This is a genomic window from Kitasatospora sp. NPDC048722 (genome assembly GCF_040650235.1).
GTDB lineage: Bacteria > Actinomycetota > Actinomycetes > Streptomycetales > Streptomycetaceae > Kitasatospora.
The window spans coordinates 112,996-165,388 of record NZ_JBEZGX010000009.1; the positions used below are offsets into that span (position 1 = coordinate 112,996).

General features: G+C 74.2%; 38 protein-coding genes (1 of these 38 cut by a window edge). 27 read left to right on the top strand and 11 right to left on the bottom strand.

Annotated features, from left to right (window positions below):
• The 6 genes from AB0C76_RS09965 to AB0C76_RS09990 form a co-directional block, all read left to right on the top strand.
• Positions 1–1,070, top strand: partial view of a protein kinase gene (locus AB0C76_RS09965; protein WP_359962355.1) — the 3' portion only. Its footprint begins 718 nt before the window's first position; the window shows 1,070 of its 1,788 coding nt (coding positions 719–1,788); the start codon falls outside the window, past its left edge; it ends in the stop codon at positions 1,068–1,070.
• Positions 1,071–1,172: 102 nt separating this feature from the next.
• Positions 1,173–2,816 (top strand): succinic semialdehyde dehydrogenase, encoded by a 1,644-nt coding sequence (locus AB0C76_RS09970; RefSeq protein WP_359962357.1) that lies wholly within the window; start codon positions 1,173–1,175, stop codon positions 2,814–2,816.
• A 70-nt stretch (positions 2,817–2,886) separates the two neighbouring features.
• The gene (locus AB0C76_RS09975; RefSeq protein ID WP_359962359.1) at positions 2,887–4,677 is read left to right on the top strand and encodes a GMC family oxidoreductase; all 1,791 of its coding nucleotides are present in this window, start codon (positions 2,887–2,889) and stop codon (positions 4,675–4,677) included.
• A gap of 241 nt (positions 4,678–4,918) precedes the next feature.
• The gene (locus AB0C76_RS09980) at positions 4,919–6,544 is read left to right on the top strand and encodes a hypothetical protein (protein ID WP_359962362.1); all 1,626 of its coding nucleotides are present in this window, start codon (positions 4,919–4,921) and stop codon (positions 6,542–6,544) included.
• A 1,044-nt stretch (positions 6,545–7,588) separates the two neighbouring features.
• Positions 7,589–9,184, top strand: a complete 1,596-nt coding sequence (gene guaA / locus AB0C76_RS09985) for a glutamine-hydrolyzing GMP synthase (protein WP_359962365.1) — start codon at positions 7,589–7,591, stop codon at positions 9,182–9,184.
• A 205-nt stretch (positions 9,185–9,389) separates the two neighbouring features.
• Entirely contained in the window at positions 9,390–10,415 is a 1,026-nt protein-coding gene (locus AB0C76_RS09990; RefSeq protein ID WP_359962367.1) for a Rieske 2Fe-2S domain-containing protein, read from the top strand.
• A gap of 28 nt (positions 10,416–10,443) precedes the next feature.
• Here the strand turns inward: AB0C76_RS09990 and AB0C76_RS09995 are convergent, their stop codons facing one another.
• On the bottom strand, positions 10,444–10,653 hold the full coding sequence (locus AB0C76_RS09995) for a hypothetical protein (protein ID WP_359962370.1): 210 nt from the start codon (positions 10,651–10,653) through the stop codon (positions 10,444–10,446).
• Complete coding sequence (locus AB0C76_RS10000; protein ID WP_359962372.1) at positions 10,650–12,128, bottom strand: PspC domain-containing protein; 1,479 nt, start codon at positions 12,126–12,128, stop codon at positions 10,650–10,652. The genes AB0C76_RS09995 and AB0C76_RS10000 overlap by 4 nt, the downstream gene beginning before the upstream one ends.
• A 133-nt stretch (positions 12,129–12,261) precedes the next feature.
• On the opposite strand from AB0C76_RS10000, the gene AB0C76_RS10005 reads away from it, so the two are divergent.
• From AB0C76_RS10005 to pcrA, 3 genes are all read left to right on the top strand, one after another.
• Positions 12,262–13,731, top strand: coding sequence for a PspC domain-containing protein (locus AB0C76_RS10005; RefSeq protein WP_359962375.1), 1,470 nt, complete (start codon positions 12,262–12,264; stop codon positions 13,729–13,731).
• The gene (locus tag AB0C76_RS10010; RefSeq protein WP_329927624.1) at positions 13,724–14,401 is read left to right on the top strand and encodes a response regulator transcription factor; all 678 of its coding nucleotides are present in this window, start codon (positions 13,724–13,726) and stop codon (positions 14,399–14,401) included. Before AB0C76_RS10005 ends, AB0C76_RS10010 begins: the two co-directional genes overlap by 8 nt.
• A gap of 85 nt (positions 14,402–14,486) precedes the next feature.
• Complete coding sequence (gene pcrA, locus AB0C76_RS10015; RefSeq protein WP_359962377.1) at positions 14,487–17,105, top strand: DNA helicase PcrA; 2,619 nt, start codon at positions 14,487–14,489, stop codon at positions 17,103–17,105.
• A gap of 42 nt (positions 17,106–17,147) precedes the next feature.
• Here pcrA and AB0C76_RS10020 read toward each other — a convergent pair whose 3' ends face one another.
• On the bottom strand, positions 17,148–17,927 hold the full coding sequence (locus AB0C76_RS10020; protein WP_359962380.1) for a M23 family metallopeptidase: 780 nt from the start codon (positions 17,925–17,927) through the stop codon (positions 17,148–17,150).
• Positions 17,928–18,245: 318 nt separating this feature from the next.
• On the opposite strand from AB0C76_RS10020, the gene AB0C76_RS10025 reads away from it, so the two are divergent.
• Positions 18,246–18,653 (top strand): cobalamin B12-binding domain-containing protein, encoded by a 408-nt coding sequence (locus AB0C76_RS10025; RefSeq protein WP_153460947.1) that lies wholly within the window; start codon positions 18,246–18,248, stop codon positions 18,651–18,653.
• Between the two features lie 112 nt (positions 18,654–18,765).
• Here AB0C76_RS10025 and AB0C76_RS10030 read toward each other — a convergent pair whose 3' ends face one another.
• Both AB0C76_RS10030 and AB0C76_RS10035 read right to left on the bottom strand, forming a co-directional pair.
• The gene (locus tag AB0C76_RS10030; RefSeq protein ID WP_359962383.1) at positions 18,766–20,355 is read right to left on the bottom strand and encodes a DUF5691 domain-containing protein; all 1,590 of its coding nucleotides are present in this window, start codon (positions 20,353–20,355) and stop codon (positions 18,766–18,768) included.
• A 9-nt stretch (positions 20,356–20,364) separates the two neighbouring features.
• On the bottom strand, positions 20,365–21,687 hold the full coding sequence (locus AB0C76_RS10035) for an SWIM zinc finger family protein (protein ID WP_359962386.1): 1,323 nt from the start codon (positions 21,685–21,687) through the stop codon (positions 20,365–20,367).
• A gap of 156 nt (positions 21,688–21,843) precedes the next feature.
• Here AB0C76_RS10035 and AB0C76_RS10040 point away from each other — a divergent pair, with 156 nt between their 5' ends.
• From AB0C76_RS10040 to sucD, 5 genes are all read left to right on the top strand, one after another.
• On the top strand, positions 21,844–22,926 hold the full coding sequence (locus AB0C76_RS10040) for an AAA family ATPase (protein WP_359962388.1): 1,083 nt from the start codon (positions 21,844–21,846) through the stop codon (positions 22,924–22,926).
• Positions 22,923–25,229: a DUF5682 family protein gene (locus AB0C76_RS10045; RefSeq protein ID WP_359962391.1), complete on the top strand. Its 2,307-nt coding sequence runs from the start codon at positions 22,923–22,925 to the stop codon at positions 25,227–25,229. The genes AB0C76_RS10040 and AB0C76_RS10045 overlap by 4 nt, the downstream gene beginning before the upstream one ends.
• Before the next feature lie 51 nt (positions 25,230–25,280).
• Positions 25,281–26,459 carry a VWA domain-containing protein gene (locus AB0C76_RS10050; protein ID WP_359962394.1) on the top strand — a complete coding sequence of 393 codons (1,179 nt, stop codon included), beginning with the start codon at positions 25,281–25,283 and terminating at the stop codon, positions 26,457–26,459.
• 315 nt (positions 26,460–26,774) lie between these two features.
• Positions 26,775–27,947 carry an ADP-forming succinate--CoA ligase subunit beta gene (gene sucC / locus AB0C76_RS10055; RefSeq protein WP_359962397.1) on the top strand — a complete coding sequence of 391 codons (1,173 nt, stop codon included), beginning with the start codon at positions 26,775–26,777 and terminating at the stop codon, positions 27,945–27,947.
• A gap of 19 nt (positions 27,948–27,966) precedes the next feature.
• Positions 27,967–28,851: a succinate--CoA ligase subunit alpha gene (sucD, locus tag AB0C76_RS10060; RefSeq protein ID WP_350573897.1), complete on the top strand. Its 885-nt coding sequence runs from the start codon at positions 27,967–27,969 to the stop codon at positions 28,849–28,851.
• Between the two features lie 70 nt (positions 28,852–28,921).
• Here sucD and AB0C76_RS10065 read toward each other — a convergent pair whose 3' ends face one another.
• The gene (locus tag AB0C76_RS10065; protein ID WP_359962401.1) at positions 28,922–30,484 is read right to left on the bottom strand and encodes a hypothetical protein; all 1,563 of its coding nucleotides are present in this window, start codon (positions 30,482–30,484) and stop codon (positions 28,922–28,924) included.
• 132 nt (positions 30,485–30,616) lie between these two features.
• Here AB0C76_RS10065 and AB0C76_RS10070 point away from each other — a divergent pair, with 132 nt between their 5' ends.
• Positions 30,617–32,050: a DUF6350 family protein gene (locus AB0C76_RS10070; RefSeq protein ID WP_359962404.1), complete on the top strand. Its 1,434-nt coding sequence runs from the start codon at positions 30,617–30,619 to the stop codon at positions 32,048–32,050.
• Between the two features lie 149 nt (positions 32,051–32,199).
• On the opposite strand, the gene AB0C76_RS10075 is transcribed toward AB0C76_RS10070, so the two are convergent.
• Positions 32,200–32,784, bottom strand: coding sequence for a hypothetical protein (locus AB0C76_RS10075; RefSeq protein WP_359962407.1), 585 nt, complete (start codon positions 32,782–32,784; stop codon positions 32,200–32,202).
• A 324-nt stretch (positions 32,785–33,108) separates the two neighbouring features.
• Between AB0C76_RS10075 and purN the strand changes: the two genes are divergently transcribed.
• On the top strand, positions 33,109–33,768 hold the full coding sequence (purN, locus tag AB0C76_RS10080; RefSeq protein ID WP_359962410.1) for a phosphoribosylglycinamide formyltransferase: 660 nt from the start codon (positions 33,109–33,111) through the stop codon (positions 33,766–33,768).
• Positions 33,765–35,342: a bifunctional phosphoribosylaminoimidazolecarboxamide formyltransferase/IMP cyclohydrolase gene (gene purH / locus AB0C76_RS10085; protein WP_359962413.1), complete on the top strand. Its 1,578-nt coding sequence runs from the start codon at positions 33,765–33,767 to the stop codon at positions 35,340–35,342. The genes purN and purH overlap by 4 nt, the downstream gene beginning before the upstream one ends.
• Positions 35,343–35,419: 77 nt before the next feature.
• On the opposite strand, the gene AB0C76_RS10090 is transcribed toward purH, so the two are convergent.
• Positions 35,420–36,055 carry a hypothetical protein gene (locus AB0C76_RS10090; RefSeq protein WP_359962416.1) on the bottom strand — a complete coding sequence of 212 codons (636 nt, stop codon included), beginning with the start codon at positions 36,053–36,055 and terminating at the stop codon, positions 35,420–35,422.
• A 480-nt stretch (positions 36,056–36,535) separates the two neighbouring features.
• Between AB0C76_RS10090 and AB0C76_RS10095 the strand changes: the two genes are divergently transcribed.
• The 6 genes from AB0C76_RS10095 to AB0C76_RS10120 all read left to right on the top strand — a co-directional run bounded on the left by AB0C76_RS10095 (position 36,536) and on the right by AB0C76_RS10120 (position 42,081).
• On the top strand, positions 36,536–37,390 hold the full coding sequence (locus tag AB0C76_RS10095; protein ID WP_359962419.1) for a bifunctional methylenetetrahydrofolate dehydrogenase/methenyltetrahydrofolate cyclohydrolase: 855 nt from the start codon (positions 36,536–36,538) through the stop codon (positions 37,388–37,390).
• A gap of 21 nt (positions 37,391–37,411) precedes the next feature.
• The gene (locus tag AB0C76_RS10100; protein WP_359962422.1) at positions 37,412–37,840 is read left to right on the top strand and encodes a DUF3017 domain-containing protein; all 429 of its coding nucleotides are present in this window, start codon (positions 37,412–37,414) and stop codon (positions 37,838–37,840) included.
• A gap of 225 nt (positions 37,841–38,065) precedes the next feature.
• Positions 38,066–39,058 (top strand): malate dehydrogenase, encoded by a 993-nt coding sequence (locus AB0C76_RS10105; protein WP_359962425.1) that lies wholly within the window; start codon positions 38,066–38,068, stop codon positions 39,056–39,058.
• Positions 39,059–39,133: 75 nt separating this feature from the next.
• Complete coding sequence (locus AB0C76_RS10110) at positions 39,134–40,459, top strand: hemolysin family protein (protein ID WP_359962428.1); 1,326 nt, start codon at positions 39,134–39,136, stop codon at positions 40,457–40,459.
• Positions 40,460–40,489: 30 nt separating this feature from the next.
• On the top strand, positions 40,490–41,530 hold the full coding sequence (gene trpS, locus AB0C76_RS10115) for a tryptophan--tRNA ligase (RefSeq protein ID WP_359962431.1): 1,041 nt from the start codon (positions 40,490–40,492) through the stop codon (positions 41,528–41,530).
• Positions 41,527–42,081 (top strand): 2'-5' RNA ligase family protein, encoded by a 555-nt coding sequence (locus tag AB0C76_RS10120; RefSeq protein ID WP_359962433.1) that lies wholly within the window; start codon positions 41,527–41,529, stop codon positions 42,079–42,081. The genes trpS and AB0C76_RS10120 overlap by 4 nt, the downstream gene beginning before the upstream one ends.
• 55 nt (positions 42,082–42,136) lie before the next feature.
• Here AB0C76_RS10120 and AB0C76_RS10125 read toward each other — a convergent pair whose 3' ends face one another.
• Both AB0C76_RS10125 and AB0C76_RS10130 read right to left on the bottom strand, forming a co-directional pair.
• Positions 42,137–44,647 carry a CDP-glycerol glycerophosphotransferase family protein gene (locus AB0C76_RS10125; RefSeq protein ID WP_359962436.1) on the bottom strand — a complete coding sequence of 837 codons (2,511 nt, stop codon included), beginning with the start codon at positions 44,645–44,647 and terminating at the stop codon, positions 42,137–42,139.
• Positions 44,648–44,929: 282 nt separating this feature from the next.
• A complete protein-coding gene (locus AB0C76_RS10130) occupies positions 44,930–48,502 on the bottom strand; it encodes a CDP-glycerol glycerophosphotransferase family protein (protein ID WP_359962439.1) in 3,573 nt (1,190 codons plus the stop codon).
• A 137-nt stretch (positions 48,503–48,639) separates the two neighbouring features.
• Between AB0C76_RS10130 and AB0C76_RS10135 the strand changes: the two genes are divergently transcribed.
• The gene (locus AB0C76_RS10135) at positions 48,640–49,638 is read left to right on the top strand and encodes a glycosyltransferase family 2 protein (RefSeq protein ID WP_359962442.1); all 999 of its coding nucleotides are present in this window, start codon (positions 48,640–48,642) and stop codon (positions 49,636–49,638) included.
• A gap of 62 nt (positions 49,639–49,700) precedes the next feature.
• Positions 49,701–50,633, top strand: a complete 933-nt coding sequence (locus AB0C76_RS10140) for a YihY/virulence factor BrkB family protein (protein WP_359962445.1) — start codon at positions 49,701–49,703, stop codon at positions 50,631–50,633.
• Positions 50,634–50,661: 28 nt separating this feature from the next.
• On the opposite strand, the gene AB0C76_RS10145 is transcribed toward AB0C76_RS10140, so the two are convergent.
• Positions 50,662–51,870 carry a D-alanyl-D-alanine carboxypeptidase gene (locus tag AB0C76_RS10145; protein WP_359962447.1) on the bottom strand — a complete coding sequence of 403 codons (1,209 nt, stop codon included), beginning with the start codon at positions 51,868–51,870 and terminating at the stop codon, positions 50,662–50,664.
• A 141-nt stretch (positions 51,871–52,011) separates the two neighbouring features.
• Between AB0C76_RS10145 and AB0C76_RS10150 the strand changes: the two genes are divergently transcribed.
• Positions 52,012–52,269, top strand: a complete 258-nt coding sequence (locus AB0C76_RS10150; RefSeq protein ID WP_359962450.1) for a hypothetical protein — start codon at positions 52,012–52,014, stop codon at positions 52,267–52,269.
• Positions 52,270–52,393: the final 124 nt, after the last annotated feature.

A 52,393-nucleotide genomic window follows, 5' to 3' on the forward strand; every position in this document is an offset into this window, starting at 1 on the left:
TGCCGGAGCCGCGCCGGGCCGGGCCGCTCGGGCCGGTGCTGGCCGCGCTGATGGCCAAGGACCCGGCCGAGCGGCCGACCGCGGACGAGGCGGCCCGGATGCTCGCCGAGGTGCAGGCCGGGCACACGGTCGGCCTCAAAGCGGTCGCGCCGGTCCGGACGCCGACGATGTCGGTGCCCGTCGTGGACCGGAGCCATGCGACCGGCGGGGCCGCGGCCGATGCGGGTGACGCCGGTACGGACACCGGCAGCGAGCCGGACGGCGCCGGGGAGGCGGCCGGGGCCCGCTCGTCGGAGACCGCCGTCACCGCGGCGCACGCCCCCGCCGTGGGCGTTCAGGCGGGCGCGCCGATGGGTGCGGGGGCGCCCACCGGGCCCGTCGCGCCGGTGCCGCACACCACCGCGCCCGCGCGCGGACCGGCCAGGCGCCGCAGCCTCGCGAAGGTCGTCGGCATCGCGGTGGCCGTCGGCCTGGTCGCCGCCGCGGGCACCTTCTTCGCCACCCGGCACGTCGTCGGCTCCGACGCCGGCCCCGCCGACGACCCGTCGACGCCCGCCGTGACCACCTCGGCCGTGCCGGTGCCGACCGGATCGGCGAGCGGCGGGCCGGTGCCCGCCGGCTACCAGTGGGTGGAGGACCCGGCCGGGTTCCGCTTCCTCCTGCCGTCCACGTCCCCGGCCTGGCAGCGCATCCTCGGGAGCGACAACAACCAGATCTTCTACAGCCCCGACGGCAAGGTGCACTACCTGCAGTTCGCCGTCACCGTCGGGCAGCCGGTCAAGCCGCTGGAGCACATGCGGGAGATGGAGGCCAGCGTCTCCAAGGCGCAGAAGGACTACAAGCAGCACCGGATGGCGAGCACCGCGGTGAACGGCCACGAGGCTGCCGTCTGGGAGTTCAGCTACGCGGCCAAGGAGGGGGGCCGCCGCCGCGCGGTCGAGACCGAGTTCCTCGACGAGGACGGCACCGCCTACGCGATCTACTCGTCCAGCCCGGAGAAGGGCAACGACTGGAACGAGGCCCTCCAGCGCTTCACGACGGTGCTCAACAGCTTCACGCCCACGCGCTGACCGCGGCGCCGTCCGGGCGGGGCGCCCGCTTTCACCCGAGTGGGGCAGATTGTTGTTACCGACGGGTACCGCGCCGGGCGCCGAGCGCCTAGGCTGCGCCGTATGTCGGACCTCACAGCAGATGCAGTGGCCACCGGACGCCCCGACGCCGCTCCCGCGGGCGGCAACCCGGCCGCCCCGGGCGGCGGCCGGACCGTCGCCGGGGCCGTCCCGCCGTCCCTGGTCGCCCGGCTGGCCGGCGGTGTCACCGCGACCGGCGAGCCCAGCGTGGTGGAGACCGTCGCCCCGCTGACCGGTGAGCGGCTGGCGAGTCTGCCGCAGTCCACCCCGGCCGACGTCGAGGTCGCCTTCCAGCTGGCCCACCGCGCCCAGCCGGCCTGGGCCGCGCTGCCCGTGCGCCGCCGCGCCGCCGTCCTGCTGCGCTTCCACGACCTGCTGCTCAAGCGCCAGGACGAGGTCCTGGACCTGATCCAGGCCGAGACCGGCAAGGCCCGGCTGCACGCCTTCGAGGAGGTGCTCGCCGTCGCCATGGCCGCCCGGCACTACGGGCGCGCCGCGCACGGGTACCTGCGCGACAAGCGGCACGGCGGCGCGCTGCCGGTGCTCACCCAGGCGATCGAGGCCCGTCGGCCCAAGGGCGTGATCGGCCACGTCTCGCCGTGGAACTACCCGCTGGAGCTGTCCGTCGGCGACGCCCTGCCCGCCTTCGTGGCCGGCAACGCCGTCGTCAACAAGCCCGACACGCAGACCGCGCTCACCGCGCTGTGGGCCCGCGAGCTGCTCGTCGAGGCCGGGCTGCCGGCCGACCTGTGGCAGGTCGTGATCGGCGACGGACCGGTGATCGGCCCGGCCGTGGTCGAGCACGCGGACTACGTCTCCTTCACCGGCTCCACCCGCACCGGCCGCGACGTCGCCCAGCGCGCCGCCGCCCGGCTGGTCGGCGCCTCGCTCGAACTCGGCGGCAAGAACGCCATGCTGGTGCTCGCCGACGCGGACCTCGACCGGGCCGCGGCCGGCGCCGTGCGGGCCTGCTTCTCCTCCGCCGGTCAGCTCTGCATCTCCATCGAGCGCCTCATGGTCCACCGCTCGGTCGCCGACGCCTTCCTGGAGAAGTTCGCCGAGCGCACCCGCGCCCTGCGCCTGGGGGGCGGCCTCGCGTACGGCGCCGACATGGGCTCGCTGGTCTCGGCCCGCCAGCTGGACACCACCACCCGGCACGTCGAGGAGGCCGTCAAGGCCGGCGCCACCGTGCTGACCGGCGGCCGCGCCCGGCCCGACCTCGGCCCGTTCTTCTACGAGCCGACCATCCTCGACGGCGTCACGCCGGACATGGCGGTCTGCGGCGAGGAGACCTTCGGCCCGGTCGTCTCCGTCTACCGCTTCGACACCGAGGACGAGGCCGTGGCCGCCGCCAACGCCACCCCGTACGGCCTCAACTCCAGCGTCTGGACCCGGGACCCGCGCCGCGGCCGGGCGGTCGCGGCCCGGCTGCGCACCGGCACGGTCAACGTCAACGAGGCGTACGCCGCCGCCTACGGGTCGGTCGGCTCGCCGATGGGCGGGATGGGCGACTCCGGGCTCGGCCGGCGGCACGGCGCGGAGGGCATCCTGCGGTTCACCGAGGCCCAGACCATCGCGACCCAGCGGCTGCTCCCGCTCGCGCCCTCGCTCGGGCTCGACGACCGGCAGTTCGCGGCGGTGTTCACCGGCGGGCTGCGGGTGCTGAAGGCCCTGCGCCTCAAGTAGGCACGGCAGCGGTGAGGCCCGGCCGGTGGGCGGTGCGGGCAGGTTCGGACGGCTAAGGGAGCAGTGGCAGATGGCGGGGTCCCCGGAACAGGGCGAGTTCGACTACGACGTGGTCGTGGTCGGCTCCGGCTTCGGCGGTTCGGTCGCCGCGCTGCGGCTGACCGAGAAGGGCTACCGGGTGGCCGTCCTGGAGGCCGGGCGGCGCTTCGACCGCGACGAACTGCCCAGGAACTCCTGGGACCTGCCGAACTACCTGTGGGCGCCGCAGCTCGGCCTGTACGGCATCCAGCGGATCCACCTGCTGGCTAACGTGCTGATCCTGGCCGGCGCCGGGGTCGGCGGCGGCTCGCTGAACTACGCCAACACCCTGTACGTGCCGCCGAAGGCGTTCTTCGAGGACCGCCAGTGGCGCCACATCACCGACTGGCAGGAGGAGTTGGCGCCGTTCTACGACCAGGCGCAGCGGATGCTCGGGGTCCGGCTCAACCCGACCCTCACGCCGTCCGACGTCCACCTCAAGGCGGCGGCCGAGAAGATGGGCGTCGGGGACACCTTCCACATGGCGCCGGTCGGGGTCTTCTTCGGGGACGGCAAGGACACCGACGGGACGGCCAAGGCCGCACCCGGGGAGGAGGTCGCCGACCCGTACTTCGGCGGCGCCGGCCCGGCCCGCAAGGCCTGCGTGGAGTGCGGCGAGTGCATGACCGGCTGCCGGCACGGCGCCAAGAACATGCTCACCGAGAACTACCTGTACCTGGCCGAGAGGGGCGGCGCGGAGATCCACCCGCTGACCACGGTGGCCCGGATCCGGGAACAGGGCGGGGGCTACGCGGTGGACGTGCGCCGCACCGACTCGCGCTCGAAGACGGACCGGGTGAAGGCGGGCGCGCGGACCATCACCGCCGCCCGGGTCGTGGTCGCGGCCGGCACCTACGGCACCCAGTCGCTGCTGCACCGGATGCGCGCGGACGGCCACCTGCCCCGGCTCTCGGCCCGGCTCGGCGAGCTGACCCGGACCAACTCCGAGGCGCTGGTGGGCGCGCAGACCACCGACCGGCGCTACGGCAGCCGCGCGGACTTCACCAAGGGCGTCGCGATCACCTCCTCGATCCACCCGGACGCGAACACCCACATCGAGCCGGTGCGCTACGGCAAGGGCTCGAACGCGATGGGCGCGCTGTCGATCGCCCAGGTCGCGGGTGGTGGGCGGGCCCCGCGCTGGCTGCGCTACCTGGGCAACTCGGTGAGCCACCCGGTGACCTTCGCGCGCTCGATGAACCAGCGCCGCTGGTCGGAGAAGACGATCATCGGCCTGGTGATGCAGTCGCTGGACAACTCGATCACCGTCTCGCTGAAGAAGGACCTGCTCGGCAAGGCCCGGCTGACCTCCACCCAGGGCCACGGCGCGCCCAACCCGACCTGGATCCCGGCCGCCGAGAAGGGCGCCCAGGCGCTCGCCGAGGAGATCAACGGCTTCGCCGGCAGCACCGTGGGCGAGATCTTCGACATTCCGATGACCGCCCACTTCCTCGGCGGCTGTCCGATCGGCGACAGCGCCGAGACCGGCGTGGTCGACCCGTACCACCGGCTCTACGGGCACCCGGGGATCAGCGTCGTGGACGGCGCGGCCGTCTCCGCCAACCTCGGCGTCAACCCGTCGCTGACGATCACCGCGCAGGCCGAGCGCGCCATGTCGATGTGGCCCAACAAGGGCGAGGCCGACCCGCGGCCGGAGCAGGGTGCGGAGTACCGCCGCACCGCGGCCGTGGCGCCGGTGCGCCCGGCCGTGCCGCCGGACGCGTTCGGGGCGCTGCGGCTGCCGCTGCTGCCCGTCCCGGAGGTGCCGAAGAAGCGCGGCTGACGCCCGGCGGTTCGGCCAACACGCCGAGTTCGGAAGCCGGTTGACATCCGTTCGGATCCGATGGGATAAACGGGCGTCCTGGGGTCCAGGGACTCGTCGAGCGGGGGGAACGCGGTTCATGGCCATCTGCGCATCGTGCGGCGCGGCTTCGGTGGAGGGGGCGCGGGCCTGCGCCGCGTGCGGACGGCCGTCGGCGCCGCCGCCACCGCCACCGCCCCCTCCGCCGGCCGGCCCGCCCGCGGTGCCGCCGCCCCCACCGCCCGGGTACGCGCCCGCGCCGCCCTCCCGCCCCGCGCCGTACCCGCCCGGTGCCGGCGCGCCCGCGCTGGGCGCCTGGGGCGCCGGGCGGCCGTACGACCCGGCCACCGGGCAGTCGCCCGCGCTGCGCTGGCTCACCGGCACGGACTGGCGCCCGGCGCTGCTCGCGCTGCTCGCGCCGACCGCCGTCCTCCTGGTGGCCGCGCTGATCGCGGCGATCCCGAGCGACTACGGCGAATCCGCCACCCTGGTCCAGATCCCCGGGTTCGGCGACCGCTTCGGCGCCGCCCTCGCCATGGCGCTCGGCGCGCTCGGCGCCCCGTTCAAGCTCTCCTACGCGATCCACTGGCGGAGCACCAACACCGACTTCGGGCTCACGGCGCGGGTGCTTCCGCTGACCGTCACCGTGCTCTGGCTGCTCGCCCTCTGGCTCGGCCTGCGGACGCTCTCCCGCCGCCGGCAGGCCCGCACGGCCCAGCAGATGACCCGCGGCCAGGCGGCCGGCGAGGCGTTGCGCACCGCGCTGGTCGCGGCGGGAGTGACGCTGCTGGTCGGTCTGCTGGCCGGGGCGGACTGGAGCCCCTACGTGCCCGGCACCCCCACCGGGTTCGGCCGGTCGTCGGCGATCACCTACACCGCGGACGCCGGCTGGCCGCAGGCGGTCGGCTGGAGCGCCCTGCTCGCGGGGCTGGTCGCGTTCGCCGTGTACGGCACCGACGCGCTGCGCTGGGCGGCCTGGCGCAACCGGACGATCCGCGGCTGGGCGGTGGCGGCGCTGGCGGCCGGACAGACGCTCGCGCTGCTGGTCGGGACGGCCGCCCTGGTGGCGTTCGTCCTGGTCGCGGCCAACAGCGAGGGCTGGCAGACCGCGGTGTCGCTGGCCTTCCTGCCCAACCTCGGGCTGATGCTGATCGGCATCGGCTCGGGGGCGACGTTCCGGGCCGAGGGCGGGCCCGCGGCCCGGGGCTCGGACTGGAGCGGCACGGAGGGCGGTTACCCGGGCTTCCAGGAGTTCTCCTTCTTCGACCTGCACGACGAGAGCGGCGCCTGGCGGTTCGCCGGCCTGCTGGCCGTCGCCGCGGTGGCCCTGCTGGCCTGGACGGCCCACCGCCGCCGACTCGACGCGGCCGACCGGATCCGGCTGGCGGTGGTGTACGCGGTCGGGCTGACCCTGCTCATGGTGCTCTCCGGCGCCGCGACGACGGGCTTCGGCAGCGCCGCGACGCGCTCCGACCCGGCCACCGTCGGCTACTCGGTGAGCCTGGTCTTCGGTTCGCTGCTCGCGGCCAACGTGATCTGGGCGGCGATCGGCGCGCTGGCGCTGCCGCCGCTGCTGGCCGCCGTGACGGGCGGGCGGGGTGCCGCCGCCGTCCCGTACGCGGGGGCCGTGCCGCCACAGGGTCCGCCGGACGGGTACGACCACGCCGGGCCCGGCTACGCGCACGCCGCCGGGGAGCCCGAGCCGTACCGCCCGGAGACCGGGGTGAGCGACGTGGTCGGTTCGTACGAGGGGCCGTCGGGGCCGGCGGGCGGGGCGGACGACCGGCTCGCGGGGCCCCGGGACGGCGAGGACCGGGTCGACCCGAGCGTCTGGCGCGACCACCCGTAGCGCGGATCCGGCAGATCGGGGCCGGCCACGGCGGGGCCGGACAGGTCGGAGCCGGACAGGTCGGAGCCGGAAAGGGCAAAGGGCCCCGCGGGGGAACGGGGCCCTTTGTCGCTCAGCACGCGGCGTCAGGGCTGCGCCGGTGCTGGAGGTGACGGCACCGGGGGAGGAGCGCCGTCATTCGGTTGGCTTCGGGGCCGCGCCCGGTGCGGCTCCGGCGTGGGTGGCCGGCGGCGCGGGGGCGCGCACGCTCGCGGGGCGTCGGGTCGGCGCGCATGCCTGCGCCGGACACCCGCTCACGGAGCGTGAGGTGACGACCGTTGCCGCCCCAGGTCGCGGCGGCAGCGGTCCCGGACTCCACGGTGGGCCGTCGGCCGCCGGGAGAACCGCTTCCACGGAGCATCGTGCTGGACGGAGGGCTCGGTCTGCAACCGGTTCGGCACACTTCGGCCCGGTCCATTTTGTGACGACGAGCTCCGCTTCGCCCCGGAGATGATCACGGTGCGTAGTGGTTCGTTCGATTGCGGCGCACGGGGACGCGCGTAGCGGCGCGCAATGGTGAGTGATGTGCGCCCCCGGGCGCGCGCCCGGGGGTCGTGCCGGGGTGCGGCAGCCGGCCCCGGGCGTCCCCGGAGCCGACCGCCCCACCTCGCGGTCCAGTCGCGGCCGGGGTCGCTGTCCCCTGCTGGCCGGCCGCGGCACCCGCGCACGGTCCCACGGCGCGCCGCGCCCGGTCTGGCCGGAACGACGGCGGCGCCACGTGCGCGGGTGGACTGGAGTGGAGCTCCACGCGTGGTCCTGCGTGACGGGCGGCGGCGCCCCGCGCCCGGGGCGGAGGCGGCGCGTCTGGCGGGCGCGGCGCGGTCGCACGTCGTGTGAAGCAACGAAGCGCGGGCCCGCCCGGTCACGGTCGCTTGGACGTGCAGACGAGTGAAACCGGGCTGCCCGGTAGAATCGGGCTCAGACACCCCCACCCGTCGCCGTCGCGGCCCCTGCCCGGGACGCGTGCCGAGCGACACCCTCGATACCGCTGCCGGAAGGCCGTCTGTGTCCGCTGCAATTCCCGTCCAGTCCGTACCTGAGACCGACACCGTGCTGGTCGTCGACTTCGGTGCCCAGTACGCCCAGCTCATCGCCCGCCGGGTGCGTGAGGCCCGGGTCTACAGCGAGATCGTGCCGAGCTCCATGCCGGTCGCCGAGATGCTCGCCAAGAACCCGAAGGCGATCATCCTGTCCGGTGGCCCGTCCTCGGTCTACGAGGAGGGCGCGCCGCAGCTCGACCGCGCGATCTTCGAGGCCGGCGTCCCGGTGTTCGGCATGTGCTACGGCTTCCAGCTGATGGCCAAGACGCTCGGTGGCACCGTCGACAACAGCGGCGCCCGCGAGTACGGTCGCACCCCGCTGACCGTCAGCCGCTCCGGCTCCACCCTGTTCGAGGGCGTCCCGGCGAAGCACTCGGTGTGGATGTCGCACGGCGACGCCTGCTCCGCGGCGCCCGAGGGATTCACCGTCACCGCCTCCACCGACGTGGTGCCGGTCGCGGCCTTCGAGAACGACGAGGCCCGGCTCTACGGCGTCCAGTACCACCCCGAGGTGCTGCACTCCGACCACGGCCAGCAGATCCTCGAGCACTTCCTCTACCGCGGTGCCGGCCTCGCCCCGACCTGGACGACGGGCAACGTCGTCGAGGAGCAGGTCGCGCTGATCCGCGCGCAGGTCGGCACCAAGCGCGCGATCTGCGGCCTGTCCGGCGGCGTGGACTCCGCGGTCGCCGCGGCCCTGGTCAACAAGGCCATCGGCGACCAGCTGACCTGCGTCTACGTCGACCACGGCCTGATGCGCAAGGGCGAGACCGAGCAGGTCGAGAAGGACTTCGTCGCGGCCACCGGCGTGCAGCTGAAGGTCGTCGACGCGGCCGAGCGTTTCCTGGACGCGCTGAAGGGGGTCACCGACCCCGAGGAGAAGCGCAAGATCATCGGCCGCGAGTTCATCCGGGTCTTCGAGCAGGCCCAGGCGGAGATCATCGCCGAGGCCGGCGAGCACGGCGAGTCGGTCGACTTCCTGGTCCAGGGCACCCTGTACCCGGACGTCGTGGAGTCCGGCGGCGGCACCGGCACCGCCAACATCAAGTCCCACCACAACGTTGGCGGCCTGCCCGAGGACCTCCAGTTCCAGCTGGTCGAGCCGCTGCGCAAGCTGTTCAAGGACGAGGTCCGGATGGTCGGCCAGGAGCTGGGCCTGCCGGAGGAGATCGTCCAGCGCCAGCCGTTCCCGGGCCCGGGCCTCGGCATCCGCATCGTCGGCGAGGTCACCAGGGAGCGCCTGGACCTGCTGCGCGAGGCCGACGCCATCGCCCGCGAGGAGCTGACCGCGGCCGGTCTGGACCGCGAGATCTGGCAGTGCCCGGTCGTGCTGCTCGCCGACGTGCGCAGCGTGGGCGTGCAGGGCGACGGCCGCACCTACGGTCACCCGATCGTGCTGCGTCCGGTGTCCTCCGAGGACGCCATGACCGCGGACTGGTCGCGCCTGCCGTACGACGTGCTGGCCCGCATCTCGACCCGCATCACCAACGAGGTCCGCGACGTCAACCGCGTCGTCGTGGACGTCACCAGCAAGCCGCCGGGCACCATCGAGTGGGAGTAGGCACTCCCGCCGGCCCGGGCGTGCGACGCCGGACCGGAGCCTGAACGGCCGCGCCGTCGTTCCCTTGACGAGGGAGCGACGGCGCGGCCGTTGGCGGTTCCGGGGGGTCCGCGTGGGGCGGACCTCCCACCGAAAGCGTTCAGGAGCGGGCAGAATGCGGACCGGACCTGTCAGGAGCGGCAGGCCGCGAGGGAAGGTGTGAGGCATGTCGGAGGCTGGCAACTCCGTGACGGTCGACGGGGGCGCGGCCGGCCGGGCGGACCGGGCGGCCCAGCGGCGGGCGTTCGCGACCCGGTTCGCGATGCTGCCGCTGCGGCTCTTCCTCGGCGTCACCTTCGTCTACGCGGCCCTCGACAAGCTGTCCGACGCGCACTACCTGGCCGGAGCCGGCGATCCGGCGTCGTTCGTCTCGCAGACCCGGGCCGTCAGGGCCGCCAGTCCCGTCTCCCTCCTGCTCGGCCCCGCGCTGGACGCGCCGACCCTGTTCGCGCTCCTCGTCGCCTTCGGCGAGCTGGCCGTGGGCCTCGGCACGCTGCTCGGCCTGTGGGGCCGGGTGGCGGCGCTCGGTGGCGCGGCGATCAGCCTGAGCCTCTGGCTGACCGTCAGCTGGAACGTCTCGCCGTACTACCTCGGCAACGATCTGGTCTACCTGCTGGCCTGGACACCGCTCCTGCTGGCCGGCACCCCGGAGCTCTCGGTGGACGGCTACCTCGCCCGGCGCGCCGGGCGGGACCGCGAGCGCGGGCTGGACGAGGAGCACGTGCGGCGCCGGGCCCTGATGGACGGCGGGATCGCCGCGGTCGCGATCGGCGGCGCCGGACTGCTGACCGGCTCGCTCACCCGGACCTTCGGGCGGGACAAGGCGGCGGCGCCCAAGCAGTCCGCCGCCCCGGTCGCGACCCCTTCCGCACCCGCCGGGCCGGCTCCCTCGGTGGCCGCCGCGAGCGTGCCGGTCGGCGGCTCGGCCCAGGTCAAGGACCCGGCGACGGGCGACGCCGTCTTCATCGTCCAGCCCAAGGCGGGCCAGTACTGCGGCCTCTCGTCGGTCTGCACGCACTCGGGCTGCGCGGTGGACGCCCCGAAGAACGGCCAGCTGTACTGCCCGTGCCACGGCTCGCGGTTCGACGCGGCCACCGGCGCGGTGGTCAACGGTCCGGCCACCAAGCCGCTCGCCAGGTACACCGTCACGAAGAGCGGCGACAAGCTGAACCTCGGCCCGCAGCAGAGCTGAGCCGCCGGCCGGGCGGGCCGGGGCGTGTCTAGTCCGCGTCGTCGGACCGGCCGCGGCGGGCCACCGCCGCGACCGCGCCGGCCAGGCCGCCGGCACCGAGCACGATGAAGGTGACGGGGATGACGATCCGTCCGTTCACCGACTGGTCGTTGACCGCCGCGACCAGGTAGACCACCGCGATCACGGTGAACAGCGCGCCCGCGACCAGCGAGAACAGGTCGATCCGGTGCTTCCTCACTTCTGGACCACCTTGATGTTGCCGAGTCCGACCTCCAGCATGAGGTCGAGCGTGCCCTTGGACGGCCGGTCGGTTCCGGGGTGGATCTCGTAGGTGTGGCGGCCGGTGCTGTCGTTCCCGTCGCTGCCGGGGACGCTGATGCTGCCGAGCGCCATCTGGGTGACCACGTTGACGGTGACGTCGGAGGGCACTACGACCGTCAGGTCGCCCGCGCCCATCTCCACCCGGCTGGAGAGGTCGGCTCCGGCCGGGTCGAGCGCGCTCAGGTCGAGCCGGGCCTGGCCGGCCCCGAGGCCGTACTTCTCCTTGAGCTGGGACGCCGAGGCGACCGTCCAGGTGCGGTCGCCGAAGGCGTTCTGCAGCGAGTTCGGCGAGCGGCCGACGAAGACCAGGCCCAGGGTGAGCAGCAGGCCGATCACGGCCAGCTTGCGGGCCCGGCCGAACTTCGCGCCGACCAGCAGGGTCAGACCGACCACCAGCAGGGCGGTGGCCAGGACCGTCGAGCTCACCACGGTGATGCTGTTGTGGCCGACGGTGGCGGACCAGACCGCGGCGCCCGCGCCGATCGCCAGCAGGAATCCGAAGAAGCCGAGCGCCGAGCGTTCCTTCGGGTGACGGACCACGGTCGGCTTCGGCGGCGCCGCGGGGCCCGCCTTGCGCAGCGGGTCCCCCTCCGGCAGGTCGGTGCGCTGCCACCACGGCTGGGACGGCGTGCCGGGCGGGGGCACCGGGGTGCCGTACGGGGGCGTGGTGCCGGCCTTCGGCGCGCCGCTCCTGGGCGGTGTGCCCGTGGCGCCGTACGGGTTCCGCTCCGGGTGGCGCGGGTCCCACAGGTAGCCGGTGGGGCCGGGGGCGGGGGTGTCGGCGGGGACGGTGCCGGCGGCGCGCTCGGCGGCGTGCCGGGCGCGGGCCGACTCGCCCTGCGGCACGTCCTGCCGGGGCCAGACGTACGGGGAGCCGGATGCCTCGGCCTCGGGGAAGTAGCGGTCGTACGGGCCGCCGCGGCGGCGTCCGCGGGCCCGGCGGCGCTCCGGGTCGTAGCGCACCGCCAGGAAGACCAGCGCGGCGAGCAGCAGGAGCGGGAGCATCTGGTCGCCGTCGCCCATCGAGGAGAAGAACACCCCGGTGCCGATGACGGTCAGGAGCACCGCTCCGACCGACTGGCCGTCCACCCGGCCGGTGAGCACCCGCTGGAGCTCGGTGCGCCCGCCGCGGCTGCCGACCCTGCCGTCCGGCGAGCCCTCGGTCGGGACGATCAGCCAGGCCAGGCCGTACAGGAACAGGCCGAGCCCGCCGGAGAGGCAGAGCACGACGGTGACGACGCGGAAGACCACCGGGTCGATGTCCAGGTGCCGCCCGAGGCCGCCGCAGACGCCGGCCACCACGCGGTGGTGCTCGGCCCGGGTCAGCGGCGGGCGGTCGGGTTCCGGCGGGGCGGCGGGCCCGGCGTCCTGGATGCGGTGGTCCTCGGTCATGGGCACCATCCTCCCGGGCCGGGCCGCCGGGCCCAACCGGTACCAGCCCTGTCCGCACCCTGACTTGTCCCTGATAAGCGGTAGGGACCCACCCTGATGCGCCCGCGGGCGCCCGCGTGGAACCATCGGTGGCGTGGCAGCACCCGGTACCGATCCCCGTCCCCTCGCCCCCGACGCCCCGCCGCCGTCGGGCGGCGACCCGAACGCCCCCGACGGCGGCCGTCCGCCGTACCGCCGGCTCTACCGCAGCCCGCACGGGCGGATGCTCGGCGGCGTCGCGCACGGCCTCGCGGTGCACCTCGGGCTGCCGGTGCGGTGGGTGCGGCTGGCGTTCGTGCTGCTGTTCTTCGCGCAGGGGATCGGCGGACTGCTGTACGCGGCGTTCTGGTTCGTGGTGCCGATCGGCATCGGCGAGCCCTCGCAGCGCGGCGCGCAGTGGGTGTACGTCAACGGCACGTTCGTGCCGGCCGCGCAGTGGCAGGGTCCGAGCACGCCGCTGACCAAACCGGGGGCCGGCACCGGCTGGGTCGGTCGGCTGCGCGAACTGCTCCAGCACGCCCTGCAGGGCGAGCCGGTCGTGCAGACCGCCGCCGCTGCCGCCGCCGAGGGCGAGGCCCCCGCCCGGCCGGCCAAGGGCGGCCTCGGCCAGCTCGCCGCGCTGGTCATGACCGTCATCGGCGTGATCGCGCTGCTCAACGTCCTCGGCTGGCAGACCGCCAAGCCGTACACCTGGCCGCTGCTGGCGATCGGCGTCGGCGTCGCGCTGGTGTGGCGGCAGGCCGACGACTCGCGCTGGCAGCGCTGGTTCGGCCTGGAGGAGGGGGAGAAGCGGCGCGGCGCCTACACCCGGGTCGGCGCGGGCGTCCTGCTCGCGGTGGCCGGCACGATCGCCCTGCTCGCCATGCAGGGCAGCGGCTCGACGCTCGGCTCGGTCGTCGAGGCCTCGATCGCGGTGCTCGCCGGCGTGCTCGTGCTGCTCGGCCCGTACGGGCTGCGGCTCTGGCAGGACCTCGGGGCCGAGCGGACCGCCCGCATCCGCGCCCAGGAGCGCGCCGAGATCGCGGCGCACATCCACGACTCGGTGCTGCACACCCTGACCCTGATCCAGCGTCGGGCCGAGGACCCCAAGGAGGTGCTGCGGCTGGCCCGCTCTCAGGAGCGCGAGCTGCGGCTGTGGCTGTACCGCCCGGAGGCCGCCGCCGAGGCCGCGCCGGAGACCATGGCGGAGACCCTGCGCTCGGTCCTCGCCGAGGTCGAGGACCGGCACGGCGTCCCGGTCGAGCTCGTGATCGTCGGTGACTGCCCGATGGACGAGAAGATCGCGGCGCAGATGCAGGCCGCGAGGGAGGCGACCGTCAACGCGGCCAAGTACGGTGGCGGGGGACCGGTCCAGGTCTACGCGGAGGTCGAGGGGAGGACGGTGTCGGTGTTCGTGCGCGACCACGGCCCCGGCTTCGACCCCGACACGGTGCCCGAGGACCGGATGGGTGTACGGGAGTCGATCATCGGTCGGATGAAGCGCAACGGCGGCACCGCACGGGTGCGGCCCGCGCCGGACGGCGGCACCGAGGTCGAGCTGGAGATGGAGAGAACGAATGACTGAGGCAGCGCCGGAGCGCACCGCTCGGGTCGTGCTGGTGGACGACCACCGGATGTTCCGGACCGGGGTCAGGGCCGAGATCGGGCGCACCGCGGAGACCGGCATCGACGTGGTCGGGGAGGCGGACGACGTCGAGTCGGCGGTCCGCGTCGTCGCCGAGACCCGGCCGGACGTCGTGCTGCTCGACGTCCACCTGCCCGGTGGCGGCGGCGTCGAGGTGCTGCGGCGCTCGGCGGGGGTGATGACCGGCGAGCAGTCGGTGAAGTTCCTCGCGCTGTCGGTGTCGGACGCGGCCGAGGACGTCATCGGCGTCATCCGCGGCGGCGCGCGCGGCTACGTCACCAAGACGATCACCGGGAACGACCTGGTCAACGCGATCTTCCGGATCGCCGACGGCGACGCGGTGTTCTCGCCCCGGCTCGCGGGCTTCGTCCTGGACGCCTTCGCGGCCACCGACACCCCGCCGGTCGACGAGGACCTCGACCGCCTCACCCAGCGCGAGCGCGAGGTGCTGCGGCTGATCGCGCGCGGGTACGCGTACAAGGAGATCGCCAAGCAGCTGTTCATCTCGGTGAAGACGGTCGAGAGCCACGTCTCCGCCGTCCTGCGCAAGCTCCAGCTGAGCAACCGGCACGAGCTCACCCGCTGGGCCACCGCGCGCCGCCTGGTCTGAGCGCCGTCCGCACGAGCCCGTCCGTCCCGGGGGATTTCCCGGGGCGGACGGGCTTGTCGGTGCGTGGCCATAGACTCGGAGTGCCATGAGTAGCCTCTTTGACGACCTCCCGCTCCCCGGTTTCGAGGCCCCCGCCGCCGGGTCGAAGCAGCCCGCCGCCGCCCCCCTCGACGAGGAGCCCCCGCCGTTCGAGGACGACGTCCCGTACGACGCGTACGAGGAGGCGATCCCGGAGGGGCTCTTCCACACGGACCACACCGCCGAGGCCGAGCGCGACGCCTGGTACCGCAACGGCGCCGCCCGGACGGTGGTCGACCCGGCCCAGCTGCTGGAGGGCATGAACGACCCCCAGCGCGAGGCCGTCCTGCACGCCGGCTCGCCGTTGCTCATCGTGGCCGGCGCCGGCTCCGGCAAGACCCGGGTTCTCACCCACCGCATCGCCCACCTGCTCGGCGCCCGCGGCGTGCAGCCGGGCGAGATCCTGGCGATCACCTTCACCAACAAGGCCGCCGGGGAGATGCGCGAGCGCGTCGAGCAGCTGGTCGGCCCGCGCGCCCGGGCCATGTGGGTCTCCACCTTCCACAGCGCGTGCGTGCGGATCCTGCGCCGCGAGTCCAAGGTGCTGGGCTTCACGTCCAGCTTCTCGATCTACGACTCGGCCGACTCCCAGCGGCTGATGTCGCTGGTCTGCCGCGACCTCGACCTGGACCCCAAGCAGTTCCCGCCCAAGTCCTTCACGGCGAAGGTCAGCAACCTCAAGAACGAGCTGATCGACGAGGAGACCTTCGCCGACCAGGCCGCCAACCCGATGGAGAAGAAGCTCGCCGAGGCGTACGCGCTCTACCAGCGGCGGCTGCGCGAGGCCAACGCGCTCGACTTCGACGACATCATCATGACGACGGTGAACCTGCTCCAGGCCTTCCCCGACGTCGCCGAGCACTACCGCCGGCGCTTCCGGCACATCCTGGTCGACGAGTACCAGGACACCAACCACGCCCAGTACATGCTGGTCCGGGAGCTGAGCGGGGGCTCCGTCGCCGCCGCGCCCAAGCGCACCGTGGACGGGGAGTTCGTGAACCCGGCCGCCGCGCACCTCGCCGAGGTGCCGCCCGCCGAGCTGTGCGTCGTCGGTGACGCGGACCAGTCGATCTACGCCTTCCGCGGCGCGACCATCCGCAACATCCTCCAGTTCGAGGAGGACTACCCGAACGCGACGACGATCCTGCTGGAGCAGAACTACCGCTCCACGCAGACGATCCTGAGCGCCGCCAACGCCGTCATCGAGCGCAATGCCAACCGGCGCGAGAAGAAGCTCTGGACGGCCGGCGACCACGGCGAGAAGGTCGTCGGCTACGTCGCCGACGACGAGCACGGCGAGGCCCAGTTCATCGCCGACGAGATCGACCGGCTCACCGACAAGGGCGAGGCCAAGCCCGGCGACGTCGCGATCTTCTACCGCACCAACGCCCAGTCCCGCGTGTTCGAGGAGGTGTTCATCCGGGTCGGCCTGCCGTACAAGGTCGTCGGCGGGGTGCGCTTCTACGAGCGCAAGGAGGTCCGGGACGTCCTCGCCTACCTGCGGGTGCTCTCCAACCCCGAGGACACCGTGCCGCTGCGCCGGATCCTCAACGTGCCCAAGCGCGGCATCGGCGAACGGGCCGAGGCGATGATCGACGCGCTCGCCTCGCGGGAGCGGATCTCCTTCCCCCAGGCGCTGCTGCGGGTCGACGAGGCGTACGGGATGGCCGCGCGCTCGGCCAACGCGGTCAAGAAGTTCAACACGCTGATGGCCGGGCTGCGCCAGGTCGTCGAGTCGGGCGCGGGCCCGGCGGCGGTGCTGGAGGCCGTCCTGGAGGAGACCGGTTACCTGGCCGAGCTCCAGTCCTCCACCGACCCGCAGGACGAGACCCGGGTGGAGAACCTGCAGGAGCTCGCCTCGGTCGCCCTGGAGTACGAGCAGGACCCGGGCGAGCGACCGGACGCCGGCGAGGAGGGCGCGCCGCCGGTCGGCTCGCTGGCCGACTTCCTGGAGCGGGTCGCGCTGGTCGCCGACTCCGACCAGATCCCGGACGAGGACGAGGAGGGCCAGGGCGTCATCACGATGATGACCCTGCACACCGCCAAGGGCCTGGAGTTCCCGGTGGTCTTCCTGACCGGCATGGAGGACGGGATCTTCCCGCACATGCGGGCCCTCAACCAGGTCAAGGAACTGGAGGAGGAGCGCCGCCTCGCGTACGTCGGGCTGACCCGGGCGCGCGAGCGGCTCTACCTGACCCGCTCGGTGCTGCGCAGCGCATGGGGGCAGCCGGCGTACAACCCGGCCTCGCGGTTCCTGGAGGAGATCCCGGAGAACCTGGTGGAGTGGAAGCGGACGGGGGCGGCGCAGGCGCCGGCCGCTCGCGGCTTCTCCTCGGGCTCCTCGTGGGGCAAGTCCTCCTCGGGGGGCGGCGGTTCGCGCTCGGGTTCGTCGGCCTCGGCCTCGCCGAAGGCGGGCTGGGGGCAGTCGGCGCGACGCTCGGGCAAGGTCGTGGAGCGCGAGGCCGTCTCGCTCGCGGTCGGGGACCGGGTCACCCACGACACCTTCGGGCTCGGCACGGTGGTCGCCGTCACGGGTGTCGGCGACCGGGCCCAGGCCACGGTGGACTTCGGCACGGAGGGGCGCAAGCAGCTGCTCCTGCGCTACGCGCCGGTGGAGAAGCTCTAGGACCAGGACCGCGCCGGCGGCGGGCCCTTCGGGCCCGGCCCGCTAGCGCGGGTCCAGGCCGTTCGAGAGGAACCAGGGCAGCGGGTCGACCGGCCCGCTGCCCGGCGGCCGGATCTCGAAGTGCAGGTGCGGGCCGGTGCTGTTGCCGCTGCTGCCGACGAAGGCGATGACGTCGCCCTGCTTCACCGGGCCCTTGCGGACCTTGTAGCCGCGCAGGTGGCAGAACCAGGCCTCGGTGCCGTCGTTCATCTTCAGTATCGACATGTAGCCGTAGAACGGGTTCCACTGCGTGCGGATCGTGCCGTCGGCGACGGCGTAGACCTCGGAGCCGCCGTCCACCGGGAAGTCGATGCCGGTGTGGCGGTTGGCCCAGTGGGTGCCGGCCGCACCGAACAGTTCGCCGAGGCCGTGCTGGGCGACCGGCATGACGACCTTCGGCTGCGGCGCGGGCGGTGGCGCCGGCTGGGCGGTCGGGGCGTCCGTGGGTTGTGCGCCGGCCAGCGGCTGGCGGGCGTCGCCGCGCGAGGCCTGGGCGTGGTCGCCGCCGGCCGCGACGGCCTGCTGGGCGGTGACCTTGGCGGCGGTGGTGTCCGGGGCGTCGGCCGCCGTCGCCTGCGGGGGCACCTGGCCGGCCTCGTCCTGCACCACGGTGATCGCCGCGGCCGCGGCGACCCCGAGCGCGGCCACCGACGGCACCGCGACCCGGAACAGAGCGGCCCGGGTGGCCGCCTTGGCGGCGCCGCGCCGCTGCGCGCGGGACTGCTCCCGGGCGGCCACGCGCAGCTCCGCACGGGTCGGACGGGCGGCTGCGTCGGGAGCCATCGGGGGCTGCCTCCTCGGTGGGCCTCGGTCACGTCGTCGGGCGAGGGAAAACAGGCGTGACTGTATCCGTACGTTCCGTGCCCCCGAAAAACCTCCGCTTGTCAAGAGGTCGGGCGGGGGTCCGTGCGGTGGGCCGGAGGTGGGTATACCCACTGGTAGGAAGGGGTGGGCCTGTGATTTTGCCCTCCTCTTGAGGGGTGGCACGGTCAACCGGCCCGGGTGGCGCTAACCTCCCCTCAGGTTGGTTATTGACCGTTAACGCGCCCACGGCCCACGAGGCCCGGTGGGTTGGTGGACGACGAGGTCCAGGAGGCAGTCATGGGTGTGTCAGGGCCGATCCGTGTGGTGGTGGCCAAGCCGGGGCTGGACGGTCACGACCGCGGCGCCAAGGTCATCGCGCGCGCCCTGCGCGACGCCGGCATGGAGGTCATCTACACCGGGCTGCACCAGACGCCCGAGCAGGTCGTGGACACCGCGATCCAGGAGGACGCGGACGGCATCGGTCTGTCGATCCTCTCGGGCGCCCACATGACGCTGTGTGCGCGGGTGCTGGAGCTGCTGAAGGAGCGCGACGCGGCCGACATCAAGGTGTTCTGCGGCGGGATCATCCCGGACGAGGACATCGCCGAGCTGAAGGCGATGGGCGTCGCGGACATCTTCACCCCGGGCACCCCGACCCGGGACGTCGTCGCCTGGGTCGAGGCCAATCTCCGCGCGGCGGGCTGATCTTCGCCCGCATCGTCGGGTGAGCGGGCCGGTCCCCGGGCGGGGGCCGGCCCGCTTTCTCGTGCCGCGGGCCCGGCCCGGGGACCGGGTTCCACCCGGGCCCGGGCCGGGCTCACGCCCCGAGCTCGGCGAGCATCGCCTCCCGGAAGCGGAGCGTCCCGGCGAGGCGGGCGAAGGTCTCGGCCCACGCGGAGTCCGGCGCGGCGCCGGCGGCCAGCTCCTCGACGGCGCCGGCCGTCTCGGGGGCCAGCGCGCGCTCCGTCATCCCGAGCACGCCGCTGTGGCTCCACGGGTACGCCCCGGAGGCGGCGGCGCGGGACAGCGCGGTGACGACCGCGGTGGACAGCGGCGGCGTCCACGGCGTGGTGCACGCGCCGAGCAGTTGGAAGGCCTCGCCGAGGCCGTGCACCTCGATGAACGCGGCCGTCCAGGCGGCCCGTTCGGCGGGCGGCAGGACGGACAGCAGCTTGGCGGGCGCGCCGGTGGCCCGCGGCGCCCGCGCCCGGCCCGCGCCGCGGACCGGTGGGACGGGCGCCGGGCCGAGCAGCGCGCGGGCCCAGTCGGCGTCGTGCTGGCGGACGGCGGCGCGGGCCCAGGCCTCGCGGAGGTCGTCGGCCCAGCTGCTGCTGGTCTCGTCGATGCTGTCGCCGACCCGCAGGGCGAGCAGCTGGTCCGGCGTCAGGCCCGTCGTCTCCGGCCAGGTGGAGAGCGGCGCCGCCGCGACCACCTCGCCGAACCACCAGGCCCGTTCGCCGCGCCCGGTCGGGGACTTGGGAGGTATGCCGTCGCGCTGCATGGCCGCGTCGCACTCGGCGGGCGGGGTGACCAGCAGGTGCGTGCCCGACTCGGCGAGGCGGACGGCGGCGGTGGCGCGGACGGCCATCCGCCGGGCGAGCGCGGAGCCGGGGAGGGTGGAGAGCAGCTCGGCGGCCGTCGCCCGGACGTTCTTGCTGCGGTCACCGAGAGCGGCCTCCAGGAACGGCTCGTCCTCGGGGGAGAGGCCGTCCTGGAGGGCGTCCAGGAAGAGCAGCCGGTCCTCGGCGCGCTCGGTCGGCCATGTGCTCCGCAGCAGGGCGAGGCCGGCCGCCGGATCGCGGCGGCGCAGCAGCGTGAGGTGGGTGACGCGCTCGGCGAACAGGCCCTCGTGCCACAGGCGGTCGTCCGCGGGCTGCGGCGGCGCGCCGGGCGCCGTGGTGCGCAGGACGTAGCGCCAGTCCGGGTTCCGCACGGCCAGCCAGCGGCCGAGGGGGCCGGCCAGGGCGACGCCGTCCTGGCGCAGTTCGCTGCGGGCGCGGGCGGCATCGAGCAGGGCGGGCACCAGGGCGGCCGGCGGGCGCAGGCCCCGCTCGCGGGCGGCGGCGAGCCACTGCGGCAGCAGCTCGGTGAGGTTGGCGAGGGTGCCGGCGCCGCCGGTGGCGCGGCCGGCGAGCAGGACGGCGAGCCGCCGGGCCGCCGCCGGGGGCAGCTCGGGGCGGCCGTCCTCCGGGGCGGGCGGGCCCGGCGGCTCCACGGCCGGGACGGGCAGGGCGCCCGCGCGGCGCCGGACGGTCGCGAGCGCGGCGAGTTCCAGCAGGGCGGTGGCCGGGTCGTCCCGGTCCACGGACTCGGCGAGGGGCAGGGCGGTGTCCGGGAGCGGGCGGCGGTCGGTGCCGAGGAGGGCGGTGGTGTGGAGGGTCTCCCACGGGTCCTGGGTGGTCGTCATGTTCTGCTCCTAGACGGTGGTCAGGCCTATGGGGCGGTGGTCTCCGGGCCAGGCGGTGACCGGGGCGAAGCCCTGGTGGCCGTACTCGCCGAAGACGGTGAGCGGGCGGCCGGTGGACACGGCGGCCAGGCGCCACAGGGCGGCCTCCGGGACGGCCGCGGGGCGGACGGGGACGGTGTGGTGGCCGTCCGTCAGGCGCCAGCCGTCCGGGGTGAGGACGGGGACGACGCCGGTGAGGACGGTGGGCCAGGCGTCCAGCCACGGGTCGTCGGCGACGGCGGTGCCGTAGCCGGCCACCGCCTCGGCGACGGACAGGCCGTCCGGCGGGGCGGCCGGGCCGGGCGCGGGGGCGCCGTACCGGGTACCGAGGGCGGCGCGCAGCGGTCGGGCAGCGGGGTGGAAGGCGAGCTCGGCCTCCAGCGCGTGGCCGGTGGGCAGGGAGAGGTCCGGGGCCTGGCCGGGGCGGCCGAAGGCGAGCAGCAGGGCCGGGCGGCCGGTCTTGGCACCGCGCAGCCAGAGCCGGCGGGTGGTGAGCCGCTCGTCCCCTCCCTCGCCCATGGGCGAGGTCCGGCTGCCGAGGACGAGCCAGCGGTCCCGGACCGTCGGCCCGGCGAGCAGTTCGGCGGTGTCGGTGGTGTAGCCGACCCTGGTCCGCACCGTCGCCGCCAGCCCGGTGGGCAGCTCGTCGAGCCGGGTGGCGGCGGTGGCGAGCAGGTGGAGCATCGCGTACTCCTCCAGGAGCCGCTCCTGCGGGAGGCCGTCGAGCTCGCGGACCCGGGCGGCGAGGCCCGGCGCCTGGGCGTCGACCATCCGCGCCGCCACCTCCTCCCACGGACCGGCGGTGGACCGGTCGGCCAGGCCGTGCCGGATCCCGTCGGCGAGCCGCATCCGCAGCTCGGCCGCGCCGGCGGCGACCCGCGCGCCGCGCCGCTCGGCCCGGCGGCGGGCCGCGGCCGGATCGGCGGGGGCCGCGGGGGCGGCGGCGCGCCGCTCGGCCCGCTCGCGGCGGGCGTCGAGCCAGGCGGCCGCCCAGTCGGCGGGCTCGGCGGCGGGGACGGCCTGCGGGGTGCCGCTCCACAGCAGGAGGAGTCCGAGCGCGTGCTTGCACGGGAACTTCCGGCTCGGGCAACTGCACTGGTAGGCGGGCGTGGCGAGCTCGACCACGGTGCGGTACGGCGTGCGCCCGCTGCCCCCGCACTCGCCCCAGACCGCGGCGCCGTCGGTGCCCGGGGCCGACCAGGGCGCGGGCGTGGAGAGCTTGCCGGCCGCCTTCTGCGACGCGGCGTCAGGCGCCAGGGACAGGACGTGTTCGGTGCTCCAGCGTTCCTCCATGGCACCGACCGTAGGCGGCGGCACTGACACTCCCTCACCGCCCGCCGCGGATTGTCAGTGCCCGGGTGCAGGGTGGCACCCGCAGGCCGGAGTTGCCCTCCCGTCACCCGCCGCCCCGCCGTCACCGTGCCCGGCGGCCGACCCGAAGGAGCCCCCATGACCGACGTTCTGCGGCAGCACGCCGAGGACGCCTTCGCCGGTGAACTGGCCGCGCTGGCCGCGCAGGACGACCGTCCGCGCCCCGAGCGCTGGAAGCTCTCGCCCTGGGCCGTGGCGACGTACCTGCTCGGCGGCGAACTGCCCGACGGCACCCGGATCACGCCCAAGTACGTCGGCCCGCGCCGCATCGTGGAGGTCGCCGTCACGACGCTGGCGACGGACCGCGCGCTCCTCCTGCTCGGCGTGCCCGGCACCGCGAAGACCTGGGTGTCCGAGCACCTGGCCGCCGCGATCAGCGGCGACTCCACCCTGCTCGTGCAGGGCACCGCCGGCACCCCCGAGGAGGCCGTGCGCTACGGCTGGAACTACGCGCAACTGCTCACCAACGGGCCCAGCCGGGACGCCCTGGTGCCGTCGCCCGTCATGCGGGCGATGGCGGACGGCAAGCTCGCCCGCATCGAGGAGCTGACCAGGATCCCGGCCGACGTGCAGGACGCCCTGATCACCGTCCTGTCCGAGAAGACGCTCCCGGTGCCGGAGCTGGGCTCCGAGACGCAGGCCGTGCGCGGCTTCAACGTGATCGCCACCGCGAACGACCGGGACCGCGGCGTCAACGAGCTGTCCAGCGCGCTGCGGCGCCGCTTCAACACCGTCGTGCTGCCGCTGCCGGCCTCGCTGGAGGAGGAGGTGGACATCGTCACCCGCCGGGTGAGCCAGCTCGGTCGCTCCCTGGACCTGCCTGAACTGCCGGGCGGTGCCGAGGAGATCAGGCGGGTCGTGACGGTCTTCCGCGAGCTGCGCGCCGGGATCACGGTCGACGGCCGGACGAAGGTCAAGACGCCGGGCGGCACGCTGTCCACGGCCGAGGCGATCTCGGTGGTCACCAACGGCCTGGCCCTGGCCGCCCACTTCGGCGACGGCGTCCTGCGCGCCGCGGACGTGACGGCAGGCATCGTCGGCGCCGTCGTCCGCGACCCGGTCGCGGACCGGGCGGTGTGGCGCGAGTACGTCGAAGGGGTGGTGCGCGAGCGCGACGGCTGGAAGGACTTCTACCGCGCCGCCCGCGAGGTGGCCGCATGACCTCCCCCGGCACGACCGCACCGGGCACGGCCACCCCGGACGTGACCCTGCTCGGTGTCCGCCACCACGGCCCCGGCTCGGCGCGGGCGGTGGGCGCCGCCCTCGCGCGGCTGGCACCGGACGCGGTGCTGATCGAGGGCCCGCCCGAGGCCGACGGCATCGTCGGGCTGGCCGCCGAGAAGGACATGATGCCGCCGGTCGCGCTGCTCGCCCACGCGGTGGACGACCCGGCACGGGCCGCGTTCTGGCCGTACGCCGAGTTCTCCCCGGAGTGGGTGGCGATCCGGTACGCGGTGGAGCGGGAGCTGCCGGTCCGCTTCATCGACCTGCCCGCCGCGTACGGCTTGGCCGACGAGCCCGCCGCCGACGCTCCCGGGGCCGCCGACGAGCCCGCCGCCGACCCGATCGCCCTGCTCGCCGAGGCCGCCGGCCACGACGACCCGGAGCGCTGGTGGGAGGACGTCGTCGAGCACCGCACGCCCGGCGCGGACGCCCTGGCGCCGTTCGCGGCCGTCGCCGAGGCGATGGCCGCACTGCGTGCCGAGGGCCTCGCCGAGTCCCACCGGGACCTCGTGCGCGAGGCGTACATGCGCCAGCAGATCCGGGCCGCCCGGCGGGCCGGGCACCGGCGGATCGCCGTCGTCTGCGGGGCCTTCCACGTGCCCGCCCTCGCCGAGCTGCCGACCGTCGCCCACGACCGGGCGCTGCTCGCGCGGCTGCCGAAGAAGACCAGGACGGACATCACCTGGGTGCCCTGGACGCACCGCAGGCTCGCCCAGTCCGCCGGGTACGGCGCGGGCGTCGAGTCGCCCGGCTGGTACCACCACCTGTACGCGGCCGGGGCCGACCCGGTGCCGCGCTGGCTCGCCCGCGCCGCCGAACTGCTCCGCGCCGAGGACCACCCGGTCTCGTCCGCGCACGTCATCGAGGCGGTCCGGCTCGCCGAGACCCTCGCCGCCCTGCGCGGACGCCCGCTGGCCGGGCTCACCGAGACGCTGGACGCCGTCCGCGCGGTCATGTGCGACGGCTCGGACGTCGCGCTGGAGCTCGTCCGCGACCGCCTGGTGATCGGTGACGCCCTCGGCGGGGTCCCGGACGCCGCACCGGCGGTGCCGCTCCAGCGCGACCTCGCCCGGCTGCAGCGCACGCTGCGCCTCAAGCCCGCGGCCGCGCCCCGGGACCTCGACCTCGACCTGCGCAAGGACACCGACGCCGCCCGCTCCCGCCTGCTGCACCGACTACGGCTGCTCGGCGTCGAGTGGGGCGTGCCCGCGCGCTCCGCCGTCGCCTCGACCGGCACCTTCCGGGAGAGCTGGCGGCTGTGCTGGCAGCCCGAGTTCGCGGTCCGGATCGCCGAGGCCGCCCAGTGGGGCACCACGGTCGAGGACGCGGCCACCGCGAAGGCCGTCGCCACCGCCCGCGCGGCCGACGAACTCGGGCAGCTCACCGGTCTGGTGGAGACCTGCCTGCTGGCCGGACTGTCCACCGCCCTGCCCGCCGTCATGCGGGTGCTCGCCGACTGCGCCGCCCTCGACACCGACGTGGCCCACCTGGCCGGCGCGCTGCCCGCCCTCGTCCGCGCGCTGCGCTACGGCGACGTGCGCGGCACCGACCACGGCGCGCTCGGGGGGGCCGCCACCGGCCTGGCCGACCGGGTCTGTGTCGGCCTGCCGCCCGCGTGCGTCGGCCTGGACGCCGCGAGCGCGGCGGACCTGCGCACCCGGCTCGACGAGGTGCACGGCGCGGTCGGCCTGCTCGCCGCGGACGGCCTCGCCGACCGCTGGGCCGCCGCCCTGCACGCGCTGGCCCGCCGCGAGCCCGCCGGCGGCCCGGCCACCGGGGTCCCCGGCCTGCTGCGCGGGCGCGCCGTCCGGCTGCTGCTGGACGACGGCCGGCTCGACACCGAGGAGGCCGGCCGCCGCCTGCGCCTGGTCCTCTCCGCCGCCGGCGCACCGGCGGACGCGGCAGGCTGGGTCGAGGGCTTCCTCTCCGGCGGCGGCGCCCTGCTGCTGCACGACCCCCGGCTGCTCACGCTGCTCGACGAGTGGCTGACCGGCGTCTCCGACACGGCCTTCACCGACGTCCTGCCGCTGCTGCGCCGGACCTTCAGCGGCCTGGAGGCGGGTGTGCGCAGCACCGTCGGCGCCCGGGTCGCGGCCGGCCCGCTCGACGCCGAGCCGTCCGGCGAGCCCGCCGCCGGCGAGCTCGACCGGGCCAGGGCCGACGCCGCCGTGCCGGTGGTGGCCCTCCTGCTGGGCGTCCGGCCGTTCATCCCCCGGCAGGTCGCCGGCCGCAACAGCTGAGCCGCCAGCCCCTCGAACGCCCCCTCGAAAGCCCTCGCGAAGGAGGAGCACATGACGACCACGACCGACGAACGCCTCCGCCGGTGGCGCCTGGTGCTCGGCGGCGAGGCCGACGGCACCGGCTGCGCGCTGCGGGGCCGCGACGCCGCGATGGACGGCGCGCTCGCCGCGCTCTACCGGGCCGTCCCCGACGAGGCCGCCCGGCCCGGCCGGGCCGGGCGCCGCAGCGCCGGGCTCGGCGGCTCGGCCCCGCAGGTGGCCCGCTGGCTCGGCGACATCCGCAGCTACTTCCCTTCCACCGTCGTGCAGTTGATGCAGCAGGACGCGATCACCCGGCTCGGCCTGGACCGGCTCCTGCTGGAGCCCGAGATGCTCGCCGCCGTCGAGCCGGACGTCCACCTCGTCGCCACCCTGCTCTCGCTCAAGCACGCCCTGCCGGAGACCACCAGGGAGACGGCCCGCGCCGTCGTCGGCCGGGTGGTGGCCGAGCTGGAGCGCCGGCTGGCCGACCGGACCCGGTCCACCCTGGGCGGCGCCCTCGACCGCAGTGCCCGGGTGCACCGGCCGCGCCACCGCGACATCGACTGGGACCGCACCATCCGGGCCAACCTGAAGAACCACCTGCCCGAGCACGGCACCGTCGTCCCCGAGCGGCTGGTCGGCTACGCCCGCGCCCGGCGCGCCGTCCGCAAGGACGTCATCCTCTGCGTGGACCAGTCCGGTTCGATGGCGGCCTCGGTCGTCCACTCGGCCGTCTTCGGCGCGGTCCTCGCCTCGATGCGCACGCTCGACACCCGGCTGGTCGTCTTCGACACCTCGGTGGTCGACCTGACCGAGCAGCTCACCGACCCGATCGACGTCCTGTTCGCCACGCAGCTGGGCGGCGGCACCGACATCAACCGCGCCCTCGCCTACTGCCAGTCGAAGATCACCCGTCCGGCGGAGACGATCGTCGTCCTGATCAGCGACCTCTACGAGGGCGGGGTCCGGGACGGGATGCTCCGGCGGGTCGCCGCGATGAAGGCGGCCGGCGTCCAGTTCGTCTCCCTGCTCGCGCTCTCCGACGAGGGCGCCCCCTCCTACGACCACGCCCACGCCGCCGCCCTGGCCGCCCTCGGCGCGCCGGCCTTCGCCTGCACCCCCGACGCCTTCCCGGAGGTCATGGCGGCGGCGATCGAGAAGCGGCCGATCCCCCGGCACCTGATCGAGGGGGCCGAGCAAGGGGTCTGACCAGGCGGCCCGTCGGATTCACCCGGACGTGCGAATCCGCCCGACCGGCGGACCGGGCGTCGGTCACGCCGCTTTAGGCTGTCTGTGACGGTTCTCACCAAAGACGGGCCGGTCCCGGGCGAAAGAGTCCCGTCCCACGGGGATAACCTGCCAGACGGACGTGACGCGCGTGTTGATTGACGTGTGCGCCCGTGGCTGTGTGGGCCGCAAGGCCGTACCTCTGCGTACCCGCACCGCCCCGACGACCCGCAGCGAAGATCCTGCCGTGGCACGCTCGTAGAGACACAATCCGCGACCACGAACAAGGACAAACACGTGGACCTGTTCGAGTACCAGGCGAGGGACCTCTTCGCCAAGCACGGCGTGCCCGTGCTTGACGGCGACGTCATCGAGACCCCCGAAGCGGCTCGCGCCATCGCCGAGCGCTTCGGCGGCCGCGCCGTCGTCAAGGCTCAGGTGAAGGTGGGTGGCCGTGGCAAGGCCGGTGGCGTGAAGCTCGCCGCCGACCCGGCCGACGCCGTCGCCAAGGCCGAGCAGATCCTCGGCATGGACATCAAGGGCCACACCGTTCACAAGGTGATGCTCGCCCAGACCGCCGACATCAAGGACGAGTACTACGTCTCGTTCCTGCTGGACCGCACCAACCGCACCTTCCTGGCCATGGCCAGCGTCGAGGGCGGCGTGGAGATCGAGGTCGTCGCCGAGGAGAACCCCGACGCGCTCGCCAAGATCCCGGTCGACGCCAACGAGGGCTGCACCCCGGAGAAGGCCGCCGAGATCGTCGCCGCGGCGAAGTTCCCGGCCGAGGTCGCCGACCAGGTCGCCGAGGTCCTGCAGAAGCTGTGGAAGGTCTTCATCGCCGAGGACGCCCTCCTCGTCGAGGTCAACCCGCTGATCAAGTCCGGTGACGGCAAGATCATCGCGCTCGACGGCAAGGTCTCCCTGGACGAGAACGCCGAGTTCCGCCAGCCCGAGCACGAGGCCCTGGAGGACAAGGCCGCGGCCAACCCGCTGGAGGCCGCCGCCAAGGCCAAGGGCCTGAACTACGTCAAGCTCGACGGCCAGGTCGGCATCATCGGCAACGGCGCGGGCCTCGTCATGAGCACCCTCGACGTGGTCGCCTACGCCGGTGAGAAGCACGGCGGCGTCAAGCCCGCCAACTTCCTCGACATCGGTGGCGGCGCGTCCGCCGAGGTCATGGCGAACGGCCTGGAGATCATCCTGGGCGACCCCGACGTCAAGTCGGTCTTCGTCAACGTCTTCGGCGGCATCACCGCCTGCGACGCGGTCGCCAACGGCATCGTGCAGGCGCTGGAGCTCCTCGCGAGCAAGGGCGAGAACGTCTCCAAGCCGCTGGTCGTCCGCCTGGACGGCAACAACGCGGAGCTGGGTCGCAAGATCCTCGACGACGCCAACCACCCGCTGGTCCAGCGCGTGGACACCATGGACGGCGCCGCTGACCGCGCCGCCGAGCTGGCCAACAAGTAAGGAAGGGGACTTTCACACCATGGCTATCTTCCTTACCAAGGACAGCAAGGTCATCGTCCAGGGCATGACCGGCGCCGAGGGCATGAAGCACACCCGCCGCATGCTCGCCTCGGGCACCCAGATCGTCGGCGGTGTCAACCCGCGCAAGGCCGGCACCACGGTCGACGTCGACGGCACCGAGATCCCGGTCTTCGGCTCCGTCGCCGAGGCGATGGAGAAGACCGGCGCCGACGTCTCCGTCCTCTTCGTGCCGCCGGCGTTCACCAAGGCCGCCGTCATCGAGGCCATCGACGCCGAGATCGGCCTGGCCGTCGTCATCACCGAGGGCGTCCCGGTGCACGACACCGCCGCCTTCTGGGCCTACGCCGGTTCCAAGGGCAACAAGACCCGGATCATCGGCCCGAACTGCCCCGGCCTGATCAGCCCCGGACAGTCGAACGCCGGCATCATCCCGGCCGACATCACCACCTCCGGCAAGATCGGTCTGGTCTCGAAGTCGGGCACCCTGACCTACCAGCTCATGTACGAGCTGCGCGACATCGGCTTCTCCTCGGCCGTGGGCATCGGCGGTGACCCGGTCATCGGCACCACCCACATCGACGCCCTCAAGGCGTTCCAGGAGGACCCGGAGACCGAGCTCATCGTCATGATCGGTGAGATCGGCGGCGACGCCGAGGAGCGTGCCGCGGCCTACATCGCCGAGCACGTCACCAAGCCGGTCGTCGGCTACGTCGCGGGCTTCACCGCCCCCGAGGGCAAGACCATGGGCCACGCCGGCGCCATCGTCTCCGGCTCCTCGGGCACCGCCCAGGCCAAGAAGGAGGCCCTCGAGGCCGCCGGTGTCAAGGTCGGCAAGACGCCGTCCGAGACCGCCCGCCTGGCGCGCGAGATCATCGCCGGCTGACCCCAGCCCGGCCGACGAGTGCCCCCGTCCGGTTCGCCGGGCGGGGGCACTCGCCTTCTCGCACGTCCCGTCAGCGCGCCGGGGTGCAGGGCAGCGGCGCCCAGCGGGCGCACGTCGGCGGGCCCTGCGGCGGCGGGGCCTCCGCCCCCTTGGCCGCCGGCAGCTCCCACAGCGCGATCGCGCGCGGCGGCGGGTCCACCACCACCGCCTCCAGGCCGGGCGTCGGGCTGCACCACAGGCTGCTGATCCCGCCGGCCGGCCCGCCCGGCGCCACCGGCACGCCGGGCTCGGCCGTGTCCGCCTGGACGCACACCGACGGCGCCGGCTGTTCCGGCTCCCGGAACAGCGCCGCCGGACGGCCGCCGACCAGCGTCATCATCGCCGCGCCGCCCACCGACGCCGTCAGCGCCGCCGCCGCACCCGTCAGGACCAGGCTCCGCAGCCCGTGCCGGGCCCGGAGCACCGGCACCGCGGGCCGGTGCGGCTCAGGGCACCCGCGCACGGCAGCCCGGTGCAGCAGCCCGCTCAGCCGGTCCGCGAACCCCGGATCGGCCGGATCCGGCCCCGCCAGGTCCGGCACCCACTGCGCCAGCGCGGCCCGGGCCGCCCACACCCGCCCCTCCGCCGCGGCCAGCGTCGACTCCACCTCCACCGCGACGGCCGCCGCCGGCAGCCCCAGCCCGTCGTGCAGCACCAGCGCGCGCCGCTGCGGCCGGGACAACCGCTTCAGTGCCTTCAGCAGGGCCCGGTCCCGGTCCGTCAGGCGGTCGTGGTCCGGCAGCACGGCCTGCGACTCGTCGGCCGGGCGCACCTTGATCCGCCGGTGCGGCAGCCGCCACGCGTGCGCCCGGCGCGGCCCGCCCCGGTGCCACGGCGACAGCGCCAGCTCGGACGCCCGCACCCTCACCCACCCCTCCGGATTCCCGGAGCCGGCCACCGCGTCCCACGCGCGCCGCGCCTCCCCGAACGCCCGCCGCACGCAGTGCGCCGCCCGGTGCCGGCACGCCGTCAGCAGGAAGACCTGCTGCACGAGCCGCGTGTGCGAGGTCTCGTACAACTCCTCGAACGTTCCCGGGCCGGCGTCGTCGCGCGTGCCGATCCGCGGCCCGGGGTCGGCCGGCCGCGCGTCGGGCCGCTGCTCCGCCCCGGCTTCGTGGCGCTTCGCGGGGATCCGCCGCTGCTCGGTGGCGGCGGGGGCGGTGCGGGCTGTGCGGCCGCTGTCGGTGCCTTCGGCCGGGCGGCCGGGCGCCGTGGCGGGCTCGCGGCGCGGCTGCTCCGCGGCGCGGGCGGCGGACCGGGGGCGCTCGCCCGGCGGGGCGGCCGTCTTGGCGGGGGCCGCCCTCTTGGTGGGTGCCGCCGTCCTGGCCGGGGCAGCAGTCCTGGCCGGGGCAGCCGTTTTGGACTGGGCCCCGGCCGGGGGCTTCCGCCGGACGGCCGACGGCGCCTCGGCCGGGTCCGCGCCGAGGCGCTTCGCCAGGGCCACCGCCTCGGCCTCGGTGGCGGCACCCAGCTTCTCCATGGCGCGGCGCAGGGCGGCGCGGGCGCCGCGGGGCAGGGGGTGCCCGGCGACGAGCTGGGCGAGGGCCTCGGTCTCACGGGGAGTCAGTTTCCGCGTGCGGGGTGGCGTGGTCATCAGACGCTCCGGGCCGGGGCGCCGACGGCTTGGGGGCAGGGTCTGAAAATGCGCATAAGCCAATAATCTGGGACACGACGGCGGTTTGCCGCTTCACGGAGCATGGCGAGTCGCCTTGGCACCATGAGGCGCATGACGCAGCTGATGGGCCGTCCGATCCTGGAGGTGCCGGGCGAGCTGGGTGCTCGCCCCGCCCTGGCCGACCTCCTGGCGGGGGTGCGGACGGCGCTCGTCGGCCTCGCGGTGGTCGGAGTGCCGGTGTTCGGGCTGTGGGTGGTGACGCCGTACGCGGACGACGGCGCGGCCGGTGCGTCGCGGCTCGTGGGGGCGCTGTGGCTGCTGGGGCACGGCGCGCCGCTGCTGCGCGGGGGCGCGGGGGCGCCGCTGACCGTCACCCCATTGCTCATCGGTCTGCTGGCGGTGGTTCAGCTGTTCCGGGCGGGCGCCCGGGTGTCGGCGCGGAGGGGTCTGCGGTCGTGGTGGGGCGGCCCGGTGGCGGTGTGGGCGGGGTACTGCGGGGTGGCGGTCGCGGTCGTGGTGCACTGCGCGGGAGCCGGACTGTTCCGCACGCGGGTGCTGCCGGACGTGCTGGTGGTCGGGCTGCTGGCCGCGCTCGCGGTCAGCGCGGGGGCCCGGTCGACGCGCGAGGTCCGCGAGCCCGACGAGCCCTATGGGGCCTATGAGCCCCACACGTCGTACGGGCCGGACGGGCCGGACGACTCCGACGTGCTCGGGGCCGCGTTCGCGGGCCGTCTCCTCGACCGCCTCCCCGCGCACGCCCGTCCGGCGGACTGTGCGGAGTCCGTCCGCCGTGCGGCGCTCGCGGCCGGGGCCGGGCTGGTGGCGGCGGGCGGAGTGCTGGTCGCCGCCGCGGCGGTGTCGGACGCGGTGACCGGCGGCGGCCGGGGGATGGCGGTGCTGGACCGTGGCCCGACGGCCGTCGTGGGGCTGGTGCTGCTGGCGGTGGTGCTGCTGCCGAACGCCGTCCTGTGGGGAGCGGCGTACGCGCTGGGGCCGGGGTTCGCCGTGGGGGAGGGGACGGCGGTGGCGCCGGGCGGCACGGTGCTCGGGCCGGTGCCGGACTTCCCGCTGTTCGCGCTGCTCCCGGAATCCGGCCCGGGCGGCTGGCGGCTCGCGGCGATCGCGCTCCCCGTCCTGGCCGGGGCGGTCCCGGCGGTGCTGCTCGGCCGGGCCGCGGCCCGGCGCGCGTGGCAGCCGGCCGCGACGGCCGTGGCGGCCGTGCTGGCGGCGCTGCTGACGGGTGTCGGGGCGGCCGCGCTGGGCTGGTTGTCCGGCGGCGCGCTGGCGGGCGGGCGGATGGCCCGGCTGGGACCGGTGCCGTGGTGGGCGGGCCTGGCGGCGGCGGGCTGGTTCGTCGTGGTGGTGGTGCCCGGGGCGCTGCTGGTGCGCCACCGGGCGCTGGGCCCGGCCGCTCCGGGAGCCGGGGTCCTCGCGGGCCTGGCCGGCCACGCCCGCCGGAGCGGCTGGCAGCTGCGCGCCCGCGCGCACGCCGCGGTGCTGCGGCTGAGCGGACGCGCCCCCCGAGCGTCGGAGGACCGACCCTAGGGCGAGTCCTCGGGCTCAGGCCGGGTGCCTCGACGCCGGGGCACGCGCCTCGCCGCGCTTCCCGTCGGTCGCCGATGTCCCCCGGCCTCCGCCGTGCGATGCACGCAGCCAGACGCCGCGGTCCTCCGGCCCGAGCCGAAGGACACGCCCTAGTTCCGGCCGTTCCCGACCAGGTCGACGTACCACTGCGGCGCGAGCCGGCTGCAGTTGTCGGCGCCGACCGTCGTCAGCGAGTCGCGGACGCAGGTCACGTAGTCGTCGTAGTAGAGCCCGAGGCCGATCACCGAGGACGCCACCACGACGGTCATCGCGCCGGTGAGCACCCCGGCGAGCGCGGCCGGCGTGAGCGGGTTCGGCCCGGCGGGCGCGACGCCCACGGCGGTGGACGGCCGGGGGGCGCGCATCGCGCCGATGCCCCACACGATGCCGAGCGCCCCGACGAACAGGGCCACCCAGGTGACCCCGGCGAGCACGCAGATCAGCGCGAACAGCCCGGCGAGCGCCGCGTTGCGGGCCTTGCGCTGGGCCGGGTCGGTGGGGTCGAGCCGCGGCGGCTGCGGGACCGGCGGGCGGGGCTGCCGGCCGTCGCCGCCGGACCGGCCGGGGCCCTCGCCGTCGGGGCCGTCGCCGCCGTCGGCGGACCGGGGGGCGCGCGGCTGCCACGGCTGGTCCGGGGCATCCGCCGGCGGCGGCGCGAAGGGGTTGCGCTCGCCGGGGTTGTCACCGCTGCTCATGGTTTCCGCCATTCCTTCTCGGTCGGTGGGGCGGGTGCCCGTGCCCCTATGATCCCGCAGCGGTCCGACGGGCCCCCGGCGGCCTGCCGGGCCGGCTGCGGGGAGATCCCCGTCTCAACTACGCGCGTAGCCCCGGCCGGAGGGTTCGGGGGCCGTCCGACCAGCCGTTATCGTGGTGACGGTCAGCAGCTCACAGAGGTTCCCCGGGGCCCGCGTCGCGGCGGGTTCTCCTGGTGTTCCCCCTCGCTCGACCTGCCGTTCGTAGTGGCCCCACCGCCGGTGGACGTACCAGCGGGCGGCGCCCGACCTACGGAGAATCGCGCAGTGGCCGCCGCCCCCGCCCAGCTCTTCCCGCCCCGTACGCCCGGACCGGCCCGCCTGGTGGTGCTGGTCTCCGGCTCGGGCACCAACCTGCAGGCGCTGCTCGACGCCGCCGCCGACCCGGCCTACGGGGCCGAGATCCTCGCCGTGGGCGCGGACCGCGACGGCATCGCGGGCCTGGAGCGCGCCGAGCGGGCGGGCCTGCCGACCTTCGTCCACCGGGTCAAGGACCACGCGGACCGCGCCGACTGGGACCGCGCGCTGACCGCCTCCGTCGCCGCCCACGAGCCGGACCTGGTCGTCACGGCCGGCTTCATGAAGATCCTCGGCCCCGAGTTCATCGCGGCCTTCGGGGGGCGGATCGTCAACACCCACCCCGCTCTGCTGCCGTCCTTCCCCGGCGCCCACGGCGTCACCGACGCGCTCGCGTACGGGGTGAAGGTCACCGGCTGCACCGTCCACCTGGTCGACGCCGGGGTGGACACCGGGCCGATCATCGCGCAGGGCGTCGTCGAGGTCGCCGACGCCGACCACGCCGATGGCGGCGAAGCGCTGCACGAGCGCATCAAGACTGTCGAGCGCAAGCTGCTCGTCGACGTCGTGGGCCGGCTGGCCCGCGAAGGTCACCGCATCGAGGACCGAAAGGTATGGATCCCGGCATGAGTGCCAGCTCCACCACGCCCCCCGTTTCGGAGAACATCCGTCCGATCCGTCGTGCGCTGATCAGCGTGTACGACAAGACCGGTCTGGAGGAGCTGGCCCAGGGCCTGCACGCCGCCGGGGTCGCGATCGTCTCCACCGGCTCCACCGCCGGCCGCATCGCCGCCGCCGGCGTCCCGGTGACCGAGGTCTCCGAGCTGACCGGCTTCCCGGAGTGTCTGGACGGGCGTGTGAAGACGCTGCACCCCCGCGTGCACGCCGGCGTGCTCGCCGACCTGCGCCTGGAGTCGCACCGCGCGCAGCTGGCCGAGCTGGGCGTCGAACCGTTCGACCTGGTCGTCGTGAACCTCTACCCGTTCAAGGCCACCGTCGCCTCCGGCGCCACCCCGGACGAGTGCGTCGAGCAGATCGACATCGGCGGCCCGAGCATGGTCCGCGCCGCCGCCAAGAACCACCCGTCGGTCGCCGTCGTGGTCGACCCGGCCCGCTACGGCGACGTGCTGACGGCCGTTCGCGAGGGCGGCTTCGACCTGGCCACCCGCAAGCGCCTGGCCGGTGCCGCGTTCGCCCACACCGCCGCCTACGACGTGGCCGTCGCCTCCTGGTTCGAGGCCGGCTACGCCCCGAGCGACGAGCGCTTCCCCGAGTTCCTGGGCGCCACCTGGGAGCGGCAGAACGTGCTGCGCTACGGCGAGAACCCGCACCAGGGCGCCGCGCTGTACAGCGACGGCACCGGCGGCCTGGCCGGCGCGCAGCAGCTGCACGGCAAGGAGATGTCGTACAACAACTTCGTCGACACCGACGCCGCCCGCCGCGCCGCCTACGACCACGCCGAGCCGGCCGTCGCGATCATCAAGCACGCCAACCCGTGCGGCATCGCGATCGGCGCCGACGTCGCCGAGGCGCACCGCAAGGCGCACGAGTGCGACCCGGTCTCCGCGTACGGCGGTGTGATCGCGGTCAACCGCCCGGTCACCGTCGAGCTGGCCGAGCAGATCGCCCCGATCTTCACCGAGGTCGTCGTGGCCCCCGGCTACGAAGAGGGCGCGGTCGAGGTCCTGGCCCGCAAGAAGAACCTGCGGGTGCTGCTCGCCCCCGAGGCCCCGGTCAACCGCCAGGAGGTGCGCCCGGTCTCCGGCGGCGTGCTGCTCCAGGACGCCGACCGGGTGCACGCCGAGGGCGACGACCCGGCGACCTGGACGCTGGCCAGCGGCGAGGCGCTCTCCGAGGCGGAGCTGGCCGAGCTGGCCTTCGCGTGGCGGGCCTGCCGGGCCGTCAAGTCCAACGCGATCCTGCTGGCCAAGGACGGCGCCTCGGTCGGCGTCGGCATGGGCCAGGTCAACCGCGTGGACTCGTGCAAGCTCGCGGTCGAGCGGGCCGGCGAGCGGGCCAAGGGCTCGTACGCGGCCTCGGACGCGTTCTTCCCGTTCCCGGACGGCCCGGAGATCCTGATCGCCGCGGGCATCAGGGCGATCGTGCAGCCCGGCGGTTCGATCCGCGACGAGCAGGTCGTCGAGGCCGCCACCAAGGCGGGCGTGACGATGTACTTCACCGGCGCGCGCCACTTCTTCCACTGACGGCGTGACCGAACGCAGGAGCGGCCCGGCTCCCTCCGAGAGGGGGCCGGGCCGCTCCGCGTCGCCGTGCGGGCCGGTCAGTAGCGCGGCCGGTTGAACCAGGCGACGCCGTCCCGGGTGGTCACCGCGGCGATCCAGAGGACGCAGATCGCGATCCACAGCACGCCGATCCCGACCCCGAACCCGGCGCCCACCGCGGCACCCGCGACCTGGGACTGGGCGCCCCCGGTGATCGAGCTGATCAGCACGCCGAGGCCGAGCAGCAGGGCGATCGAGCCGTACACGATGGTGGTGATCCGGGTGGCCGGGCCGCCGCTGCCGAACTTCACGCCGAGCGTGATGGAGAGCACCGCGGCGAGCAGGTAGACGACCCCGATGACCAGCAGGACGCTCGCCGCCGCGTTGCCGAAGATCGCGGTGTCGCTGCCGGTGGTGTGCTCGTTGGCGACCTTCTTGGCGCCGGCCGCCCCGATCAGCAGACCGGCCGTGATGAGGACCTGCACCGCGCCGATGATGAACAGGAACACCCGGGCGGTGACCATCAGGCCCGGCATCGACATGCGCTGGGGCGCGACCGGCGGGTACCCGTACATCGGCTGCGCGGCCGGCTGCGGGTAGCCGTACCCGGCGGCCGGCGGGGCCTGCTGCGGGTAGCCGTACCCGGGCTGCTGCGGCTGGCCGTAGGGGTTGTTCGGGTCGGGCGGGTAACTCATCGAAGCCTCCGGGCAGTTACGGGGACGTGGGGACGGGACGGCGGAGCGCCCGGAGCCGGCCGGCGGGTCGGGGCGCCGGGCGGACGGGACGCTGGTCGGGCGCGTCGGCGGCACGGCGACGGTGCCGCGGCGCCGGGCGCCGGCGGCTCAGGAACGTGCCCGGTGCGGAGCGAGCGGGAACGGCGGCGGCGCGCTGGACGGCGCTGTGTCGTGTGGTCGGCTCACTGCTTCTTTCCCCCGGGTGCGCCCCGCCGTGGTGTCCGTCGGCCCGTCACCGGGCCGGTCGCGGCAGGGCCGTGCCCATATCGTCGACCGGACGGGAGCGCCGTGTCCAGCCGCCCCCCGCGGCGGTGGCGAGACTGTGGCGCAACCGCAACGCGGCACCGGCCTTCCGTGTCCGTCCCGTTCTCCCGCGGGCCCCGGCGGAGCGGGTCCGGTGCCCTGGTACGGAGGCTCGCCGCGATCCGGGAGAATGGGGTCATGACTGCCCAGATTCTCGATGGCAAGGCCACTGCTGCCGCGATCAAGTCCGAACTCGCCGTCCGCGTGGCGGCCCTCAAGGCGAAGGGCGTCACGCCCGGCCTCGGCACCGTCCTGGTCGGCGACGACCCGGGCAGCCGCTGGTACGTGAACGGCAAGCACAAGGACTGCGCCGAGGTCGGCATCGCCTCGATCCAGCGCGAGCTGCCCGCCACCGCCACCCAGCAGGACGTCGAGGACGTCGTCCGCGAACTCAACGCCGATCCGGCCTGCACCGGCTACATCGTCCAGCTGCCGCTGCCCAAGGGCCTGGACCAGAACCCGGTCCTGGAGCTCATGGACCCGGACAAGGACGCGGACGGCCTGCACCCGACCTCGCTCGGCCGCCTCGCCCTCGGCATCCAGGGCCCGCTGCCCTGTACCCCGCTGGGCATCGTCGAGCTGCTGCGCCGCCACAACGTCGAGATCAACGGCGCCGAGGTGGTCGTGGTCGGCCGCGGTGTCACCGTCGGCCGCTCGATCGGCCTGCTGCTGACCCGCCGCTCCGAGAACGCCACCGTCACCCTGTGCCACACCGGTACCCGGGACCTGGCCTACCACCTGCGCAAGGCCGACATCATCGTGGCCGCCGCCGGCGTGCCGCACCTGATCAAGCCGGAGGACGTCAAGGCGGGCGCGGCCGTCCTGGACGTGGGCGTCAGCCGCAGCGAGGGCAAGATCGTCGGCGACGTCCACCCGGGCGTGGCCGAGGTGGCCGGCTGGATCTCCCCGAACCCGGGCGGCGTGGGCCCGATGACCCGCGCGATGCTGCTCAACAACATCGTCGAGGCGGCCGAGCGCCGCGCCGGCGTCTGACACCTCCGGGAGGCGGCGGACATGAGTGACCCACGACCCGCGGCGCGGTCCCGGCAGCGGCCGGTCAAGACCACCGGCACCATCCCGCCGGAGGGCTCGGCCGCGGCCCTCGGGCGCGAGCACGCCCTGCCGGTGCGCCAGTGGCCGATAACGCTGGTCCTGCTGGTGGTCGGCGCCGGGCTGGCGGTCACCTGGTTCGCCGACTTCAAGGACGGCTTCAAGTACGGGCTGCTGATCCTCGGCGGCGGCGTGCTGCTCGGCGCCGTCCTGCGGCTGGTGCTGCCCGAGGTCGGGATGCTCGCGGTGCGCAGCCGCTTCACCGACGTGTTCGTGCTGGGCTTCCTGGGGGCGGCGATCGTCCTGCTGACGCTGGTGGCCCAGCCGAACCCGTGGCTGGAGTTCCCGCTGCTCGACAACATCGGGCAGTTGATCGGACGCCCCAAGCACTGATCCCGCGCCACCGCGCCGCGCGACGGCCCCCGTCCGGGTTCTCCGGGCGGGGGCCGTCCGCGTGCCCGACGGGCGTTCCGCTGTGACGCATCAGCCACGCCCGCGCACGCGGCGTACGCTTCCCTTTGCGATAACCTGACGCCGGTCTCTCGATGTCGAGAGACCATCCTCGGCTCCAGTGCCGGTGTGCCTGGGGCACCTGGCGATTTGCTGGAGAAGGTAGAAATGACCCGCACCCCCGTCAACGTCACCATCACCGGAGCAGCCGGCCAGATCGGCTACGCGCTGCTCTTCCGCATCGCCTCGGGCCACCTGCTCGGTGCCGACGTGCCGGTGAACCTGCGCCTCCTGGAGATCCCGCAGGGCCTGAAGGCCGCCGAGGGCACCGCCATGGAGCTCGTGGACTGCGCGTTCCCGCTGCTGCGCGACATCACCATCACCGACAACCCGAACGAGGCCTTCGACGGCGCCAACGTCGCCCTGCTGGTCGGCGCCCGTCCGCGCACCGCGGGCATGGAGCGCGGCGACCTGCTGCAGGCCAACGGCGGCATCTTCGGCCCGCAGGGCAAGGCCATCAACGACCACGCCGCGGACGACATCAAGGTCCTGGTCGTCGGCAACCCGGCCAACACCAACGCCCTGATCGCCCAGCGCAACGCCCCGGACGTCCCGGCCGAGCGCTTCACCGCGATGACCCGCCTGGACCACAACCGCGCCGTCGGCCAGCTCTCCGCCAAGACCGGCGCCCTGGTCTCGGACATCAAGCGCGTCACCATCTGGGGCAACCACTCGGCGACCCAGTACCCGGACATCTTCCAGGCCGAGGTCGCCGGCAAGCCGGCCTTCGAGGCCGTCGGCAGCGACCAGGCCTGGCTGGAGAACGACTTCATCCCGACCGTCGCCAAGCGCGGCGCGGCCATCATCGAGGCCCGCGGCGCCTCCTCGGCCGCCTCGGCCGCCAACGCCGCCATCGACCACGTGTACACCTGGGTCAACGGCACCGCCGAGGGCGACTGGACCTCGATGGGCGTCGTCTCCGACGGCTCCTACGGCGTCCCGGCCGGCCTGATCTCCTCCTTCCCCGTCACCACCAAGGACGGCAAGTTCGAGATCGTCCAGGGCCTGGAGATCTCCGACTTCTCCCGCGCCCGCATCGACGCCTCGGTCAAGGAGCTGACCGAGGAGCGCGACGCGGTCCAGGAGCTCGGCCTCATCTGAGCCACCCGGCTTCTTCGACGGCCCGCCGCCTCCCTCCCGGGGAAGCGGCGGGCCGTCGCCTTACACTGGCGCGCTGTGAACGAAACCATCGGGGACGCGGCGCTCGTCCTCGTCTTCATCCTCCTGGGCGGGCTCTTCAACGTCGCCGAGATCTCGCTGATCTCGCTGCGCGAGGGCCAGATCCGGACGCTGGAGGCGCAGGGCACCCGGCGCTCCGCCCGGGCCGCGCACCTGGCCGCCGACCCCAACCGCTTCCTCGCCGCCGTGCAGGTCGGCGTGACCTGCATGGGCTTCCTGTCCGCCGCCTTCGGAGCGGACACGCTGGCCGGCAAGGTCGCCCCGCTGTTCGTGCGGGCCGGGCTCACCCGGGGCGTCGCCGACGCCATCGCGCTGGTCGGCCTCACCCTGGTGATCAGCTACGTGTCGCTGGTGCTCGGCGAGCTCACCCCCAAGCGGATCGGCCTGCAGCGCGCCGAGTCGATCGCGGTGACCGCGGCGCCCGTCGTGGACGTGATGTCCTCGGTGCTGCGGCCGGTGATCTGGCTGCTCGGGCACTCGACCAACATGATGGTCCGACTGCTGGGCGGCGACCCGACCGCCGGGCGCGGCTCGATGAGCTCCGAGGAGTTGCGCGGCCTGGTCGCCGCCAACACCGAACTCGGCAGCGACGAACGGGCGTTGATCGCCGATGTGTTCTCCGCCGGGGAGCGGCAGCTGCGCGAGGTGATGGTCCCGCGCACCGAGGTGACCTTCCTGGACGCCGAGCGTGCCCTGACCGCCGTCCGCCACCAGGCCGAGACCTCGCCGCACTCGCGCTACCCGGTGGTCGAGGGCAGCGCCGACGCGGTGGTCGGCTTCGTCCACGTCCGCGACCTGTACGGCACGCGCGGCGAGCAGGCCGCCAAGGTCCGCGACCTGGCCCGCCCGGTCAAGCTGCTGCCCGGCACCAAGCTGGTGCTGGAGGCGATGGGCGAGATGCGCCGGGAGGGCCACCACCTGGCGATCGTGGTCGACGAGTACGGCGGCACCGCGGGCATCGTCACCCTGGAGGACCTGGTCGAGGAGGTCATCGGCGAGATCCGGGACGAGTACGACCGCCCGGAGACCGCCACCATCCGCCGACTGGCCGGCGGCGGCATGGAGCTGGACGGCCTGCTCAACCTCGGCGACTTCGCGGAGGAGACCGGCGTCGCCCTCCAGGAGGGCCCGTACGAGACGGTGGCCGGCTGCCTGGTCGCCTCGCTCGGCCGGCTGCCCAGGGACGGCGACCAGGTGCGGGTACCGGTCGAGGGCGGCGGCGGGGTGCTGCTGACGGTGGCCAAGCTGGAGGGCCGGCGGATCGCCCGGGTCAGGGTGAGTGCCGTCACACTGTCGGAACCTCCAGGGGCAGAGGTTTCCTGACCGCCCGGTGGAACTGGAACAATGGCCCGCATGGTCAACGCAGCGGTCACTGGTCCGGTCAAGGACCGTCCTCGGGTGCTCTCCGGGATCCAGCCCACCTCCGGGTCGTTCCACCTCGGCAACTACCTCGGCGCGGTGCGCCAGTGGGTCGACCTGCAGAAGGACAACGACGCCTTCTACATGGTGGTCGACCTGCACGCGATCACGGTGCCGCAGGACCCGACGACCCTGCGCGAGAACACCCGGATCTCCGCCGCCCAGCTGCTCGGCGCCGGCCTGGACCCGGAGCACTGCACGCTCTTCGTCCAGTCGCACGTGCCCGAACACGCGCAGCTGGCCTGGGTGATGAACTGCCTCACCGGCTTCGGCGAGGCCTCCCGGATGACCCAGTTCAAGGACAAGTCCGCGCGCTACGGCGCGGACAGCACCACGGTCGGCCTGTTCACCTATCCGATCCTCCAGATCGCCGACATCCTGCTCTACCAGGCGGACGCCGTCCCGGTCGGCGAGGACCAGCGCCAGCACGTGGAGATCACCCGGGACATCGCGGAGCGCTTCAACTCCCGCTACACCCCGACCTTCACGGTGCCGAAGGCGTACATCCTCAAGGAGACGGCGAAGATCCAGGACCTCCAGGACCCGGCCGTCAAGATGAGCAAGTCGGCCTCCTCGCCCAAGGGCCTGGTCAGCCTGCTGGACGACCCGAAGGTCAGCGCCAAGAAGTTCAAGAGCGCCGTCACCGACACCGGCACCGTCGTCTCCTACGACGAGGACGGCAAGCCCGGCGTCTCCAACCTGCTGCGGATCCACTCCGCGCTCAGCGGCCGGTCCGTCGAGCAGCTGGTCGCCCACTTCGAGGGCAAGATGTACGGCGCCCTGAAGACCGAGCTGGCCGAGCTGTTCACCGAGTGGGTCACCCCCTTCCAGGAGCGCACCCGCACCTACCTGGACGACCCGGCCGAGCTGGACCGGGTGCTGGCGCTCGGTGCGGACAAGGCCCGCGAGGTGGCGTCGCAGACGCTGGCGACGGTGTACGACCGGATCGGCTTCCTCCCGGCCGCCAAGCGGTGACTCCCCTCACACGCCTGCCCGGTGGTGGCGACCTCCCCGAGGTCGTCACCATCGGCGTGTCCGTGAGCGTCCCGGACCCGTTCGGCGCGCAGATCCAGGACGCCCGGGCCGGGCACGGCGATCCGCTCGCCCGGTCGATACCGACGCACGTCACGCTGCTGCCGCCGACCGAGGTGCCGGCCGAGGAGCTTCCCAAGATCGAGGAGCACCTGGCGGCGGTGGCCGCGGCGCACCGGCCGTTCCGGATGCTGCTGAGCGGCGGCGGCACCTTCCGCCCGGTCTCCCCGGTGGTGTTCGTCCGGGTCGAGGAGGGCGCGCAGGAGTGCCGGCTGCTGGAGGCTGACGTCCGCTCGGGCCCGCTGGCCCGCGAGCTGGCGTTCCCCTACCACCCGCACGTGACGGTGGCGCACGGCCTGCCGGACGACGTGCTGGACCAGGCGTACGAGCAGGCGCGCGGCTTCCGGGCGGCCTTCACGGTGCCCGGGTTCGGCCTCTCCCGGTTCGACGCGGACGAGGTCTGGCGGCCCTGGCGGAGCTACTCCTTCGCGTGAACCGGCCGGATCCGCCGGATCGGCTGGACCGGACGAACCGTCCGGAGCGAGCGAATCAGCTGGCGGTGCGGGTGAGTTCGAGCATCCGGTCGACGACCCGGCGGGCCGCGCCGCCGTCGTCCAGCGCGCAGTGGGCGGCCCGGAAGCGGCGGTAGCGCTCCGCGTACCCGGTGGTCAGCCCGGTGCCGCCGTCGGCGAGTTCGCGCAGCGCGCCGACCAGCTCGGCCGAGTCCGGGACGAGCGGGCCGGGGGCCTCCGTCTCGAAGTCGAAGTAGAAGCCGCGCAGGGTGTCGCGGTAGTGCTCCAGGTCGTAGGTGAAGAAGAGCACCGGGCGGCCGGTGATCGCGAAGTCGAACATGATCGACGAGTAGTCGGTCACCAGCACGTCCGCGACCAGCAGCAGCTCCTGGACGTCCGGGTAGTCCGCGCAGTCGTACAGGAAACCGTCCCCGGCGCCCGGCAGCGGCTCGCGGACGTGCGCGTGCGGGCGGATCAGCAGCACGTGGTCCGGGCCGAGGGCGCGGCGCGCGTGGTCGAGGTCGATCCGCAGGTCGAGCCGGAAGCCGTCGCCGTCGCCGCGCTGCTGGTCCTCGCGCCAGGTCGGCGCGTACAGCACGATCCGCTTGCCCTCGGGGATGCCGAGGCGGCGGCGGACGGCCGCGGCGGTGCGCCCGTCGGGCCGGGCCAGCACGTCGTTGCGCGGGTAGCCGGCCTCCAGGATCTCGCCGCCGTACCGGAACGCCCGGCGCAGGATCGGGGTGGCGAACGGGCTGGGGGAGACGAGCACGCTCCACTGCGGGGTCTCGCGGTCGAGCGCGTCCAGGTAGCCGTGGTCCGACAGCCAGGGGTTCTCGACGTCGTGGGCGATGCGCTTCAGCAGCGAACCGTGCCAGGTCTGCACGACCACCTGGCCGCGGCGGCGCTCCAGGAAGTCCGGGAAGTGGGTGTTGCCGACCAGGTACCGGCAGGTGGCCAGCGCCCGGTACCACTCGGGGCTCCAGATCCGCACCGCGGTGACCCCGGGCGGCAGGTCCGCCTGGGCGTCGTCGACCACCCACAGGTGCTCCAGCGGCAGCTCGCGGCGGACGAGTTCGGCGTGCACCGCGCGGGGGGAGTCGGCGTAGCCGCGGCCGCCGAACACGTCGTACAGCACGGCTTCGCGCAGCGGCTCGCGGCGGGCGGCGGGGTAGTCGGAGGCGCGCAGGCGGGACTGCGTCCAGGCGCTGCGCTCGGTGGCGCTGAGCACCGGTGTGGAGTCCACCAGCAGGGTGTCGTGCCATCGGCGCTGGAGCAGGACGGGCTTGCCGCCGGCCTGGGTGGCGGCCGGCAGGGCGGCCAGCGCGCCGGGCGCGGCGAGCAGCGGGCGGGTCGGGCCGGAGCGGTCGGCGGGCTCCAGCGCGGCCTCCCAGATGCCCTTGCGCAGCGGCAGGGCGGTGCCGTCCGAGCCGGTGCGGGTGGCGGGCACCTGCACCCGGAAGCGGCCGTCGGCGCCGGCCTCGACCGGTCGGCGGACCTCGCCGGCCGTGCCGGTGTGCCGCAGCACCAGCTCCAGCCGGCCGGCGGCGGGGTCGGGGCAGTGCCCGGCGAGCTCGAAGGCGCCGGCCTTGACGGCGATCCGGTCGATCATGCCGGCCGCGGGCTGGACGCAGACCTGGAGCCGGCCGTCGGCGAGGTGCTTGAGGTAGAGCGCCCGGTCCGCGGTGCCGGGCAGCCGGTGCTGGCCGGCCACCGGGCCGCCGCGCTCGTCCACGACGAGTTGCTCGGTGCTGCCGTCGGGGCGGCGCAGTTCGGCGTCCCAGTGCTCCAGGTCGCCGGTGCCGCGTCCGTCGGCGGTGAACGGCCGGTAGGGCAGGTGGACGGCGAAGGCGTTGCCGGCGCGGGCGACGGGCAGCTCGACGACGGCGTCGCTCTGCCGGTGGCGCAGCCGCAGCGCGGTGCCGGACGGGCAGTGGTCGGCGGTGCCGCGCAGGTCGAGGCCCCCGTCGACGGGGGTGGCGGCGGTGAGCCGGACGCCGGGGCGCTCCAGGAGCAGGTGCAGGCGGTCGTCGGTGAAGTGCGGCAGGAGGCGCACGTCGCGGTCGACCCAGCGGGCCGGCGGGTACTCGCCCGAGCCGCACCAGTGCGGGGCGAGCGTGCCGTACTGGCGGCGCACCCGGGTGGGGCGGGGGCGGGTGAAGAGGGTGGCCTCGATCTGCCAGTCGCCGAGCAGCCACTGGCCGCCGCGGCGCAGCCGCCCGGGCTCGATCACGGCGGTGAAGCCGGACCAGTCGTGGTTGTGCTCGGGCTGGGCGCTCTCGTCGGTGATCTCGGGCAGGCGCCGCGGCCGGGAGCGCACGTGGACGGGCGGCTGGGCGTCCTCGGGGTGGCGCAGGGTGAGCCAGGTCCAGGCGGAGCCGGCCCGGCCGGTGTCCTGGTCGTGCGGGCGGGCGAAGCCGGTGAGCTCCAGGCCGCGGCCGGCCCAGCGGGCGCGCAGCAGGCCGAAGACGGCGTCCTCGGACCGGGTGGGCAGCGCGGTGGTCACACGGGGGTCGGCGTGGGGCAGGACGAGCCGCGTGAGCACTGGCATTTCGGGTGGAGCCCTTCGGGACGGGAACCCGGCGTGGCGCTTGGCCGGGGGTGTTGCCGACCGGCGGCAGCCGGGCGGTGACAGTCGAATTGACATCCCATACCGGGACGACACCCGGGGTCAACTGTACGGTTCGTAGAATTTCCTGAGAAATTTGCCGACGAAACGCCAGTTCGAGTGCAATGCGGGTGTAAAGGCCCGGGCGTCCTCAGGTAACTCTCAGAAATGCCGAGGCGTCCGGTGCGGAATCGCACCGGACGCCTCGGGACGTTCGAGGAAAAATTACTCCTTTCGGAGCATGGCATCGACGACGCGGGCGGAGGCCTTGCCGTCGTCCAGGTCGCAGTAGGCCTCGCGGAAAGCGGCGGCCTTGTCGGCGAATTCGGCGGCGACCTCGTCGACCCGGCCGAGTGCGGCGACGAGTTCGGCGGACGTGGCCAGCAGCGGGCCGGGGGCCACCGATTCGAAGTCCAGGCTGAAACCGCGCAGGTTGTCCCGGTAGTGCTCCAGGTCGTACGTGAAGAACAGCACCGGCTTGCCGGTCGACGCGAAGTCGAAGACCGAGGCCGAATAGTCGGTGACCAGCACGTCGGCGATCAGCAGCAGCTCCGCCATGTCGGGGTAGCTGCCGACGTCCCAGACGTAGCCGTTGCCGGCGCCCTGGATCTGACCGCACATCACGCTGTGCCGGCGCACCAGCAGCACCTGGTCCTCGCCGAGCGCGGCCCTGGCCGCGTCCAGGTCGACCCGCAGGTCGATCTGGTAGCCGCCGTTGGGCCGGCGCCGGTCCTCGCGCCAGGTCGGGGCGTAGAGCACGACCTTCTTGCCCTCGGGCAGCCCGAGGCGCTCGCGGACCTGCTCCGCGGTCTTCTCCCGGTCCGGGGCGAACAGCAGGTCGTTGCGGGGCGAACCGCTCTCCAGGATCTCGCCCTTGTAGTCGAAGGCGCGCTTGAGCAGCGGGGCCGACCAGCTGTTGCCGGCCACCAGGAGGCTCCAGTTCGGGACCTCCTTGGCGAGGCCCTTCAGGTAGTTGGAGTCGGTGAACCAGACCTTCTCGAAGTCCAGGCCGATCTGCTTCAGCGGCGTGCCGAGCCAGGTCTGCACGACCACCTGGCCGGGGCGGCGGACGAAGAAGTCGGGCAGGTGGGTGCTGGTGACGATGTACTTGGCGGTCGCCAGCGCCTCGAACCACTCCGGGCTCCACAGCCGGATCGCCTGCGCGGTCTGCGGCAGGTCTGCCTGGAGGTCGTCGCTGCCCCACAGGTGCTCCAGCGGCAGGCCGCGGCGCACGAGCTCCTCGTGGATCGCCCGCGGGGAGTCCGCGTAGAGGCCGCCGAGGCCGCCGTTGTAAAGGACGGTCTCGCGCACCGGGTGCCGACGGGCGGCCGGGTAGTCGGTCGTCCGCAGCTGGCGCTGGCGGTAGCCGCTGCGCTCCTCGGGCAGCAGGGCCGAGTGCGACTCCAGCGACAGGCCGTCGTGGTGGCGCCGTTCCAGCACTATCCGCTTGCCGCGGGACTCCACCTCCAGCGGCAGCGTGCCGAAGCACTCCGGCGAGATCAGCGCGTGCAGGACGACGGCGTCGTCGAACGGAGCGCCGACCGGACGGAAGAAGACGTTCCAGGTGCCCTGGGCGAGCGGCACGCGCCCGGCGAAGGAGGCGGTCGGCACGGCCGGCATCGCGGTGCGGAAGCGGCCGTCGGTGATCTCCACCGGGTAGACGTGCTCCTCCTCGCGCCAGTCGTGCCGGACGACCAGCTCCCAGCGGTGCGAGTCGGGCAGCGGGAAGGAGCCGCTCAGCAGGAAGCCGTCGGCGCCGCGCGAGGCGACCTCGTCGACGATCGGCTGGAGCAGCTGGTCCGAGAACTGCAGGTTCCCGGCGGGGGAGGGCTTGGAGTAGAGCGCGCGGCGCTCCGCGGTCGGCGCCTGCGGGTTGAGGACGACGTGCAGCTGCTCGGGCGCGTTGCGCTCGTCCCAGACCACCGGCACGGCGGTTCCGTCGGTGAGCACCAGGGCGGTGTCCCAGCGGTCGCGGGCACGCTCGGCGGCCACCGGGTCCAGCTCGGCCCAGGCCTCGCGGACGGCGGTCAGCTCGGCCGCGGGGAAGGAGACCGAGAACGGCTGCAGCGTGCCGACCGGCGCGCCCAGCTCCAGCGGGAAGGCCAGCTCGCGGTCGGACTCGACGTGGATGAGCCGCAGGCGGGCCCCGGCGAAGCTCGTGCCGGAGCGGGCCGCGCCCGAGACCTCCACCTGGCCGGCGTGCGCGGCCAGGCCGGTCACCCGGGCCCTGACCGTCTCCACCTTCAGGTAGACGAAGTTGTCCCGCACCCACGGCACGATCCGCACGTCCGGTTCGACCCAGTGCGTCGGGAGGTACTCGGCGGTGTCGCTCCAGCCGGCCGAGACCCGGCCCTTGTACACGCCGCCCTTGCCCGCGCCGGCGACCAGGACGCGCCAGTGGCCGTCCTTCCACTGGCCGCGGTGCTTGAGCTTCTTCGGGTCGAGGGCGACGGTGAAGCCGGCCCAGTCGCAGTTGTACAGGTCGTGGCTGCAGCTCGCGGTGGCCTCGGGGCTGTACTGGGTCCTCATCGGTACGGCGACGACCCGGCGGCCCTTGGTCTCGCGCAGCACCAGCGTGCGGACCATGTCGTGCTTGCCGGCCGCGCCCAGCTGCTCCGGGTACGCGTGCCCGGTCAGCTCCAGCTTGCCGCCGACCCAGGCCGAGCCGTACAGCCGGCTGCGCATGACCAGCGAGTTGTCCAGCTTCAGGACGCCGGCCGGGACGCTCTTGCGGCCGCCGCGCAGGAACGGGTAGTCGGCGTACGGGCGCAGCAGGCCGCGGGCCTGGACGCCGCCGTTGCTCTCGCCCTCGTACTTGATCTGCTCGACGAACTCGTCGACCCGGCCCTGGAGGGTCAGGTGGTACTTGAGCCGCAGCGGCGCGCGCAGCTTGCGGACGTGCTCGGGGCCGATCGCCCGCAGCAGCCGGCTGACGTGCTTGACGTAGGCGTCCCGGTACTCCTTGTCGCCGTCCACGACGGACCAGAAGAACATCGGGATCTCCTCGACGAGGGTGTTCTCGTCGTAGGAGCGCAGGTACTGGGCGAAGCGCGGCTCGGTCTGCTTCTTCAGCCAGCCGCGGACCAGCTCGACCGAGGCGACCCGGTCGATCAGGCCCTTCGGGTTGGTGCGCATCTGCGTGATCGACATCTCGCCGACCTCGCGCTCGCGCCAGTGGTAGATCGGCTCGGCGAGCACGTCCACGCTCTTGGCGAGGTAGTGGTGCGGCACGCTGACCGGGGCGTCCTCGTACAGGATGCCCTCGGGGTACAGCAGGCCGGCCGCGTCGAAGAAGGAGCGGCGGTACACCTTGTTCCACGCGGTGCGGTCGGTGACCAGCGCGGGGATCTCGGTGATGTGGGTCTTGAGCCTGGTCTCCTTGAACGGCTTCACGTGGCCGCCGGACTGGTAGTAGCCCACCGCGCGGAAGCGCAGCACGTTGCCGGTGGCGAAGTCGGAGCCGGTCTCGTCCAGCGTGTTGATCATGAGCTCGTACGCGCTCGGCGGCATCGAGTCGTCGCTGTCGACGAAGCAGAGGAACTCGGAGTCCGGGTCGATGTGCCGGATGCCGGTGTTGCGGGCCGCGCCGAGACCCTTGTTCACCTGGCGGACCAGGCGGAACCGGGAGTCCTTGGCGGCGTAGGCCTCGGCGAGCGCCGCGCTGCCGTCCTTTGAACCGTCGTCGACCATCACGCACTCGAAGTCGCCGAAGGTCTGGGCGGCGATCGAGTCGAGGCACTCGACGAGGTAGCGCTCGACGTTGTAGATCGGAACGACGATGGAGAGGCGGGGAGCCATCGGCTACGCAGGCCTTTCTCGGGAATCAGCGTGGCAGCCCGGGTCGGGGTCTGGCCGCACTTTTGAATCGGTGCGTACGTGCACCGCGATCCTACCGTCCTGGCCAAGGCGCTCCCGGGGGCCACTACGCTGGGCCCGTGCCCCGCTTCAGCGTGATCGTCCCCGTGTACCAGGTCCAGGACTACCTCGCCGAGTGCCTCGACTCGGTCCTCGGCCAGGACGGTCCCGACTTCGAACTGATCGCGGTGGACGACCGCTCCCCGGACGGCTGCGGCGCGGTGCTCGACGAGGCGGCCGCCGCGGACCCCCGCGTCCGGGTGCTGCACCTGCCGGAGAACGTCGGCCTCGGCCGCGCCCGCAACGCCGGCCTGGAGGTCGCCACCGGCGAGTACGTGATCTTCCTCGACAGCGACGACACGCTCACCCCCGGCTTGCTCCGGGCCGTCGAGGACCGGCTCGCCGCCACCGGGGACCCGGACGTCCTGGTCTACGACTACGCCCGGACCTACGTCGACGGCCGGATCACCCGCGCCGCCTCCGCCCACGTCTTCGACGCCGCCTCCCCGGACGTCTTCGACCTCGACGCCCGCCCCGACCTGCTCGACCTGCTCCAGGTCGTCTGGAACAAGGCCTACCGCCGCGGGTTCATCACCGAGCAGGAACTGGTCTTCCCGGCCGGCTACTACGAGGACACCCCCTGGACGTACCCGGCGCTCCTCGCCGCCGCGAGCATCACCCTGCTCGACCGGATCGGCGTGCACTACCGCCAGCGGCAGGAGGGCGGCAACATCCTGGCCACCGCCAGCCGCAAGCACTTCGACGTCTTCGCCCAGTACGACCTGGTCTTCGCCTTCCTCGACCGCCGCCCCGACCTCGACCGCTGGCGCCCGGTGGTCTACGGCAAGATGCTGCACCACCTCAACACCGTGGTCGCCAAGCCCGGCCGGGTCCCGGCCGGCGACCGCCGCGAGTACTTCCGCCGCGCCGCCGAGCACTGCGCCCGGCTGCGCCCGGCCGGCTACCGCCCGCCCGCCGGGGTGGACGGGGTCCGCGCCGAACTGCTCAGCCACGGCCGCTACGGCGCGTACCGGACCGTCCGCGTCCTGGCCCGGGCCCGACGGCTGGTGAGGCGCTGAACCCGCCCGCCGCAGGTCGAGCCTGACGGCCGTTCGGGGGACGGGCGGGTATAACCGGTCGGGTGGACTTCCTGACCCGCCTTCCGGTCGTCGGCCCGCTCGTCGCGCGGGTACTGCGCAGCCGCCCGTACCAGGTGTACGAGCACTTCACCGCCGCGCGCGGCAACCGGCTGGCCGGCGCGGTCACCTTCTTCGGCTTCCTCGCGCTGTTCCCGCTGCTCACCGTGGCCCTGGCGATCGCCGCCGCAACCCTCAGCGACAGCCAGGTCGCCGACCTGCAGAAGCGCATCTCCGACCAGTTGCCGGGCATCTCCGACGCGCTCGACCTGCCGTCCCTGGTGTCCAACGCGGGCGCCGTCGGGCTGGTCAGCGGGGCCCTGCTGCTGCTCTCCGGCCTGGGCTGGGTGGACACCATACGCACCTCGATCCGGGACGTCTGGCAGTTGCCGTGGGAGGACGGCAACGTGATCCTGCGCAAGGCGTGGGACTGCGTCGTGCTCGGCGGCCTCGGCCTGGTGTCGCTGCTCTCGCTGGGCACCTCCGCCGCCGGCACGACGCTCGCCGGGCGGATCGCCGCCGCGATCGGCCTGCACAACGGCTACCTGCTCACCGGGGTCGGTCTCGTGATAGCGGTGGCCTGCGACACCCTGCTGTTCGCCTACCTGCTCGGGCCGTTCGCGGGGATCCGCGGCCAGCGCCGGCGCGACGTCCTGCAGGGCGCGCTGATCGGCGCGGTCGGCTTCGAGCTGCTGAAGGTCCTGCTCGCGTCCTACCTCGGCTCGGTGGCCGGGAAGAGCCTGTACGGCGCCTTCGGCGTGCCGGTGGCGCTGCTGCTCTGGATGAACTCCGTCTGCCGCCTGCTGATGTACTGCGTCGCCTGGACCGCCCTGGCCGACCCGGCCGCAGCCCGCGAGCGGACCCGCGAACACGGGCGGGCGCTGCTGGCGGCGGCGGCGGACGAGGCGGAGACGGAGGCGGCCCGGCCCCTGGGGTGAGGCCGGGCCGCCGCAGGGCGACGCCGCGTCAGCTGCCGCCGGTGGGAGTGCCCGCCCGGCGCTTCAGCACCGCCAGGGCCCCGGCACCGGCCACCGCCCCGACGACGATCGCGAGCCAGCCGCCGACGCCGATCCCGTCGCCCCCGTCCTTCGAACCGGCCGCCGCGGCCCTGGACGCGGAAGCCGACGGGTGCGGCGGCGGTGCCGGCGTCCCGGCCGTGCCGCCCGCCTGGCCGGTGGGCTGCTCGGCGCCGGGCTGCTGCTCGTCCACGAGCCTGCCGACCGGCTGCACCTTCCCGGCCGCGGCGAAGCCCCAGTCCAGCAGCGCGGCCGTCTCGTCGTAGACCTTCTGGTACGACGCGGGGTGCATCACCGTCACCAGCAGCGTGCGGCCGTCGCGCTCGGCGGCGCCGACGAAGGTCGAGCCGGCATTGGTCGTCGTGCCGTTCTTCACCCCGATCAGGCCCGGGTACTTGCCCAGCAGCCGGTCGGTGTTGGCGATGCCGAAGCTGCCGCGCTGGCCGGTGTTCTTGTCCACGGCGCCCGGGAACATCGCGTCCCGGGTGGCGCAGTAGCCCCGGAAGTCCGCGTTGCGCAGACCGGCCCGCGCGAACAGGGACAGGTCGTAGGCCGAGGAGACCTGGCCGTCCATGTCGTAACCGTCCGGGGAGATCACCTTGGTGTCCCGGGCCTGGAGGGCCTCCGCCCGCGACTGCATCTCGGCGACGGTCTGCTGGACGCCGCCGTTCATGTGCGCCAGGACGTGCACGGCGTCGTTGCCCGAGCTGAGGAACACCCCGCGCCACAGGTCCTCGACCCGGTAGTCCAGGTTCTCCTTGATGCCGACCAGGCTGCTGCCGGGACCGATCCCCTGGATCTCCTCGTCGGCGACCCGGTGGACCGCGTTGCGGTCGAACTTGGGCAGCACGGTGTCCGCGAAGAGGATCTTCAGGGTGCTGGCCGGCGGCAGCCGCAGGTGCGGGTTGTAGGACGCCAGGACCTCTCCCGACGCGGCGTCGGAGACTATCCAGGACTGGCCGGTCAGATCCCCCGGCAGTGCCGGAGCGCCGGCCATCGGCGAGACCTGGACCCCGGACTGGCCGAGCCGGTCGCCGCCGACCACGGCCGGCGGAGCCGGCGCGGTGGGGGCCGCGGCCGCCGCCGGGGCGACGAACAGGGCCGGCAGCACCGCGGTGGCGGCGAACAGGTGCGCGAGCTTGCGAGGGCGTGCGATCACCCGCCGACCGTACCCACTCGGGACCCCCTCCGTGCGCCACACCGGCAAGGTCCTCCGGAGGAGGGGCCCTCCGTACGCCGATCGGCAGCCCGCGCATACTGGGGGTGCACACCGCCTCCACACCGCCGCCGAGGACCCCGCATGAAGCTCAGCCGCCGCACCTCCTGGTTCCTGACCGCCTTCGGCGTCTGGTCGGTCATCATCTGGACCACCTTCGTCAAGAACCTGTGGAAGGACTCCGGCGGCCAGGCCTTCGTCAACGGCGACCACTCCCAGCCCACCGCCTTCTTCTGGATCCACCTCCTGCTCGCCGTCACCTCCTTCTGCCTCGGCATCGCCGTCGGCACCATCGGCCTCCGCGGCCTGCGCGCCACCCGCCGCACCCCGGCCACCGACTGAGGAACGCCCGAAGGCCCCGTCCGAGCGATCTTGAGTTCTAGGGATCGTTGCAACACCCCACTTCAAGGGGTGCGATGTTCGAGATCCGGAAGAACCGGACGGTGGCTCAAGGGTCGAGGACCCT

Coding starts and splice junctions, on each gene's coding strand:
- AB0C76_RS09970 (WP_359962357.1), top strand. CDS start 1,173: ATGTCGGACCTCACAGCAGATGCAGTGGCCACCGGACGCCCCGACGCC.
- AB0C76_RS09975 (WP_359962359.1), top strand. CDS start 2,887: ATGGCGGGGTCCCCGGAACAGGGCGAGTTCGACTACGACGTGGTCGTG.
- AB0C76_RS09990 (WP_359962367.1), top strand. CDS start 9,390: ATGTCGGAGGCTGGCAACTCCGTGACGGTCGACGGGGGCGCGGCCGGC.
- AB0C76_RS10000 (WP_359962372.1), bottom strand. CDS start 12,128: ATGACCGAGGACCACCGCATCCAGGACGCCGGGCCCGCCGCCCCGCCG.
- AB0C76_RS10010 (WP_329927624.1), top strand. CDS start 13,724: ATGACTGAGGCAGCGCCGGAGCGCACCGCTCGGGTCGTGCTGGTGGAC.
- pcrA (WP_359962377.1), top strand. CDS start 14,487: ATGAGTAGCCTCTTTGACGACCTCCCGCTCCCCGGTTTCGAGGCCCCC.
- AB0C76_RS10020 (WP_359962380.1), bottom strand. CDS start 17,927: ATGGCTCCCGACGCAGCCGCCCGTCCGACCCGTGCGGAGCTGCGCGTG.
- AB0C76_RS10025 (WP_153460947.1), top strand. CDS start 18,246: ATGGGTGTGTCAGGGCCGATCCGTGTGGTGGTGGCCAAGCCGGGGCTG.
- AB0C76_RS10030 (WP_359962383.1), bottom strand. CDS start 20,355: ATGACGACCACCCAGGACCCGTGGGAGACCCTCCACACCACCGCCCTC.
- AB0C76_RS10035 (WP_359962386.1), bottom strand. CDS start 21,687: ATGGAGGAACGCTGGAGCACCGAACACGTCCTGTCCCTGGCGCCTGAC.
- AB0C76_RS10040 (WP_359962388.1), top strand. CDS start 21,844: ATGACCGACGTTCTGCGGCAGCACGCCGAGGACGCCTTCGCCGGTGAA.
- AB0C76_RS10045 (WP_359962391.1), top strand. CDS start 22,923: ATGACCTCCCCCGGCACGACCGCACCGGGCACGGCCACCCCGGACGTG.
- AB0C76_RS10050 (WP_359962394.1), top strand. CDS start 25,281: ATGACGACCACGACCGACGAACGCCTCCGCCGGTGGCGCCTGGTGCTC.
- sucD (WP_350573897.1), top strand. CDS start 27,967: ATGGCTATCTTCCTTACCAAGGACAGCAAGGTCATCGTCCAGGGCATG.
- AB0C76_RS10065 (WP_359962401.1), bottom strand. CDS start 30,484: ATGACCACGCCACCCCGCACGCGGAAACTGACTCCCCGTGAGACCGAG.
- AB0C76_RS10070 (WP_359962404.1), top strand. CDS start 30,617: ATGACGCAGCTGATGGGCCGTCCGATCCTGGAGGTGCCGGGCGAGCTG.
- AB0C76_RS10075 (WP_359962407.1), bottom strand. CDS start 32,784: ATGAGCAGCGGTGACAACCCCGGCGAGCGCAACCCCTTCGCGCCGCCG.
- purH (WP_359962413.1), top strand. CDS start 33,765: ATGAGTGCCAGCTCCACCACGCCCCCCGTTTCGGAGAACATCCGTCCG.
- AB0C76_RS10090 (WP_359962416.1), bottom strand. CDS start 36,055: ATGAGTTACCCGCCCGACCCGAACAACCCCTACGGCCAGCCGCAGCAG.
- AB0C76_RS10095 (WP_359962419.1), top strand. CDS start 36,536: ATGACTGCCCAGATTCTCGATGGCAAGGCCACTGCTGCCGCGATCAAG.
- AB0C76_RS10100 (WP_359962422.1), top strand. CDS start 37,412: ATGAGTGACCCACGACCCGCGGCGCGGTCCCGGCAGCGGCCGGTCAAG.
- AB0C76_RS10105 (WP_359962425.1), top strand. CDS start 38,066: ATGACCCGCACCCCCGTCAACGTCACCATCACCGGAGCAGCCGGCCAG.
- trpS (WP_359962431.1), top strand. CDS start 40,490: ATGGTCAACGCAGCGGTCACTGGTCCGGTCAAGGACCGTCCTCGGGTG.
- AB0C76_RS10125 (WP_359962436.1), bottom strand. CDS start 44,647: ATGCCAGTGCTCACGCGGCTCGTCCTGCCCCACGCCGACCCCCGTGTG.
- AB0C76_RS10130 (WP_359962439.1), bottom strand. CDS start 48,502: ATGGCTCCCCGCCTCTCCATCGTCGTTCCGATCTACAACGTCGAGCGC.
- AB0C76_RS10150 (WP_359962450.1), top strand. CDS start 52,012: ATGAAGCTCAGCCGCCGCACCTCCTGGTTCCTGACCGCCTTCGGCGTC.